This is a genomic window from Phycicoccus jejuensis, from assembly GCF_000720925.1.
Lineage (GTDB): Bacteria > Actinomycetota > Actinomycetes > Actinomycetales > Dermatophilaceae > Phycicoccus > Phycicoccus jejuensis.
In genome coordinates this window covers 280,017-337,687 of record NZ_JOEE01000004.1, presented here as the reverse complement: position 1 = coordinate 337,687, position 57,671 = coordinate 280,017, and the positions used below count along the sequence as shown (strand labels likewise).

General features: G+C 73.6%; 49 protein-coding genes (2 of these 49 cut by a window edge). 15 read left to right on the top strand and 34 right to left on the bottom strand.

Translation table 11 applies throughout. The features are described from left to right. Together truB and rbfA are read right to left on the bottom strand one after the other, a co-directional pair. Window positions 1-444 carry the start of a tRNA pseudouridine(55) synthase TruB gene (gene truB / locus IG69_RS0110105; RefSeq protein ID WP_030528043.1) on the bottom strand. 486 nt of this gene lie to the left of the window's left edge, so 444 of the gene's 930 nt are visible here — the first part of the coding sequence; its start codon is at window positions 442-444; its stop codon lies off the left edge, out of view. Further along, window positions 428-910 carry a 30S ribosome-binding factor RbfA gene (rbfA, locus tag IG69_RS0110100; protein ID WP_030528042.1) on the bottom strand — a complete coding sequence of 161 codons (483 nt, stop codon included), beginning with the start codon at window positions 908-910 and terminating at the stop codon, window positions 428-430. Before rbfA ends, truB begins: the two co-directional genes overlap by 17 nt. A 101-nt stretch (window positions 911-1,011) precedes the next feature. Here rbfA and IG69_RS20980 point away from each other — a divergent pair, with 101 nt between their 5' ends. Further along, on the top strand, window positions 1,012-2,085 hold the full coding sequence (locus tag IG69_RS20980) for a Dyp-type peroxidase (protein ID WP_211250991.1): 1,074 nt from the start codon (window positions 1,012-1,014) through the stop codon (window positions 2,083-2,085). A gap of 81 nt (window positions 2,086-2,166) precedes the next feature. Here IG69_RS20980 and infB read toward each other — a convergent pair whose 3' ends face one another. The 4 genes from infB to IG69_RS0110075 all read right to left on the bottom strand — a co-directional run bounded on the left by infB (window position 2,167) and on the right by IG69_RS0110075 (window position 6,912). Beyond that, the gene (gene infB / locus IG69_RS0110090) at window positions 2,167-4,881 is read right to left on the bottom strand and encodes a translation initiation factor IF-2 (protein ID WP_030528040.1); all 2,715 of its coding nucleotides are present in this window, start codon (window positions 4,879-4,881) and stop codon (window positions 2,167-2,169) included. A 130-nt stretch (window positions 4,882-5,011) separates the two neighbouring features. Continuing rightward, complete coding sequence (locus IG69_RS0110085) at window positions 5,012-5,218, bottom strand: YlxR family protein (RefSeq protein WP_242525806.1); 207 nt, start codon at window positions 5,216-5,218, stop codon at window positions 5,012-5,014. Between the two features lie 104 nt (window positions 5,219-5,322). Next, window positions 5,323-6,387, bottom strand: a complete 1,065-nt coding sequence (nusA, locus tag IG69_RS0110080) for a transcription termination factor NusA (protein WP_030528038.1) — start codon at window positions 6,385-6,387, stop codon at window positions 5,323-5,325. 3 nt (window positions 6,388-6,390) lie between these two features. Then, window positions 6,391-6,912 carry a ribosome maturation factor RimP gene (locus tag IG69_RS0110075; RefSeq protein ID WP_030528037.1) on the bottom strand — a complete coding sequence of 174 codons (522 nt, stop codon included), beginning with the start codon at window positions 6,910-6,912 and terminating at the stop codon, window positions 6,391-6,393. Between the two features lie 102 nt (window positions 6,913-7,014). Between IG69_RS0110075 and IG69_RS22520 the strand changes: the two genes are divergently transcribed. Next, window positions 7,015-7,932 carry a DUF4439 domain-containing protein gene (locus tag IG69_RS22520; protein ID WP_030528036.1) on the top strand — a complete coding sequence of 306 codons (918 nt, stop codon included), beginning with the start codon at window positions 7,015-7,017 and terminating at the stop codon, window positions 7,930-7,932. After that, a complete protein-coding gene (locus tag IG69_RS22515; RefSeq protein WP_030528035.1) occupies window positions 7,929-8,822 on the top strand; it encodes an aminoglycoside phosphotransferase family protein in 894 nt (297 codons plus the stop codon). The genes IG69_RS22520 and IG69_RS22515 overlap by 4 nt, the downstream gene beginning before the upstream one ends. Window positions 8,823-8,870: 48 nt before the next feature. Here IG69_RS22515 and IG69_RS0110060 read toward each other — a convergent pair whose 3' ends face one another. The 5 genes from IG69_RS0110060 to IG69_RS0110040 form a co-directional block, all read right to left on the bottom strand. Continuing rightward, window positions 8,871-9,347 carry a (2Fe-2S)-binding protein gene (locus IG69_RS0110060; RefSeq protein WP_030528034.1) on the bottom strand — a complete coding sequence of 159 codons (477 nt, stop codon included), beginning with the start codon at window positions 9,345-9,347 and terminating at the stop codon, window positions 8,871-8,873. A gap of 10 nt (window positions 9,348-9,357) precedes the next feature. Continuing rightward, complete coding sequence (locus IG69_RS0110055; protein ID WP_030528033.1) at window positions 9,358-11,703, bottom strand: molybdopterin cofactor-binding domain-containing protein; 2,346 nt, start codon at window positions 11,701-11,703, stop codon at window positions 9,358-9,360. A gap of 127 nt (window positions 11,704-11,830) precedes the next feature. Then, window positions 11,831-12,892, bottom strand: coding sequence for an ABC transporter ATP-binding protein (locus tag IG69_RS0110050; RefSeq protein ID WP_036829661.1), 1,062 nt, complete (start codon window positions 12,890-12,892; stop codon window positions 11,831-11,833). Continuing rightward, on the bottom strand, window positions 12,889-14,484 hold the full coding sequence (locus tag IG69_RS0110045) for an ABC transporter permease (protein WP_030528031.1): 1,596 nt from the start codon (window positions 14,482-14,484) through the stop codon (window positions 12,889-12,891). The genes IG69_RS0110050 and IG69_RS0110045 overlap by 4 nt, the downstream gene beginning before the upstream one ends. Next, window positions 14,485-15,516 carry an extracellular solute-binding protein gene (locus IG69_RS0110040; protein WP_030528030.1) on the bottom strand — a complete coding sequence of 344 codons (1,032 nt, stop codon included), beginning with the start codon at window positions 15,514-15,516 and terminating at the stop codon, window positions 14,485-14,487. A gap of 149 nt (window positions 15,517-15,665) precedes the next feature. On the opposite strand from IG69_RS0110040, the gene IG69_RS0110035 reads away from it, so the two are divergent. Further along, a complete protein-coding gene (locus IG69_RS0110035) occupies window positions 15,666-18,308 on the top strand; it encodes an AMP-binding protein (protein ID WP_211250990.1) in 2,643 nt (880 codons plus the stop codon). On the opposite strand, the gene IG69_RS0110030 is transcribed toward IG69_RS0110035, so the two are convergent. Continuing rightward, window positions 18,224-18,640: a pyridoxamine 5'-phosphate oxidase family protein gene (locus tag IG69_RS0110030; RefSeq protein WP_030528028.1), complete on the bottom strand. Its 417-nt coding sequence runs from the start codon at window positions 18,638-18,640 to the stop codon at window positions 18,224-18,226. The genes IG69_RS0110035 and IG69_RS0110030 overlap by 85 nt on opposite strands. A gap of 108 nt (window positions 18,641-18,748) precedes the next feature. Between IG69_RS0110030 and IG69_RS0110025 the strand changes: the two genes are divergently transcribed. Then, complete coding sequence (locus tag IG69_RS0110025; protein ID WP_030528027.1) at window positions 18,749-20,740, top strand: thioredoxin domain-containing protein; 1,992 nt, start codon at window positions 18,749-18,751, stop codon at window positions 20,738-20,740. Window positions 20,741-21,197: 457 nt separating this feature from the next. Here the strand turns inward: IG69_RS0110025 and IG69_RS0110020 are convergent, their stop codons facing one another. Genes IG69_RS0110020 through IG69_RS0110010 form a run of 3 tightly spaced genes read right to left on the bottom strand, consistent with a single transcriptional unit; the run spans window position 21,198 to window position 23,991 of the window. Then, entirely contained in the window at window positions 21,198-21,977 is a 780-nt protein-coding gene (locus IG69_RS0110020) for an FAD:protein FMN transferase (protein WP_030528026.1), read from the bottom strand. Next, window positions 21,974-22,525: an FMN-binding protein gene (locus tag IG69_RS0110015; protein WP_030528025.1), complete on the bottom strand. Its 552-nt coding sequence runs from the start codon at window positions 22,523-22,525 to the stop codon at window positions 21,974-21,976. The genes IG69_RS0110020 and IG69_RS0110015 overlap by 4 nt, the downstream gene beginning before the upstream one ends. 35 nt (window positions 22,526-22,560) lie before the next feature. Beyond that, window positions 22,561-23,991, bottom strand: a complete 1,431-nt coding sequence (locus tag IG69_RS0110010) for a ferredoxin reductase family protein (protein WP_030528024.1) — start codon at window positions 23,989-23,991, stop codon at window positions 22,561-22,563. A gap of 116 nt (window positions 23,992-24,107) precedes the next feature. On the opposite strand from IG69_RS0110010, the gene IG69_RS0110005 reads away from it, so the two are divergent. Beyond that, a complete protein-coding gene (locus IG69_RS0110005) occupies window positions 24,108-26,030 on the top strand; it encodes an alpha-amylase family protein (RefSeq protein ID WP_051750411.1) in 1,923 nt (640 codons plus the stop codon). Window positions 26,031-26,092: 62 nt separating this feature from the next. Here IG69_RS0110005 and IG69_RS0110000 read toward each other — a convergent pair whose 3' ends face one another. From IG69_RS0110000 to IG69_RS0109985, 4 genes are all read right to left on the bottom strand, one after another. Further along, window positions 26,093-27,001: a hypothetical protein gene (locus IG69_RS0110000; RefSeq protein WP_030528022.1), complete on the bottom strand. Its 909-nt coding sequence runs from the start codon at window positions 26,999-27,001 to the stop codon at window positions 26,093-26,095. Window positions 27,002-27,161: 160 nt separating this feature from the next. Further along, entirely contained in the window at window positions 27,162-27,941 is a 780-nt protein-coding gene (locus tag IG69_RS0109995; protein WP_030528021.1) for a TSUP family transporter, read from the bottom strand. Window positions 27,942-27,944: 3 nt separating this feature from the next. Then, window positions 27,945-28,700 (bottom strand): HAD family hydrolase, encoded by a 756-nt coding sequence (locus IG69_RS0109990; protein WP_030528020.1) that lies wholly within the window; start codon window positions 28,698-28,700, stop codon window positions 27,945-27,947. Then, window positions 28,697-30,466 carry a proline--tRNA ligase gene (locus tag IG69_RS0109985; protein WP_030528019.1) on the bottom strand — a complete coding sequence of 590 codons (1,770 nt, stop codon included), beginning with the start codon at window positions 30,464-30,466 and terminating at the stop codon, window positions 28,697-28,699. The genes IG69_RS0109990 and IG69_RS0109985 overlap by 4 nt, the downstream gene beginning before the upstream one ends. 210 nt (window positions 30,467-30,676) lie before the next feature. On the opposite strand from IG69_RS0109985, the gene IG69_RS0109980 reads away from it, so the two are divergent. The 4 genes from IG69_RS0109980 to IG69_RS0109965 all read left to right on the top strand — a co-directional run bounded on the left by IG69_RS0109980 (window position 30,677) and on the right by IG69_RS0109965 (window position 36,219). Further along, window positions 30,677-31,948 (top strand): ROK family protein, encoded by a 1,272-nt coding sequence (locus tag IG69_RS0109980; protein ID WP_051750410.1) that lies wholly within the window; start codon window positions 30,677-30,679, stop codon window positions 31,946-31,948. 152 nt (window positions 31,949-32,100) lie between these two features. Then, window positions 32,101-33,699: a multiple monosaccharide ABC transporter ATP-binding protein gene (gene mmsA, locus IG69_RS0109975; protein ID WP_051750409.1), complete on the top strand. Its 1,599-nt coding sequence runs from the start codon at window positions 32,101-32,103 to the stop codon at window positions 33,697-33,699. Between the two features lie 19 nt (window positions 33,700-33,718). Then, complete coding sequence (gene mmsB / locus IG69_RS0109970) at window positions 33,719-35,020, top strand: multiple monosaccharide ABC transporter permease (protein ID WP_030528016.1); 1,302 nt, start codon at window positions 33,719-33,721, stop codon at window positions 35,018-35,020. 89 nt (window positions 35,021-35,109) lie between these two features. Continuing rightward, the gene (locus IG69_RS0109965) at window positions 35,110-36,219 is read left to right on the top strand and encodes a substrate-binding domain-containing protein (RefSeq protein ID WP_030528015.1); all 1,110 of its coding nucleotides are present in this window, start codon (window positions 35,110-35,112) and stop codon (window positions 36,217-36,219) included. Window positions 36,220-36,317: 98 nt separating this feature from the next. On the opposite strand, the gene IG69_RS0109960 is transcribed toward IG69_RS0109965, so the two are convergent. The 4 genes from IG69_RS0109960 to ispG all read right to left on the bottom strand — a co-directional run bounded on the left by IG69_RS0109960 (window position 36,318) and on the right by ispG (window position 39,561). Further along, window positions 36,318-37,181 (bottom strand): GNAT family N-acetyltransferase, encoded by an 864-nt coding sequence (locus IG69_RS0109960; protein WP_030528014.1) that lies wholly within the window; start codon window positions 37,179-37,181, stop codon window positions 36,318-36,320. 16 nt (window positions 37,182-37,197) lie between these two features. Further along, window positions 37,198-38,043: a GNAT family N-acetyltransferase gene (locus IG69_RS0109955; RefSeq protein ID WP_030528013.1), complete on the bottom strand. Its 846-nt coding sequence runs from the start codon at window positions 38,041-38,043 to the stop codon at window positions 37,198-37,200. 9 nt (window positions 38,044-38,052) lie between these two features. After that, entirely contained in the window at window positions 38,053-38,244 is a 192-nt protein-coding gene (locus IG69_RS0109950) for a nucleoside/nucleotide kinase family protein (RefSeq protein ID WP_030528012.1), read from the bottom strand. A 156-nt stretch (window positions 38,245-38,400) separates the two neighbouring features. Then, complete coding sequence (gene ispG, locus IG69_RS0109945) at window positions 38,401-39,561, bottom strand: flavodoxin-dependent (E)-4-hydroxy-3-methylbut-2-enyl-diphosphate synthase (protein WP_030528011.1); 1,161 nt, start codon at window positions 39,559-39,561, stop codon at window positions 38,401-38,403. A gap of 34 nt (window positions 39,562-39,595) precedes the next feature. Here ispG and IG69_RS0109940 point away from each other — a divergent pair, with 34 nt between their 5' ends. After that, on the top strand, window positions 39,596-40,549 hold the full coding sequence (locus IG69_RS0109940) for a hypothetical protein (protein WP_030528010.1): 954 nt from the start codon (window positions 39,596-39,598) through the stop codon (window positions 40,547-40,549). Between the two features lie 63 nt (window positions 40,550-40,612). On the opposite strand, the gene IG69_RS0109935 is transcribed toward IG69_RS0109940, so the two are convergent. The 10 genes from IG69_RS0109935 to IG69_RS0109890 all read right to left on the bottom strand — a co-directional run bounded on the left by IG69_RS0109935 (window position 40,613) and on the right by IG69_RS0109890 (window position 52,757). Next, window positions 40,613-41,974, bottom strand: a complete 1,362-nt coding sequence (locus IG69_RS0109935) for a M50 family metallopeptidase (protein WP_030528009.1) — start codon at window positions 41,972-41,974, stop codon at window positions 40,613-40,615. After that, window positions 41,971-43,188, bottom strand: coding sequence for a 1-deoxy-D-xylulose-5-phosphate reductoisomerase (gene dxr / locus IG69_RS0109930; protein WP_036829658.1), 1,218 nt, complete (start codon window positions 43,186-43,188; stop codon window positions 41,971-41,973). The genes IG69_RS0109935 and dxr overlap by 4 nt, the downstream gene beginning before the upstream one ends. 23 nt (window positions 43,189-43,211) lie before the next feature. Next, window positions 43,212-44,258, bottom strand: coding sequence for a DnaB-like helicase C-terminal domain-containing protein (locus tag IG69_RS0109925; RefSeq protein WP_051750408.1), 1,047 nt, complete (start codon window positions 44,256-44,258; stop codon window positions 43,212-43,214). Window positions 44,259-44,347: 89 nt separating this feature from the next. Further along, entirely contained in the window at window positions 44,348-45,808 is a 1,461-nt protein-coding gene (locus IG69_RS0109920) for an NAD-dependent succinate-semialdehyde dehydrogenase (protein ID WP_030528006.1), read from the bottom strand. A gap of 87 nt (window positions 45,809-45,895) precedes the next feature. Next, window positions 45,896-47,161, bottom strand: a complete 1,266-nt coding sequence (locus IG69_RS0109915) for a saccharopine dehydrogenase family protein (protein ID WP_030528005.1) — start codon at window positions 47,159-47,161, stop codon at window positions 45,896-45,898. A gap of 43 nt (window positions 47,162-47,204) precedes the next feature. Continuing rightward, window positions 47,205-48,014: an ABC transporter permease gene (locus tag IG69_RS0109910; RefSeq protein ID WP_030528004.1), complete on the bottom strand. Its 810-nt coding sequence runs from the start codon at window positions 48,012-48,014 to the stop codon at window positions 47,205-47,207. After that, the gene (locus IG69_RS0109905) at window positions 48,011-48,925 is read right to left on the bottom strand and encodes an ABC transporter permease (protein ID WP_030528003.1); all 915 of its coding nucleotides are present in this window, start codon (window positions 48,923-48,925) and stop codon (window positions 48,011-48,013) included. Before IG69_RS0109905 ends, IG69_RS0109910 begins: the two co-directional genes overlap by 4 nt. Then, entirely contained in the window at window positions 48,922-50,061 is a 1,140-nt protein-coding gene (locus IG69_RS0109900; RefSeq protein ID WP_030528002.1) for an ABC transporter ATP-binding protein, read from the bottom strand. The genes IG69_RS0109905 and IG69_RS0109900 overlap by 4 nt, the downstream gene beginning before the upstream one ends. After that, a complete protein-coding gene (locus tag IG69_RS0109895; protein ID WP_030528001.1) occupies window positions 50,061-51,299 on the bottom strand; it encodes an ABC transporter substrate-binding protein in 1,239 nt (412 codons plus the stop codon). Before IG69_RS0109895 ends, IG69_RS0109900 begins: the two co-directional genes overlap by 1 nt. A gap of 12 nt (window positions 51,300-51,311) precedes the next feature. Further along, on the bottom strand, window positions 51,312-52,757 hold the full coding sequence (locus tag IG69_RS0109890) for a gamma-aminobutyraldehyde dehydrogenase (RefSeq protein ID WP_030528000.1): 1,446 nt from the start codon (window positions 52,755-52,757) through the stop codon (window positions 51,312-51,314). A 210-nt stretch (window positions 52,758-52,967) separates the two neighbouring features. Here IG69_RS0109890 and IG69_RS0109885 point away from each other — a divergent pair, with 210 nt between their 5' ends. The 4 genes from IG69_RS0109885 to IG69_RS0109870 are packed head-to-tail and all read left to right on the top strand — an operon-like array spanning window position 52,968 to window position 57,404. Beyond that, on the top strand, window positions 52,968-53,450 hold the full coding sequence (locus IG69_RS0109885; RefSeq protein ID WP_242525809.1) for an Lrp/AsnC family transcriptional regulator: 483 nt from the start codon (window positions 52,968-52,970) through the stop codon (window positions 53,448-53,450). Then, window positions 53,447-54,886, top strand: a complete 1,440-nt coding sequence (locus IG69_RS0109880; protein WP_051750407.1) for an aspartate aminotransferase family protein — start codon at window positions 53,447-53,449, stop codon at window positions 54,884-54,886. Before IG69_RS0109885 ends, IG69_RS0109880 begins: the two co-directional genes overlap by 4 nt. Window positions 54,887-54,888: 2 nt before the next feature. Further along, a complete protein-coding gene (locus IG69_RS0109875) occupies window positions 54,889-56,265 on the top strand; it encodes an NAD(P)/FAD-dependent oxidoreductase (protein ID WP_030527997.1) in 1,377 nt (458 codons plus the stop codon). Between the two features lie 29 nt (window positions 56,266-56,294). Next, window positions 56,295-57,404, top strand: coding sequence for an LOG family protein (locus IG69_RS0109870; protein ID WP_030527996.1), 1,110 nt, complete (start codon window positions 56,295-56,297; stop codon window positions 57,402-57,404). Here the strand turns inward: IG69_RS0109870 and IG69_RS0109865 are convergent. Next, on the bottom strand, window positions 57,391-57,671 hold the end of the coding sequence (locus tag IG69_RS0109865) for a monooxygenase (protein WP_030527995.1). Its footprint extends 901 nt past the window's final position; the window shows 281 of its 1,182 coding nt (coding positions 902-1,182); its start codon lies beyond the right edge, outside the window; the stop codon is at window positions 57,391-57,393. The two genes, IG69_RS0109870 and IG69_RS0109865, sit on opposite strands and share 14 nt — an antisense overlap.

Sequence of the window (57,671 nt, the reverse complement as noted above, 5' to 3'; positions counted from 1 at the left end):
CGGCAGCTGCACGTCCTCACCCGAGCGCACCCGGTGGTAGGAACGCTTCCCGTCGACCTTGATGGCGCTGACGGCGCTCGGGACCTGCTCGACGGCGCCGGTCAGGCCCAGGACGGCGGCCTCCACGGCGGCGCGGTCCAGGGACCCGGCGCCGGGCGCGCTCGTCACCTCGCCCTCGGCGTCGTCGGTCAGCGTGCCCTGGCCGAGGCGCACGGTCGCGGTGTAGTCCTTGTCGGCGCCGACGAGGTGGGTGAGCAGGCGGGTGGCCCGGCCGACGCCGAGGACGAGCACGCCGGTCGCCATCGGGTCGAGGGTGCCGGCGTGGCCGACCTTGCGGGTGGCGCACAGGCGCCGGCTGCGGGCGACGACGTCGTGGCTCGTCCAGTCCTGCGGCTTGTCGACGACGAGGAGGCCGTCGGGCGCGGGCTCAGCGCTCGAGCGCACCCGACGCCTCGTCCCGGGGCCCCTCGTCGGTGTCGTCGTCCTCGTCCGCCTCGGGCTTGCGGTAGGGGTCGGCCTCGCCGGCGTAGGTCGCGGCGGCGGCCGCGGCTGCGACCTGCGCGTCGCGCTCGCGGGCCTCCTTGAGCAGGTCCTCGAGGTGCGCCGCGGTCTCGGGGATCGCGTCGGCGATCCACTCGAGGCTCGGGGTGAGGCGGATGCCGAGCTGCTTGCCGACGAAGGAGCGCAGCCGGCCCTTGCTCTCCTCGAGCAGCCGGGCGGTCGTCTCGCGCTGGGCCTCGTCACCGAAGACGGTGTAGAAGAGCGAGGCGTGCTGGAGGTCGCCGGTCACGCGGACGTCGGTGACGGTGACGAACCCGAGGTCGGGGTCCTTGACGATGGACTCGAGGTTCGCGGCGGTCAGCGTCTTGATGCGGTCGGCGACCTTGCGGGCGCGTGCTTCGTCGGCCACGGGTCCTCCTCGGGCTGGGTGGGGTCTCGGCCCCTCGCGGGGCGTCCCCAACCCTAGTGACCCGCAGCGCCCCCGACCGCCCCGGGGCTACCATCGTCGCCATGGCGGCCGCAGGGGCTCCCGTGGTGCGTTCCGCGCGCGCGGCCACGGCCACCCTCGCGGTCCTCGGGGTCTCGGCCGGCGCCCACCAGCTCGGTGGCGGGCAGGCCCCGGGGGCGGCCGCCTTCGTCGTCCTCGCACTCGTCCTCGGGCCGGCCCTGTGGCTCGTGGCGGGGCGGCCCCTGCGCACCGCCGGGGTGCTCGGCGTGCTGGCCTCCGCCCAGGTCGTCGTCCACCTCGGGCTGCTCTCGATGGCCCCCGGCCACGGCACCGGCACCGCGGCGCACCACCACGGCGCGACGCTGCCGGGCACCGGCACCGCCATGCCGCCGATGACCCACCTCGAGCCGCGGATGCTCCTCGCCCACGTCGTGGCGACCCTTGCGCTCACCCTCCTGCTCGCCCGTGCCGAGGACGCCCTCTGGCACGTGGTCTCCGCGCTGCTGCCCCCGGCCGCGGCGCCGCTGCGCTCTCCCCTCGTCCCGCGGCTCGCCGTGCCCCTCGTGGCCGTCCGGCCCCTCGGGCGTACGCCGCGTCCGGTGGGGGGCCGGGCGCCACCTCTCGACGCCGACCTGCTGTGGGTCGGGGACGACGGACCGGCGTGGCTGCGCGGGGGCTCGTCGGTCGTCGTGCGCCGCATCGCGATGGACCTCGACGCCTGGGACCGCGCCGACCGCCTCTCGCGCGAGAACGCGGTCGGCCGCCGGCTCGACACCGGCGCGCCGGTGACCGGAGGGGGCGTCGACGCCCCGGCCGACCTCACGGCCGTCGACGAGCTCGGCTTCCACCGCATCGACGACGCGGCCCATCTGCGCCGGGCGCACGCGAGCGCCCCGCACGAGCGGTTCCTGCGCCGGGCCTACTCCTACGACGACGGCACCGGCGCCGCGAGCAGCACCGGGCTGGTCTTCGTCGCGTACCAGGCCGACCCCGTGCGCCAGCTCGTGCCGGTCCAGCGTCGGCTCGCCGAGATGGACCTGCTCAACCTCTGGACGACGCCGGTCGGCTCGGCCGTCTTCGCCGTCCTGCCGGGGGCGCGACCGGGCGAGCTGCTCGGCGAGGCGATGCTCACCTGACCCCGTCGCCCCACCCGTCGAGGGAACAGGACACGCCGTGCGCCCCGGAGGGCACACGGCGTGTTCTGTTCACTCGATGCGTCAGGCGCGCGGCTTCTCCCGCATCTCGTAGGTGGTGATGAGGTCCTCGAGCTGGAGGTCGTTGTAGGACCCGAGGTTGATGCCGCACTCGAAGCCCTCGCGGACCTCGGTGACGTCGTCCTTGAACCGGCGCAGACCGGCCACCTCGACGTTCTCGGCCACGACCACACCGTTGCGGGTGATGCGGGCCTTCGTCCCACGCTTGATCTCGCCGCTGCGGACGATCGAGCCGGCGATGTTGCCGAACTTGCTCGAGCGGAAGATCTCGCGGATCTCCGCCGAACCGAGCTCGACCTCCTCGAACTCCGGCTTGAGCATGCCCTTGAGGGCCTGCTCGATCTCGTCGATCGCCTGGTAGATGACCGGGTAGTACCGGATCTCGACGCCCTCGCGCTCGGCGACCTCGGCGTTCTGGCCCTCGGCCCGCACGTTGAAGCCGATGATGATCGCGTTGGACGCCATCGCCAGGTTGATGTTGTTCAGCGTGATCGCGCCGACGCCGCGGTCGATGATCCGCAGGTCGACCTCGTCGCCCACGTCGATCTGCAGCAGGGCGTCCTCGAGCGCCTCGACCGAACCCGACACGTCACCCTTGAGGATGAGGTTGAGGGTGTCGACCTTGCCCGCCGCGAGGGCCTCGTTGAGGTCCTCGAGCGAGATGCGCTTGCGGGCCTTGGCCAGGCTGGCCTGGCGGTCGGCGGCCTCGCGCTTCTCGGCGATCTGGCGCGCGGTGCGGTCGTCGGGGGCGACGACGAAGGTGTCGCCGGCCCGCGGGACCGAGGAGAGGCCGAGCACCTGGACCGGACGCGACGGGGTCGCCTCCGAGACGTTCTGGCCGTGCTCGTCGAGCATGGCGCGGACGCGGCCGTGGGCCGAGCCGGCGACGATCGCGTCACCGACGTTGAGGGTGCCGGACTGGATGAGGACGGTGGCCGTCGCACCGCGACCCTTGTCGAGGTTGGCCTCGATCGCGACACCACGGGCGTCGCGGTCGGGGTTGGCCCGCAGGTCGAGCGCGGCGTCCGCGGTGAGCAGGACGGCCTCGAGGAGGCTGTCGATGTTCTGCCCCTGCTTCGCGGAGACGTCGACGAACATCGTCTCGCCGCCGTACTCCTCGGCCACGAGGTTGTACTCGGTCAGCTGCTGGCGGATCTTGCTCGGGTTCGCGCCGTCGACGTCGATCTTGTTGACCGCGACGACGATCGGCACGTCGGCCGCCTGCATGTGGTTGAGCGCCTCGATGGTCTGCGGCATGACGCCGTCGTCCGCCGCCACCACGAGGATCGCGATGTCGGTGACCTTCGCACCACGGGCACGCATGGCGGTGAACGCCTCGTGACCCGGGGTGTCGATGAAGGTGATCGGACGGTCGACGCCCTCGTGCTCGCGGTGGATCTGGTAGGCACCGATGTGCTGCGTGATGCCACCGGCCTCGCCGCCCGCGACGTCCTCGTTGCGGATGGCGTCGAGCAGGCGGGTCTTGCCGTGGTCGACGTGGCCGACGACGGTGACGACCGGCGGACGGGCCTCGAGGTCCTCGTCGTCCTCCGAGTCGATGCCGAACTCCAGGTCGATGCTGAAGGAGTCGTAGAGCTCGCGCTCCTCCTCCTCCGGCGAGACCATCCGGATGTCGTAGCCGAGCTCGGTGCCGAGGACCTTGAAGGTGTCCTCGTCGAGGCTCTGGGTCGCCGTGGCCATCTCACCGAGGTGGAACAGCACGGTGACGAGCGCACCGGGGTTGGCGTTGATCTTGTCCGCGAAGTCGCTGATGCTCGCGCCCTGGCGGATCTGGATGACGGTCGAGCCGTCGCCGCGGGGGACGCTGACGCCGCCGATCGACGGCGCCTGCATCTGCTCGAACTCGGCGCGCTTGGCGCGCTTGGACTTGCGGGCGCGGCCCGGACGACCGCCACCGCGGCCGAACGCACCCTGGGTGCTGCCGCGGCCACCGCGACCGCCGGGACCACCCGGACGGCCGGCGAAGCCACCGCCACCACCGGGACGGCCGGCGCCACCGGCACCCGGACGACCGCCGCCGCGGGCCGGACGCTCGCCGGGGCGGGCGACCGCGCTGCGGTCGGGCATCATGCCGGGGCTGGGACGCGCGCCACCGGGACGGGGGCCGCCGGTGCCCGCCGGGGCACCCGGACGCGGACCGCCGGGGCGGTTCTGCGGACGGGGCATGCCCTGGCTCGGGGCGAAGGGGTTGTTGCCCGGGCGCGGGGCGGACTCGCGGCTGCGGCCCATCCCCTGGCTCGGGGCGTACGGGTTGTTGCCCGGGCGCGGGCCCGACGGGCGGGGACCGCCCGGACGCGGGCCGGCGGAGCCACCCTCGCGCGCCGCGGGGGCGGCGGGAGCGGCGGGCGCCGGTGCGGCGGGGGCCGCCGGGGCCGGGGCCTTGGGGGCCGGGGCCTTCGGGCCGGGCGTCGCCGGAGCCGGCGCGGACGGCGCCGCGGCGGCGGGCGCCGCCGGGGCCGGGGCGGCCGGAGCCGGGGTGGCCGGGGCCGCGGGGGCCTTGGGGGCGGGCGCCTTGGCGGCGGCCTTCGGGGCCGCGGCCTCGACGGGGAACCGCTCGTTGTAGCGCCGGACCACCGGCGCCTCGATCGTCGAGCTGGCGCTCTTGACGTACTCGCCCATCTCGTTGAGGCGCTCGAGGACGACCTTGCTGGTCTCCCCGCGCTCCTTCGCAAGTGCGCTCACACGGACTTTAGACACATCTCTCCTGTCCAGGTCCGTGCCGGGGCGGCGCGGACCGTCGTTACAGCTGGGGGGTGCTCATCGCTGAGGACTCATCGGGTGCTCATTGCGTTCAAACCCGCTTCCGGTTCTGTCGTGCATCTGACGGTCACTCCTGCTCGAGGCCCTCGACCCAGGCCCGCACCTCGGTGGTGTCCGGGGCGGCACCGGCTCGCAGTGCGCGCCCGAACGCCCTCCGACGGACGGCGAGGTCGAGACACGAGACGCTCGGGTGCAGCCAGGCGCCGCGTCCCGGGCGACGGCGCCCGGGGTCGGGGAGGACCGTGGGGCCCTGCTCCGCCTGCCCGAGTACCACTCGCAGGAGTGCCGACCGGCTATCCGTCCCCCGGCACCCGATGCACGTGCGCACGGGCCCCGACGTCCGGAGTCCAGTCCGGTCGGTTCGCACCAGTCTACCGCCTATGCGGGCCCGGGCGTGTCGCGGGCACCCGTGGACCCCCCGCGGCCGGCGTCGGTGTCGGGCCGGATGTCGATCCGCCAGCCGGTCAGCTTGGCCGCGAGACGGGCGTTCTGCCCCTCGCGGCCGATGGCCAGCGAGAGCTGGTAGTCGGGGACGACGACGCGCGCGGCGCGCAGCGTCGGGTCGACAACCTCGACCGACTGCACGCGCGCCGGCGACAGGGCCGAGGCGATGAAGGACGAGGGGTCCTTGCTCCAGTCGACGATGTCGATCTTCTCGCCCTGGAGCTCGGCCATGACGGCGCGCACGCGGGCGCCCATCGGGCCGATGCAGGCGCCCTTGGCGTTGAGGCCGGGGACGGTCGAGTGCACGGCGATCTTCGTGCGGTGCCCCGCCTCGCGGGCCAGGGCCGCGATCTCGACGCTGCCGTCGGCGATCTCGGGCACCTCGAGCGCGAAGAGCTTGCGGACGAGGTTGGGGTGGGTGCGCGAGAGCCCGATCTGCGGGCCGCGGGGGCCGCGCTTGACCGAGACGACGAAGGTGCGCAGCCGCTGGCCGTGCTGGTAGGTCTCGCCGGGCACCTGCTCGGCGAGCGGGAGGATGCCCTCGATGGTGCCGAAGTCGACGAGCACGTGCTGCGGGTTCGGGCTCTGCTGGACGACGCCGGCGACGATGTCGCCCTCGCGGCCCTTGAAGTCGCCGAGGATCGCGTCGTCCTCGATGTCACGCATCCGCTGGACGATGACCTGCCGGGCCGTCGACGCCGCGACGCGGCCGAAGCCGGTCGGGGTGTCGTCGAACTCCGGGCCGAGCTCGCGGCGCGGGCGGGCGGGGTTGCCCTCCTCGTCGACCTCGCCCTCGGGCGCCGGGACCTCGTGCTCCTCGCGGGCCCAGATGACGACGTGACCGGTCTTGCGGTCCAGCTCGGCGCGAGCGGAGCGGTAGTGGCCGTCGGTGCGCTGGTAGGCCAGCAGCAGGGCCTGCTCGATGGCGGGGACGATGATGTCCAGCGAGATGCCGCGCTCGCGCTCCAGGGCGCGCAGGGCGGCGAGGTCGATGTCCACGGGTCAGCTCTCCTTCGGGTCGTCGTCGCGGCGCGAGAACTCGACCTGCACGGCGGCGTGGTCGAGGTCGGGGTAGGCCAGCGGGACGGTGCGGGCGGGGGTCTTGGCGGTGGCGGGGACCTCGAGCACGAGGCCCGCGCGGTCGGCGGCCACGAGGCGTCCGGTGGTCTCGCCGTCGGCGGTCCGGGCGGTGACGAGGCGGCCGACGTTGCGCTGGAAGTGGCGCGGCAGGGTGAGCGGGCGACCGACCCCGGCGGAGGAGACCTCGAGGGTGTAGGGCTGCTCCCCCATCACGTCGCTGGTGTCGAGGGCCTCGCTCACGGCGCGGGTGGCGTCGGCGACCTCGTCGAGGGAGAGGGGGGTGGTCGGCTCGGTGACGCGGTCGACGTCGCCGAGGTCGCGCTCGATGAGGACGCGCACGACGCGGCGCTTGCCGGCCGGCGTGACGGTGACGTCCTCGAGGACGAGGCCGGCTCCGGCCAGGCCCTCCTCGAGGACGGGTCGGACGCTGTCCGCGGTGGCCATGACGCCGGTCTCCTCTCCCTGTGCAGTTCTCGTCCCGGCTCGCGCCGGGGGCACCACTCTAGGGCCCCGCGACGCGTGCTCGCACCGTGGCATGATGGCGCGGTGCCGGCCGACGACCCCCGGCGTCCGGGGCGGCGCCTGCTGCTCGCCGGCTCCGGGACCGTCCTCTTGGGCGCGCTCACGGGGTGCGGCGTCCGCCTCGAGGACGACGCCCCACGCCTGCCCCTCGTGCCCACCCGTCGTCCCCTCCCGGCACAGGACCTGATGGCGGCCCTCGTCCGCGACACCGCGGTCCTCGCCGCCGACGCGTCCGCGCTCGGCGACGACCTCGGCACGGACCTCGCGATCGCCCACCGGCGACAGGTGACCGTGCTGCGCGCGACGCTGCTGCGGGCCGGCGTGCCCGCGGACGCCCTCGACCCGACCCCCTCCCCCTCCTCGACGGCCGACCCGCGGGGGCTGCGGTCCGACGTCGCCGCCCGGGAGTCGGCGGCCGCGGCGGCGGCGTCGTCGTTCGCGGCGGCTCCCACCGAGCTGCTGCCGACCCTCGCGGCGCTGCACGCGCAGCGCGTCGCGGCGGCGGCCCTGCTCGGCGAGCCGGCCCGGCCGGCGGGCGACCCGCCGGCCGGGACCGGCCCCACGGACGCGGTGTCCGCCCTCCGGAGGGCCTGCTACCTGCTCGAGGTCGCGGCCGCGCGCTCCGCCGGCGCCCGGCGCGAGCGGGCCGTCGTCACCCTCGGCGTGCTGCGCGCCCTGCGCGACGACGCCGCGCGCCCGGGCCAGCCCCCGCCGGCCCTCGGGTACCCGCTGCCCTTCGCCGTCGAGACCGGGGCCGACGTGGACCGGCTCGTCGCACGGGCCACGACCGACCTGCGCTCGTCGCTCGGTGCGGCCCTCCCCGCGCTCCTCGCGACCGACGCGCCGACCGGTCTCGCGGGCGCGGCCCGCTGGCTCGGTGGCGTCGAGGTCGAGGTGCACCGGTGGGGCGGGTCCCTCGTGCCGTTCCCGGGGCTCACGTGACCGTCGAGCTGCCCCCGGAGTGGGCGGCCCGGGTCGCCACCTACCCGGCGGACGGCGGCCCGACCGGGGAGGACTGGCTGGCGACCGTCCCCCGGCTCGTCGCCCAGGCGCTGGAGCGGTGGGATCTCGTCCTCGACGACGGACCGGCGGGCACCGGGTGGACGGCCCTCGTCCTGCCCGTCCGCCGCGGCACCGAGCGCTTCGCGCTCAAGGCCGGCTGGCCGCACCCCGAGGGCACGCACGAGCACCTCGCCCTGCGCACGTGGGGCGGGGAGGGCGCGGTGCGCCTCGTCGCGGCCCTGCCGTCCGACGGCCTGCTGCTCCTCGACCGGCTCGAGCGCACCGACCTGACGGACGCGTGGGACGAGGAGGCCTGCGCCGTCGTCGGCGGGCTGCTGCGGCGCCTCCACGTGCCGGCCCCGCCGCAGGTCCCGCGCATCGCCGCCTACCTCGAGCCGCACCTGGAGCGGATGGCCTCACGACCCGCCGTCCCGCGGCGCCTCGTCACGCGCACGCTCGGGCTCGCGCGCGACCTCCTGTCGGGGGCACCGGAGCTCCTCCTGCACACCGACCTGCACTACGAGAACGTGCTGCTCCACCCGCAGGAGGGCTGGACGGCCATCGATCCCAAGCCGGTCGCGGGGCACCCCGGCTTCGACCTCTGGCCGGTGCTGCGCAACCGGTTCGCGGAGATGGGCACCGGCTCGGCCTTCCGCTGGTCGGTGCGCCGGCGGCTCGAGGTCGTGGCCGAGGCCGCGGGCCTCGACCCGGACGAGGCACGCGCCTGGACGCTGCTGCGCGCCGGGGTGGAGGTCAGCTGGGCGAGCGCGCTCGAGGGCGACGAGGCCGTCACGGCGTGCATCGCCCTGCACAAGGCGCTCGACGAGTGACCGCGGGTCGCGCCGCCCCCTCGTGACGGCACGACCCGCGGCGGGTCGTCACATCCGCTCGGCGCCGTCCCGGATCGCCTCGCGGATGCGGGTGTAGGTGCCGCAGCGGCAGATGTTGCGGATGCCGTCGAGGTCGGCGTCGGTGATGGCGCGGCCCTCGGCCCGGACGCGGCGCACGAGCGCCACCGCGGCCATGATCTGGCCGGGCTGGCAGTAGCCGCACTGCGCGACGTCGTGGTCGACCCACGCCTGCTGCATCGGGTGCAGGTCGGCGTCGACGGTGTCGGCGAGGCCCTCGATGGTCGTCACCTCGTCGTCGGGCGCGAGGTCGCCGACCCGGACCGAGCAGGGGTTGAACGCCTTGCCGTTGACGTGCGACGTGCACGCCTTGCAGACGTTGATGCCGCACCCGTACTTGGGCCCGGTGAGGCGCAGGACGTCCCGGAGGACCCAGAGGAGGCGGACGTCGTCGGCCACGTCGACCGTGACCCGCTCGCCGTTGACGAGGAAGGTGTGCTGGGGCATGGCTGGCTCCTCAGGAGGTGTACGACAGGCCGTCGGTCGGCGACTCGGGCACGGACGGGACGAAGCTCTTCGGGGTGAAGGAGACCGTCCCGTGGTTGACGGGGAAGCGGGTCGGGACCTTGCCGGTCGCCCGGGCGTAGGCGCACGCGACCGCGGCCACCGAGGCCGCGACGCCGGCCTCACCGGCGCCGCCGGGCAGCTCCTCGTCGGAGGGCATGACGATGCACCGGAACTCGGGCGGGACGTTCCACTGCCGCGTGTAGAAGTAGTTGTCCCAGCTCGCCTCGAGGAAGTGGCCGTCCTGCAGGTGGTTGCTGCTCGTGAGGGCGAGGGCGATGCCGTCGGCGACGCCGCCCATCATCTGCGCCTCGAGCCCGCGCGGGTTGACGACGAGCCCGGCGTCGACCGCGATGACCGCCTTCGTGACGCGCGGGCCGGTGACGGCGTCGCGGATCTTCCGGTTGACGGTCGCGGGCCGCGTGTCGAGCTCGACGAGCACCGCCGTCGCACCCTTGTACTCGGTGTGGACGGCGATGCCCTGGGTCACGCCCTTGGGCAGTGCACGACCCCACCCGCCGGCCTTCGCGACCGCCTGGAGGCAGCGCTTGGCCTTCGCGTTGCGCAGGAACGACATCCGGAAGGAGTAGGGGTCCTTGCCGAAGCGCTTGGCGATCTGGTCGACGGCCAGCTCGTTGGCGGTCGCGACGTCCGGGCTGTAGATGTTGCGCATGCTGCCGGTGTTGAACCGGGTGTCGACCTCGTTGAGCAGCTGCGTGACGACGCCGAAGTCGTAGGGCAGCTCCTGGGTCAGCGTGAAGATCGACTGCGAGAGGCTGAGCCCGCCGAGGTTGGCCGGCAGCTCGGCCGCGAGGGCGGTGAGCCGCTCCCCCAGCCCGTGGCCGAAGTCGGTGACGACGCTGGTGTGCCGCTGCTCGAAGGTGAGGACCTGGCCGGCCAGCATCGTCGCCCGCACCCGCGAGGTCGCCATCGGGTGTGTGCGCCCCTGGCGCGGCTCGTCGGCGCGGTGCCACATGAGCTTGACCGGCTTGCCCATCGCCTTGGAGATCTTGGCGGCCTCGATGGCGGCGTCACCGAACAGCTTGTGCCCGAACGACCCTCCGCCGGTGACGACGTTGACGGTGACCTTCGAGATCGGCAGGCCGACCGCGCGGGCCACGTTGCGCTGCGCCACGAGCGGCGCCTTGAGGCCGGCCCACACGGTGGCGCGGTCCCGACGGACATCTGCGATGGCGCAGTTCGGCTCCAGCGCAGCGCTGCTGCGGAACATGAACTCCACCCGCAGGTCCAGGGTGCTCGCGAGCACCGGCACCTTCGGGACGACCATCGGCAGCTCGGCCCGGCGCAGCTCGGCGAGGATGGACTCGTCGTCCTCGCCGTCGACCGGCCCGCCGTTCCACTGCACGTCGAGCGCGCGGACGGCGTCGATGCACTGGCCGAAGGTCGCGGCCCGGACGGCGACACCGGTGTCGACGGTGACGACGTCGGTCACACCCGGCATCGCCTTCACCGTCGCGAGGTTACGAACCGCGCGCGGCGAGCCGTTGAGCGTCGGCGGGCGGCACACCATCGTCGGCAGCGCGCCCTCCACGAAGAGGTCCATCGTGAACTGCTTGCGGCCGGTCACGGCGGCGACGGCGTCGTCGCGGCCGTGCGAGGTGCCGATGACCGAGAACTCGCGGCGGGGCGTCAGCGAGACCTCGACCGCGACGTCCTCCGTGCTCGCGGCGAGCGTCGACAGCTGCCCGTAGGTGAGCGTGGCGCCGGTCGGCCCGGTGACGACGCCGGCCTTCGTCGTGAGGGCCGAGAGCTGCGCGCCGAGCTCGGTGGCGGCGGCCTGCAGGAGCGCGCCGCGGGCGGTGGCGGCCGCGACGCGGATCGGCGTGAACATCGACTGCATCGTGTTCGAGCCGCCGGTCAGCTGGTTGAAGACGAGCTCGGGCCGCGCCGGCGCGAGGGTGACGCGGACGCGGTCGACGGGCAGGTCGAGCTCCTCGGCGATGATCATCGCCGCGGCCGTCGTGATGCCCTGGCCGACCTCCATCCGCGGGATCGCGAAGTGGGCGACGCCCTCCTCGTCGAGGTCGATCCGGATGAGCTGCGAGGTCGGCAGGGCCGAGTTGGTCTGCAGGTCACCGAGGTCGAAGATCTCAGGCACCTGCGGGGGGCTCGGCACCGCGGCGGACGCGCTCGGGGCGCCGCTCGACAGGTCGGCCGCGACGGCCAGGGTGCCGCTCGCGAGCACCCAGCCGATGAGGCGGCGGCGGCTGACGCCGGGGCGGTCCGGTGGTTCCGAGGCGGGGGTGTCGGGCGTACGGGAGGTCGGGGCGGTCGTCATCGACGGTCCTTCCTGCACCCACCGACCGGACACGTCGTCGTGCCCGCAGGGGGATCGGGCGGCGCGGGTACCGAACGTTCGGAGCCGACCCCCGGACCGGATGGGTCCGGGTTCGGAGCAGGTCCGGTCAGCCGATGCCGGGCGCGCTGCCGACCGCGAGGAGGTGCGGCCGGCCGTCGACCGTCACCTCCACCCGGGAGCCCACCGGCGGCGGCGGGGTGTGCGAGGTGCGCGCGCGGACGAGGACGTCGGCGGTGTCGAGGTGCACCTCGACGAGCGCGTCGTGACCGAAGTAGGCGACGTGGCGCACCTCCCCCGTCGGCGCCACGGCACCGGTCCGGGCGTCGGCCAGGCGCAGCTGCTCGGGGCGGATCATCACCTCGACCGGGCCCGCGCCGGAGCGGCGGTCGGCCGGGAGGTCGCCGAGCGCGCAGTGCACGACCCCGGCCTCGAGCACGCCGGGGAGGAAGCAGGCCTCGCCGAGCGAGAGCGCGGAGCGGCGGTCGGCCGGCGACGAGTAGACGAGCGAGGGGGCGCCGACCTGGCTGAGCCGGCCCTCGTGCATGACGGCGACCTCGTCGGCGAACGAGAGGGCCTCGGCCTGGTCGTGCGTGACGAGCACGACGGTCGCGCCCTCGTGCGCCAGCGCGTCGGCGACGGCCTCACGGGTCGTGGCGCGCAGCTCGGGGTCGAGCGCGGAGAACGGCTCGTCGAGGAGGACGACGCGGGGACGCCGGGCCAGGGCGCGGGCGAGCGCCACCCGCTGCTGCTGACCGCCCGAGAGCTGGTCGGGGCGGCGGGAGGCGGTCTCGGCGGGCAGCCCGACGAGCTCGAGCAGCTCGGCGACGCGCTCGCGAGCGCGACGCTCCCGTCGGGGCAGGCCGTAGGACAGGTTGGCCGCGACGTCGAGGTGCGGGAAGAGGTTGCCCTCCTGGGCGACGTACCCGAAGCCGCGCTTCTCCGGGGGCACCCACGTGCCGGGGCCGGCCACGAGCTCGTCGCCGATGCGGACCTCGCCCGCGTCGGGGCGCATGAAGCCGGCGACGACCCGCAGCAGCGTCGTCTTGCCGCAGCCCGACGGGCCGAGCACCGCGGTCGTCGTGCCCGAGGCGACGGTGAGGTCGATGCCGTGCAGCACGGGCGTGCGGGGGTGCGACGCGGTGATGCCGGTGAGGCGCAGGGCGGTCACGGGGTGTGCTCCTCGGGGCCGCTGCGCAGCAGCAGCCAGGTCAGGGGTGCGGACAGGAGGACCAACGCGGCAGCGTACGGCGCGGCGGCCGCGTAGTCGAGGGAGGCGCTCGCCTCCCAGAACGCCGTCGACAGCGTCTGGGTGCCGGTCGGGGCGAGCAGGAGGGTCGCGGTCAGCTCGGTCGAGACGGCGATGGCGACCAGGGCGGAGCCGGCGAGGGTGCCGCGCAGCATGAGCGGCAGCTGCACCCGCACGAACGTCCGCAGCGGTCCGTCGCCGAGCGAGCGCGCGGCGTCGGAGAGCTCCGGCGGCACCGCGGCGACGGCGGCCCGCGTCGAGACCATCGCGCGCGGGATGAAGAGCACCACGTAGGCGAGGACGAGCACCGCCGAGGTCTGGTAGAGCGAGCGGGCCCAGGTGATGGAGAGGGTGATGAGCGCGAGGGCGACGACGACGCCGGGCACCGACGAGGCGAGGTAGCTGACCCGCTCGACGAGCACGCCGAACCACGTGCGCCGGCGGGCGAGCAGCCACGCGGCGGGCAGCGTGGCGAGCGTGGTGACCAGGGCCGCGACGAGCGCGAGCCGGACCGTCGACCACAGGGCGGGCCAGAGCACCGTCGGCTCCAGCGCCTCCTCCGGGCGGGTGAGCCACGTGCCCGTCACCCAGGCGGGCACGCCGACGGCGAGCACGGCGAGCGCGGTGACGGCGAGCAGCGCGAGGGGCGTCGCCCGGCCGAGCCTCGCCCGGGCCGGGCGGCGGGCCGCGCCCGAGCCGACCCGCACGTACCGGGTGCGGCCGCGGGCGAGCAGCTCGACCGTGAGCAGGGCGACGGCGAGGCCGACGAGCACGAGGGCGAGGACGCTGCCGGAGCGGCTGTCGAAGGCCACGTCGAACTGGTCGAGGATCGCCGTCGTGAAGGTCGGGAAGCGGAGCATCTCGAGCGCGCCGAACTCCGACAGCAGGTGCAGCGCGACGAGCAGGACGCCACCGAGCAGCGCCGGGCGGACCTGCGCGAGACCGACCTTCGCGGCCGTGCGCCACGGGCCGAGCCCGAGGGCGCGCGCGGCCTCCTCGAGCCCGGGGTCGGCCGACCGCAGCATCGCGGCCACCGGGAGGAAGACGAACGGGAAGTACGACAGCGTCGTCACCAGCACCGCTCCCCCGAGGCCCTCGAGGCCCGGCAGCACGGTGGACCAGGCGAAGCTGTTGACGAAGGCCGGGATGGCCAGCGGCGCGACGAACAGCACGCGCCACAGGCCGGCGAGCGGCAGGCTCGTGCGCTCGACGAGCCAGGCGGCCCCGACGCCGAGGACGGTGGCGAGCGTGCCGGTCAGCGCGACGAGCGCGAGCGTGTTGCGCATCAGCTCGCCGACGCGCGGGCGGAGCAGGAGCGCGGCGACCTCGGACGGCCCGGCCTCGAAGGCCTTGAGCGCGACGACGGCCAGCGGCAGCAGGCACACCAGCGCGACGAGGACCGCGCCGAGGCGCAGGCCGGGGCTGCCGCCGCCCGGCCGACGACGCCGCGGGGACGCCGTCGACGCCGACCCCGGCGTGGGGGTCGGCGTCGTGACGGGCGCGGTGGTCGACACCTAGAGCAGACCGGCTTTCGTCATGAGCGAGATGACCTCGGGGCCGTTGAGGGTGAAGGGGTCGATCTGCGGGGCCTCGAGGGTGTCGAGCGGCGGCAGGGCGGGGTCGGAGGCGGCGTCACGGCCGACCGCGTACTCCTTGGAGGCCGTGGTGCCGAGCGCCTGCTGGCCCTGCTGGGAGGTGACGAAGGCGAGGAACTTCTGCGCGTCGGCCTGCTTCGTGCTGCTCTTGAGGACGGCGCCGCCGGAGAGGCTGACGAACGCGCCCGGGTCCTCGTTCTTGAAGTAGTGCAGCTTCGTGTTGCCGCTGCCCGACTTGTTGAGGGCCTGGTCGCGGTACCAGTAGTAGTGGTAGATCACGCCCATCGCCGACTGGCCGGCGTTGACGGCCTTCATCGTCGCGATGTTGTTCTGGTAGACCTTCGCGTTCTTCTTGAGCGCGTCGAGCCACGCGGCGGTCTTCTCCTCGCCCTCGGTCGCGAGGACCGCAGAGACGATGGCCTGGAAGTCGGCGCCCCCGGCCGCGGCGCCCCACTGGCCGGCGTACTTCGGGTCGGCGAGGTCCATGAGCGAGGACGGCAGGTCCTGCTCGGAGATCTTCGAGGGGTTGTAGACGAGCACGGTCGAGCGGGCCGCGATGCCGACCCAGTCCTTCGAGGACGGCGCGTAGCCCGGGCCGACCTGCGCCAGCGTCGAGGCGTCGACCGGCGCGAGCAGGCCCGCCCGCTCGACGGTCGTCATCGCCGGGGAGTTCTCGGTGAGGAAGACGTCGGCCGGGGAGCTCGCGCCCTCCTGGACGATCTGCGAGCCCATCGAGGAGTCGTTGCCGTAGCGGACCTGCACCTCGATGCCGGTCTTCTCCTGGAACTCCTTGCCCCACTCCTCGGTGAGGTTCTTGTGCTGGGCGCTGTAGATCGTCAGCTTCGAGGAGTCGAGGTCGTCGCCGGCCTCGAGGGTGCTCTCGCCGCAGGCGGCGAGGCCGAGCAGCGCGACGAGCGCGGCGGCCGTGGCGGACAGGGTCCGGCGTCTCACCGAGTCATCCTCCGTCTGTGTAGGGAAGGCTTGCCTAACTCGGTCCAGCGTAACGGAGCGCTGAGCGTGCCCACGACCGGCCCGGGGCGCGAGACGGATCACACCGCCCATCTTGCGTTAGGTGTGCCTAACCTTATTGACTGTCCGCCGTGCCCACCCTGCTCGCCACCGCCCCGCTGCCCGGCGCGCCGTCGCCGACGCTCGCGCCCGACGGCGTCAGCCTGACGCGGCTCGCGGCCCTCGGCGGGCGGACCGCCCTGCACACGGTCGACGGGCCGGTGTCGTACGCCGACCTCGCGGCGCGCGCCGCCGACGTCGTCGGGCTGCTGCCCTCGGGGCGCTCGCTCGTCCACGTCCGGGCGAGCGCGACGGTGGCGACGGTCGCCCAGCTCGTGGCGGCGCGGGCCGCCGGGCACGTCGTGCTGCTCTCGGCCCCCGGGCGCGCTGCGCGGTCGCTGGCCGAGGCCTACGACCCCGACGTCGTCCTCTCCGCCGAGGGCGTCGACGTGCTCCGGCCGACGAGCGCGCACGACCTGCACCCCGAGCTCGCGCTGCTCATGAGCACGAGCGGGTCCACCGGTTCGCCCAAGCTCGTCCGGCTCTCGCAGCGCAACCTGCTGGCCAACACGGCGCAGGTCCGGGCGGCCCTGGGGGTCCGGTCCGACGACGTCGCGGCGCTCACCCTGCCGCTCAGCTACTGCTACGGCCTCTCGGTCCTGCTGTCCCACCTCGACGCCGGCGCGTCCGTCCTCCTCACGGACCTCTCCGTCGTCGACGACTGCTTCTGGGACCAGGCGCGCGCGGCCGGCGTCACGACCATCCCGGGTGTCCCGCACACCTTCGAGCTGCTCGAGCGGAGCGGCTTCGCCGAGCGCTCGCTCCCGACGCTGCGGCAGCTGACGCAGGCCGGAGGCCGGATGGACCCCGAGCGCGTCCGCCGCGTGGCCCGGCTCGGCCGCGAGCGCGGTCACGAGCTCGTCGTCATGTACGGCCAGTGCGAGGCGACCGCTCGGATGGCCTGTCTCGCAGCCGATCTCGTCGAGGAGCACCCCGACTGCGTCGGCACCCCGGTGCCCGGTGGGGCGGTGCGCATCGACGACGGCGAGATCGTCTACGCCGGCCCCAACGTGATGCTCGGGTACGCCGAGCGCCCCGCGGACCTGGCGCTCGGCCGCACCGTCGACGAGCTGCGCACCGGTGACCTCGGCGAGGTGACGCCCGAGGGCCTCCTGCGGGTCACCGGCCGGCGGGCGCGCTTCGTCAAGGTGCTCGGCCACCGGGTCGACCTCGACACCGTCGAGGGTGCGCTGCGCGCCGACGGCCACGACGTGCGCGTCGCCGGCCGTGACGGGCTGCTGGCGGTGTCCGCCCGCGGGGCGTCGTCCGCGCCGGCCCGGGAGCGGGTCCGCCGGGCCGCGGTCCGCGCCTCGGGGGTCCCGGCCGACGCGGTGCGCGTCGTCGCGGTCGCGGAGCACCCGCTGCTGCCGTCGGGCAAGCCGGACCACCGGGCCGTCCTGGCCCAGGCGGCACCGACCGAGGTCGAGGTCGGCGCCGAGGCCGTCGCGAGCGACGCCGGGGTGGCGGCGCTGTACTCCACCCTGCTGCACCGACCCGCGGCGCCCGACAGCACGTTCGCGTCGCTCGGCGGCGACTCGCTGTCCTTCGTCGAGGTGTCGGTGCGGCTGGAGGAGCTGCTCGGGCACCTCCCCCGCGGCTGGCACCTGATGACCGTCGCGCAGCTGGACGCCCTGCGCCGCAGCCCGGTTCGCGCGTCGGGACTACGCCTCCCCCGCTGGCGCACCGTCGAGACGAGCGTGGCCCTGCGGGCCCTCGCCATCGTCCTCGTCGTCGGCACGCACACGCACGTGTTCACGCTGCAGGGCAGCGCCAACGCCCTCCTCGTCGTCGCCGGCTTCCAGCTGGCGCGCTTCCAGCTCGCGAGCCCCGACCCGGGCGAGCGCAGCCGGGGGCTGCTCGGCGCCGCGCTGCGGATGGCCCTCCCGACGCTCGTCGTCGTCTGGGCGGCGCACTTCCTCCTCGGCCTCTACGCCCCGCGCAACCTCGTCCTCATGAACTGGGCGCTCGGTGCCGAGCACCTCGGGCCGCCGTGGCGCTTCTGGTTCGTCGAGGCCCTCCTCGTCGCGCTCGTCGGCATCGGCCTGCTCGTGCGCGTCCCCGGCGTCACGGCCCTCGACGGGCGCCACCCGCTGCTGTTCCCGGTCGGCCTGTCGGTCGCTGCCTTCGTCGCCTTCCGCCTCCCGGTGCTCGACCTGCCGACGCCGCGGATGCAGGGCGCCGCGCTCGTCGTGCTCCACCTGGTCCTGCTCGGCTGGGCCTTGGCCCGGGCGACCTCCACCGGGCAGCGGCTGGCCCTCACCGCCGTGTCCGCCGCGATGGTGATGACGTTCTCGGGCAACCCCTCCCGCGACGGGCTGACCCTCGCCTGCGTGCTCGCGCTGCTCTGGGTCCCGACGGTGCGACTGCCCGGGCCGGTGGTCCCCGTCGCGCGGGTGCTCGCCTCGGCGTCGCTGTTCGTCTACGTCGCGCACTGGCAGGTGCTCCAGTGGACCTGGGGGCTGCCCGAGCACGGGCCGGTCCTCGGGCTCGTCCTCGGCACCGCCGCGGGTCTGGCCTACTGGTGGCTGTGGACCGGCCCGGTGACGAGCGGCTGGTCCCGCCTCGTCGCCCTCGGCCGGGCGCGGCGACCTCAGTCCGCCTTGGCCTCCCCCCAGCCGTGCCAGTGGCTGACCTCGACCCAGCAGCTGATCCGCCGGCGGTCGCGCACCCGGTAGTCTTGTCCGCCGTAGAGGTTCGAGAGGCGGTCGATGTCCGCCATCGCCCGCTCCGGGTCCTCCTCCCACCGCACGATGCGCCCCCGGATGCTCACGTGCGTGTACCAGCTGCCCTCCTCGAGGGCGGTCAGCGCGACCTCGGGCCGCCGGCGCATCCACGACACCCGCGCTCGCTCGGCGTCCATGTTCAGCAGGACCGTGCCGTCGTCCTCGAGGAGGTACCAGGTGGCCACGGACATCGGGGAGCCGTCCGGACGCAGGACCGCGACGACCGCCGGGTTGGGCCGGCGGAAGAGCTCGGCGACGTCTGGGGGCAGCGGGGCCTTGGGCACGGTGGGTCTCCTCGATCGGCAGCCGGGACGGTCGCCTCCAGCATGCCTGCCCGAAGGCACCGCAGGCGCCCCGGCGCCCGGCCGGGTCGCCGCCCGTACGGTGGGGTGATGGCGAACCGGCTCGCGGCATCCCTCTCCCCCTACCTCCTGCAGCACGCCGACAACCCCGTCGACTGGTGGGAGTGGGGCGACGAGGCGTTCGCCGAGGCACGACGCCGGGACGTGCCCGTGCTGCTGTCGGTCGGGTACGCCGCGTGCCACTGGTGCCACGTCATGGCGCACGAGTCCTTCGAGGACGAGGAGGTCGCGCGCGTCCTCCTCGACGGGTTCGTCGCCGTCAAGGTCGACCGCGAGGAGCGCCCCGACGTCGACGCCGTCTACATGGCCGCGACCACCGCGCTGACGGGTCAGGGCGGCTGGCCGATGACGTGCCTCCTGACCCCCGACGGCGACCCGTTCTTCGCCGGCACCTACCTCCCGCGGGCGCACTTCCTCGGGCTGCTCGACAACGCGTCGCGGGTCTGGCGCGAGCAGCGCGACCAGGTCCTCGCCTCCGGCGCGCACGTCGCGCAGCGGCTGCGCGAGGTGACCGGTCCCCCGGCCCCGGCGCCCGTCCCGGCCGACGTCCTCGACGGGGCCGTCGTGCGCCTGCGCAGCCAGTACGACGAGGTGCGGGGCGGGTTCGGCGGCGCCCCGAAGTTCCCGCCGTCGATGGTGCTCGAGTTCCTCCTGCGCCACCACGCGCGCACCGGGTCCGCCGACGCCCTCGCGATGGCCCGTCACACCGGCGAGGCGATGGCCCGCGGCGGGATGTACGACCAGCTGGCCGGCGGCTTCGCGCGGTACGCGGTCGACGCCTCGTGGGTGGTGCCGCACTTCGAGAAGATGCTCTACGACAACGCCCTCCTGCTGCGCGTCTACGCCCACCTCTGGCGGGTCACCGGAGAGCCCCTGGCCCGGCGGGTCGCGGAGGAGACCGCCGACTTCGTGGTCCGCGACCTCGGCACCCCCGAGGGCGCGTTCGCCTCCGCCCTCGACGCCGACACCGTCGTCGACGGCACGTCGCACGAGGGCCTGACCTACGCCTGGACCCCGGCGCAGCTCGCGGAGGTGCTCGGCGCGGACGACGGCGCCCGCGCTGCCGACCTGCTCGCCGTCACCGACGACGGCACCTTCGAGCACGGCAGCTCCACCCTGCAGCTGCGGCGCGACCCCGAGGACGCCGCGTGGTGGTCCGCCACCCGCGCCCGCCTGCTCGAGGCCCGGGGGTCCCGTCCTCAGCCGGCGCGCGACGACAAGGTCGTCACGGCCTGGAACGGCCTCGCCATCGCCGGGCTCGCCGACGCCGGGGCGCTGCTCGGGCGGCCCGACCTCGTCGACGCCGCGGCGCGCGCCGCCGACCACGTCCTCGCGACGCACGACGTCGACGGGACGCTGCACCGCACCTCGCGCGCCGGTCGCGTGTCGGCCGCACCCGCCGTGCTCGACGACCACGGCGACCTCGCCGAGGGTCTGCTGGCGCTGCACCAGGCCACCGGCGAGGCGCGCTGGCTCGTGCGCGCGGGTGACCTCCTCGACCGCGCCCTGACGGGCTTCGTCGACGCCGACGGCGCCCTGCACGACACCGACCACGACGCGCCGGGGCTGTTCGCGCGCCCGGCGAGCCGCAGCGACAACGCCGAGCCGTCGGGCGCCGCGGCCCTGGCCGGGGCACTCCTCACGTACTCCGCCCTCACCGGCTCGGGCCCGCACCGCGAGGCCGCCGGCCGCGCGCTGGCCGCCTGTGGCTCGGTGGCCGCGTCCGAGCCACGCTTCGCCGGATGGGCCCTGGCGGTCGCCGAGGCCGCCGTGGCCGGACCGCTCCAGGTGGCCGTCGTCGGCGAGGGGTCGGAGGCCGACGCGATGCTCGCCGCGGTCCGGGCAGCGACCTCGCCCGGGCTCGTGCACGTCACCGGCCGGCCGGACGCCCCCGGCATCCCCCTGCTGGCCGACCGTCCCCTCGTGGACGGCGCGGCCGCCGCCTACGTGTGCCGCGGCTTCGTCTGCGACCGGCCGGTCACCGACGCCGAGGCGCTGGCCGAGGCCCTCGCGCGGGGCTGAGCGGGCGGCTGCCGTCCGTGGGCCGGGGCCCACGGACGCCGGGCGGCACAGAGGGAAGGCGACCGGCGCTCGGCGCGGCCACCGCCGTCCCGGCGCCCGCCGACCCGCGCTGCAGCCACCCGTGGGCGACCGGCGCCGGGCCGAGCGAGCCCCGCGGCGACGCCGCAGGACCCGCCGGGTCCGAGGGAGCCGACGACCGGCACGGCGGAGCAGCGGTGGCGCACCGCAGGTGCGCCACCCGACGGGCCCGGGGCGTCGGCGGGTGCGGACGCGGGAGCACGCGGAGCTGCGATCGGACCATGACCCGGCCTGTGGCTCGAGCCGGGACCCCTGCTGAAGCCCGGCGTGGTGCGTCGAACATAGCAGCGGCCGCGCGCCCGCGGCAGGGGCCTCCTGCGGCGGTGGACAACCCCCCGCGGCCTCGTAAACCCCGCTGTGCCACAGGCGCGGACGTTCGTCAGAGGACGATGAGCGAGTACTCCGGGTCACGCTCCGGGAGCATCCGGGCCACCCGCTCGGGGTCCACCCACGCGGCCGTCGCCCACACGTCGGCCCACGTGAGGTCGGGACCCACGACCGTGCACGAGCCGGGTCGCGCGACCCCTCGCCCGGTCCGCGGGTCGACGACGTGGGCGCCGCGTGCGGCCGCCCCGGAGGTCGCGACGCCACCGCGGCGCACGGCCACGACGTCCGCGACCCGGCCCGGCGTGCGCGGGTCCTCGAGCCCGATCCGCCACGTCGGCGCGGTGACGGACGGCCCGGGCCCCACCCCGACGGCGACGTCGCCGCCGGCCCCGAGGCTGTAGGCGATCTCGGGCACGACGGCGAGGTGCTCCGCGGCGCCGGCGGCGGCCCAGCCCTTGACCAGACCGGTCGGGTCGAACACCGGGCGGCCACCCTCGCGCGAGCGCCAGGCGGAGAACAGACCGTCGGTGCGCTCCTCGGCCTCGAGGCAGAGCTCGACGACGTCCGCGACCCAGCCGTGCACGTCGTCGACCTCGCCGTGCTGGAGGCGCAGCAGGTCGCTGTCGGCGCGCCACGTCGAGAAGACCGCGTCGGCCCGCCGCAGGTGCGCGAAGGCCCGCCGGACCGCGGCCTCGATGTCGGGGCGGGTCGGCTCGACGGCCCGCACGTGGATGCTCACCGCGGTGCCCATCACGTGCTCCACCCAGGCCCGGCGGGCGAGGACCGGCGGCGCCGGGGCGGCGGGGGCCACGGGGATCTCGGCGGTGATCACAGGTTCGCCTGGTCGATCGCGGACTGCAGCGACTGGATGTAGCCGTCGGAGGTGAACGTCGCCCCCGAGACCATGTCGATCCCGGCGTCCTGAGCCTGCACGGCCTCGTCGTTGAGGATCGGCACGGCGTAGCCGTTGATCTCCTGGTCGCGGTGGTCGCTCCACGGCACCTGCGTCACGGCCGACTTCGTGATCTTCCCGTCCTTGACGGTGATTTCGACCTGCACCGGCCCGTACCGCGTCTGGATCGCGTCGCCGGTGTAGGTCTTCGCGGCGGACGACGAGGACTTCTTCGTCGTCGAGGGGGACGGTGTCGCGCTCGAGGAGTCCGAGGACCCGGACGAGGACGATCCGGACGACGAGGACGAGTCGTCGCTCGAGCCGCTCGACGTGCCGTCGCCGCTCGCGGTGTCGGGCGCCGCGGCGCCGGCGCCGTTGGCGTCGCCGAGCGCCACGGTGGTCGCGCCCTGCCCGGTCGAGGTGTGGTAGCTGAAGAGCAGGACGAGCGCCGAGACCGTGCTCAGCAGCCAGGTGGTGATGCGTCGCATCGTGGAGGTCCTCGCGGGGTCGTGGGGGTCGAGGGTCAGTAGCCGAAGCGCTCGAGGTGGATGGCGTCGTGCGGGACGCCGGCGGTGTGCGCGGCGTCGCGCACCGCGTCCATCCAGCCGTCGTTGCCGCAGACGTAGACCTCGTGGCGGGCGATGTCGGGGACGATCTCGCGCAGCGCCTGGGCGTCGCCGAGGTGCGCGGCCTGCTGCGGCAGCCAGCTCGCCCGGCCCCGCACCCGGGGGCCCTCGACGAGGAGGTAGCGGGCGCCCCGGGCGGCCGCGAGCGAACGCAGCTCGTCGGCGAGGACGGCCTCGGCGCGCGAGCGCACGCGGTGGACGACCGTGACGTCGCCGGGGTGCTGGGGCAGCTCCTCGAGGAGGGCGCGCATCGGGGTGATGCCGATGCCCGAGCCCATAAGGAGCACCTTGCGCCGGGTGCGGACACCGCCGTGCATCCGGCCGTACGGGCCCTCGACGAGGACGCGGGTGCCGGGCCGCAACGCGGCGAGCCGGGCCGACCCGTCCCCGAGGTGGGCGACGGTGATCCGCAGGGTGCGCCCGTCCGGGGCGGCGGAGATCGAGTAGGGGTTCGCGCGCGTCCAGCCGGGACCGTCGAGGAAGCGCCACTGGAGGAACTGACCGGCGCGCACCGGCAGGTGCCGGACGCCGTCACCGCCGACGGTGACGCTCGTGACGCCGGGTCCCTCGGCGCCCACGTCGAGGACACGGATCGGGGAGCGCAGCGAGCGCCACAGCGGCAGGCCGACGCGGAAGACGAGGACGGAGGCGGCCGTGGCGGCCCACAGGCCCCACCAGAAGACGGTGGCGGCACGGGAGTCGAGGAAGTCGGCGCCGGTCCACAGCTGGTGCGGCAGGACCAGCCCCGCGCCGAGGTAGCCGTAGAGGTGGATGAGGTGCCACGACTCGTAGCGCAGCCGGCGACGGGCGCGCTTGACCGAGGTGACGACGACCATGACCAGCGCCGCGGTGCCGGCCCACGCGAGGAGCATCCCCGGGTAGCTCACGACGAAGTCCCACGTCGTGCCCCAGAGGCCGAGGGGCCCGCTCGCCGCGTACCCGAGGGTGATGAGGCCGATGTGGACCACCAGCAGCGTGAAGGAGGTGAAGCCGACGAGGCGGTGCACGCGCGCCAGCTCGTCCTGCCCCCAGGCCTGCTCGACCCACGGGACGCGGGCCATGAGGACGACCTGGAGCAGCAGCAGCGCGGAGGCGACGAGCCCGGTCAGCCGGCCGGTCGACGTGAGGGCCCCGGCGAGGGTGCCGAGGTCCTGCACGCCACCGTCCTGCACCCAGAGCGCCGTGACCCCGAGGAGCACAGCCCAGCCGGCGGCCGCGGTCGCGTCCCGCCACCAGCGCGGCACGGGCACGACGGCGCGACGGGGACGGCGGAGAGCGGCGTGGGGGCGGCGGTAGGCCTCGTCGGGCGCCGCCGTGCTCGTCGTCATGCCTGAACTGTCGGGTGGCTCCCTATGCGTCACCTGTGTGCCGTCTCGGGCCGCCGTGTGAGTGCCGGGGACACGCTCCGTGGAAGCTGTGGAAACGCTTGCGCGGATTCGGCAGGATGGCGCCCGTGACCGCACCGGTGCCGCCGCCCCCCGCCCTCCCGACCTCCGGGTGGGACCCGGAGCGCGCCGGGATGCTGCAGGCGCGGCTGGAGCGCTGGTGGCCGGACCTGTGGAGCGGTCTCGTCGCCGTCTACGGCGAGGACCGGGCGGCGCAGACGGCCTCCGAGCTCGTGACCCGGGCCGCCCGGGCCTACGCGCGCCGACCCGACCGGCTGCACCGGCGCGACCTCGAGCGGATGCTGCGCCCCGACTGGCTCCAGGAGCCCTCGATGGTCGGGTACGCCGCCTACACCGAGCGCTTCGCCGGCGACCTGCGCGGGGTCGGCGAGCGCCTGGGCTACCTCGAGGAGCTCGGCGTCACCTACCTCCACCTCATGCCGCTCCTGCGCCCGCGCGAGGGCGACAACGACGGCGGTTACGCCGTGGCCGACTACCGGGAGGTGCGCGCGGACCTCGGGACGATGGAGGACCTCACCGCGCTCGCCGACTCGCTGCACGAGCGCGGGATGAGCCTCGTCCTCGACCTCGTCCTCAACCACGTCGCGCGCGAGCACGAGTGGGCGCGCAAGGCGCGCGAGGGCGTGCTGCGCTACCGCTCGTACTTCCACGTCTTCCCCGACCGCCGCCTCCCCGACGCCTACGAGCGCACGCTGCCCGAGGTCTTCCCCGACTTCGCCCCCGGCAACTTCACGTGGGACGAGGAGCTCGACGGCTGGGTCTGGACGACCTTCAACGCGTGGCAGTGGGACGTCAACTGGGGCAACCCCGACGTCCTCGTCGAGTACGCGCAGGTCGTGCTCGACCTCGCCAACCGCGGCGTCGACGTCCTGCGCCTCGACGCCATCGCCTTCATGTGGAAGCGCCTCGGCACCGACTGCCAGGGGCAGCCCGAGGTGCACGCGCTGACGCAGGTGCTGCGCGCGGTGACCCGGATCGTCTGTCCCGCAGTGGCGTTCAAGGCCGAGGCCATCGTCGCCCCCACCAAGCTGCTCGCGTACCTCGGGGAGCGCGAGCACACCGGCAAGGTGAGCGACCTCGCGTACCACAACAGCCTCATGGTGCAGGTCTGGTCGATGCTCGCGGCCCGCGACGTCCGGCTGGCCGCGCACGCGCTGGGGTCGCTGCCGCCCAAGTCCGCGAGCGCCACGTGGCTGACCTACCTGCGCTGCCACGACGACATCGGCTGGGCGATCATGGACGAGGACGCGGCGGCCGTCGGCGTCACCGGCCCGGGGCACCGCCACTTCCTCGCCGACTGGTACTCGGGCGACTTCTGGGGCTCGCCGGCGCGCGGCCTGGTCTTCCAGTTCAACCCCGAGACCGGCGACCGGCGCACGTCCGGCACCGCGGCCTCGCTCGTCGGCATCGAGGGTGCGGGCACGCCCGAGCAGCTCGACCTCGCCGTCGCGGCCCTCCGGCTCGCGCACGCCGTCGTCGTCGGCTGGGGCGGCATCCCGGTCATCTGGAGCGGCGACGAGCTCGGGCAGGTCAACGACCCCGAGTGGGCGTCGGAGCCGGGCCACGAGGACGACAACCGGTGGGCGCACCGGCCGCGCCTCGACCTCGCCGCGATGGCGACGCGGCACGACCGCTCGACGGTGGCCGGGCGGGTGTTCGGCGACCTCGTCGGGCTCGTCCGGGCGCGGGCCGCGCTGCCGCACCTGCACGGCTCGGTCGAGACACGCATCGGCCCGGTCGACGACCCCGGCGTGCTCGTGACCCTGCGGGAACATCCCCTCGGGCGCTTCGCCGGCGTCTACAACGTGACGCCGCAGGAGCGGGTCTGGCCGGGCTGGCGGGTCCACGAGCTCGGGCTCGACGCGGCCGTCGACGCCCTCACCGGGCAGCCCCTCCCCTGGCACGCCGACGGCGACGTCCACCTGCCGCCCTACGCCGCCCTCTGGCTCACCACCCCCTGACCCCGCCCCCGCCACCTCCCTTCCGCGAACGTGTGTTGAATCGCCGGGGACCCCCGGCGGTTTCACACGCATCCGCGCAGGCCGGCGCGGACCTGGGCCATGACGGTCGACTCCTGGAGGCGCAGCGCCAGCAGGTCGAAGCGCAGCACCCGGTCGCTGCCGAGCGTGACGGTGTTCTGCCGCAGGTTGTCGTCGGTCAGGGCGAGCCCCGAGCGATGGCCCGACCCGTCGATCTCGACGACGAGCCGGGCGAACGCCCACCGCACGTCGAGGTAGATGCGCCCCGTCGGCCCGCGACGCACGACCTGCCGGTCCGGCTCGGGGATGCCGTGGCGCCGGCACATGGCCGCGAAGTCGAGCTCGCCGAGGGACTGCGCGCCGTCCGCGACGTCCCGCACGACCTGCCGAATGAAGGGATGGCGACCCCGGGTCCGCACCACCTTCGCCGCGGCGACGAGGTCGGCCCCGGTGACGAGCCGCTGCTGGACGGTCATCGCGAGCACGAGGGCGGCCTGCCGGTCGCTCCTCGCCCAGCCCGCGGCACGCACGGCGGCCACCGCCGGTCGTGTCCGCGGGAACGAGCTGCCGTCGACCAGCTCGTCCGGCCGTCGCCGCACCCGGTGGATGCGCACGTCGTCGACCCGCGGACACCGGGAGTTGCGCGTCACCGAGACGTGGACGTCGTGCTCGGTGAAGCCGGTGAGCCCCGCGGCGACCAGGCTGCTGACGCCGTCCACGACGGCGACCGCGTGCCCGACCTCCCACACCGCGAGCCACGGCCTCGCCGCATCCGCCAGCGGTCCGCGGTGCATCGCAACGGTCATGCGCCCGGGCAGCGCCCACCGGTCGGCCGCCACCTGGCGCGCCACGGCGTCCCGGTCGACGCCGAGCCCGCGCAGCAGCGACCGCGAGAGGATGCCGCCGTACGGTTCGGCCAGCCTCTCGACTCCTCGTCGGTGCTCCGGGTCCATCCGCGCAGCCTGCACCGCCGGGCGGTCGGCCCGCAGTCGTCATCCACAGCCCCGCGAAGGCGTGTGAAATCGCCGGTCATCCCCGGCGGTTTCACACACATTCGCGGAGAGGGAGGGCGGGAGGCAGGGGGGGCGAGGGGGGCGGGGCGGGGTGGGGGTGTCACCAGAGGCCGGCGAGGTCTCCTCCGATGCGGAGGGTGAAGGCGCCGACGACGACGACGAAGACGGTCCGGACGAACCTGCTGCCGCGCGCGACCGCGGTGCGCGCGCCGACCCACCCGCCGAGCAGGTTCGCGACGGCCATGACCCCGCCGACGACCCAGACGACGTGCCCCCCGGGGGCAAACACGGTCAGCGCGCCGAGGTTCGTCGCGAGGTTGGTGATCTTCGCCTTGGCGCTCGCCTCGAGGAAGGCGTACCCAAGCAGCCCGACGAGCGCGAAGACGAGGAAGGACCCTGTGCCCGGCCCGAGCGCGCCGTCGTAGACGCCGATGACGAACCCGGTCAGCACCGCGGCCGTCGTGTGCCGGGCGCCGCTGAAGCGTAGCCGGGTCAGCTCCCCCACCGACGGCTTGAGCAGCGTGTACGCCCCGACGACGACGAGCATGACGAGGATGACCGGGTTGAAGAGCGACTTCGGGATGTGCAACCCGAGCAGCGCCCCGCCGATCGCCCCGACGTACGCGACGGCCGCCATCGGCAGCGCCGTGCGCAGGTCCGGCCTCACCCGCCGGTAGTACGTGACCGACGCGGTGGCGGTGCCCCACACCGACCCGAACTTGTTCGTCGCGAGCACCTGGGCCGGGGTGGCCCCGGGCATCCCGAGCAGCAGCGCGGGCAGCTGGACGAGCCCGCCGCCCCCGACGACGGCGTCGACCCACCCGGCGACGAACCCGGCGAGTGCGAGCAGCGCGAGGACGTGCGGCGCGACGTCACCCACGGGTCACGCGGCGTTCCACCCGTCGACGATCTCCAGCACGTCGAGCAGCTCGTGGGCCCGCGCATCGGGGACGGCGGTCACCTCGACCTTCTGGTTCTCCGGCAGCACCGAGTGGGGCACCCACACGGCGCGCATCCCGACCTGCTGCGGGCCGTGGACGTCCTCGAACATCCGGTCGCCGACGTACGCCGCCGCGGCCGGCTCGACCCCGACGGCGCGGCACGCCGCGAGGAAGACCTCCGGGTGTGGCTTCACGTGGTCGAGCTCGCTCGAGTAGAGGTCGGCGTCGATGAGCTCGAGCACGCCGTCACGCGCGAAGATCTCGCGGTGGTACTCGCGCGTCCAGATGGTGTTGGACAGCACGCCCACCTTGATCCCCCTCTCGCGCAATCCTTCCCAGAGCGGCTTGACCTGCGGGTCGGTGAGGGTGTGCGGCTCCCAGAAGCGCCGGTAGGCCGCGAGCGCGAGGTGGTGCCGGTCGTGCTCGGCGTCGACCCCGGCGGCGTCGAGGATGTCGGCGAGCGCCGCGGACGAGTGCTCGTCACGGCCGCGCGCCCACGCCCCGGCCTCCGCCTCGAGGATTCGCTCGGCCAGCCGGTGCGCCTCGTCGAGGTCGGCCTGCGGCACGTCCGGCGAGCCGACGGGGATGCCGTGCACCTCGCGCGCGAAGACCCGCCACTGCTCGGGCAGGTCGACGTCGTGCCAGGGCGTCAGCGTGCCGCCCCAGTCGAAGACGACCGCCTCGACGCGACGGCTCACGCGCGACCGACCTCCGCCAGCACCTCGCGCACCGCGTCGTCCGTGGCGACCTCGCGGCGCTCGCCGGAGCGACGGTCCTTGACCTCGACCTTCCCCTCGGCCAGCCCGCGGCCGACGACGACGATGGTCGGCACGCCGATGAGCTCGGCGTCCTTGAACTTGACTCCGGGAGAAGCCTGCCGGCGGTCGTCGAGCAGCACCTCGACACCCTCGGACTCGAGCGCGCGGGTCAGCTCCTCGGCGTACCGGTGCACCTCCTCGTCCTTGCCGGTGGCGACGACGTGCACGTCGGCGGGCGAGAGCTCACGCGGCCAGACGAGCCCGAGCTCGTCGTGGTTGCCCTCCGCGACGCACGCGACGGCGCGCGAGACACCGACGCCGTAGGAGCCCATGACGACGGTGCGGAGCTTGCCGTTCTCGTCGAGCACCTTGAGGTCGAGCGCCTCGGCGTACTTCGTCCCGAGCTGGAAGATGTGGCCCATCTCTATGCCGCGCGCCGACTCGAGCCCGTGCCCGCACGAGGGGCAGGCGTCGCCCTCGCGGACGTCGGCGGCCTCGATCGTGCCGTCGGCGGTGAAGTCGCGCCCGGCGACGAGGTCGAGGACGTGCCGGCCGTGCTCGTCGGCGCCGGTGACCCACGCGGTGCCCTCGACGACGCGGGGGTCGAGCAAGTAACGGATGCCCGAGGACCGCTCGGACCCCAGCGCCCCCGGCCCGATGTAGCCCTTGGTCAGCGTCGGGTAGCGCGCGAAGTCCTTCTCGTCGAACGCCTCCACGCGCGCGGGCTCGACCTGCGCGCCGAGGCGCTTCTCGTCGACCTCGCGGTCGCCGGGCAGGCCGATGGCCAGCGGCTCGCGCGTGCCGTCGGGGTGGACGAGCATGACGACGACGTTCTTCAGGGTGTCGGCGGCGGTCCACGACCGGCCGTCGGCGCGGGGGAAGGAGTGCTCGAGGTGGGCGACGAGCGTGTCGATCGTCGGGGTGTCGGGGGTGTCCTCGACGTGCGCGGCGGGCACGCCGGAGGCGTCGACCGCGTCGGGCACGGGCACCCGGACGGCCTCGACGTTCGCGGCGTACCCGCAGTTCGCGCACCGGACGTAGGTGTCCTCGCCGTTCTCGGCGGTCGCGAGGAACTCCTCGGACTTCGAGCCGCCCATCGCCCCGGCCATCGCCTGGACGATGACGTAGTGGAAGCCGAGCCGGTCGAAGATCCGGACGTAGGCGTCGCGGTGCAGCTGGTAGCTCTTGTCGAGCCCGGCCTCGTCGAGGTCGAACGAGTAGCTGTCCTTCATGACGAACTCGCGCCCGCGCAGGATGCCCGCACGGGGCCGCGCCTCGTCGCGGTACTTCGTCTGGATCTGGTAGATCGACAGCGGCAGGTCCTTGTACGAGGAGTACAGGTCCTTGACGGCGAGGGTGAACATCTCCTCGTGCGTCGGGCCGAGGAGGTAGTCGTCGCCCTTGCGGTCCTGCAGGCGGAAGACACCGTCGCCGTACTCGGTCCAGCGACCGGAGGTCTCGTAGGGCTCGCGCGGCAGCAGCGCGGGGAAGAGCAGCTCTTGGGCGCCGATGGCGTCCATCTCGTCCCGCACGATGCGCTCGACGCGGCGGAGCACCTTGAGCCCCAGCGGCAGCCACGTGTAGATGCCGGGGCTGACCCGGCGGATGTACCCGGCCCGCACGAGCAGCTGGTGGCTCGGGACCTCCGCGTCCGCCGGGTTCTCGCGAAGGGTTCGCAGGAACAGGGACGACATGCGCATGGCCACGGGGAGGCTCCTGGGGTCGTGGGAGAGAACCCGGCAAGGATAACGACGCGCCCGCCCCCGGCGCCGCGCGGTTTGTGCGGCGGCCGGACAGCCCACCGCTCCCCGCGCCGCCCGCGCGGGTCCGCGCCACGGCGCCCCGCCGCCCCGGCCACCGACCGTCATTTGTCCGGTGGTCGAACGAAAGGGCCCGGCGGGGCTATGGTGACCGCCATGTCGACGTCGACGAGCCGCCGGGCCCCGGGGTCCGCGCTGCCCCGCGGAGGGGGCCGGGAGGCCGCGCGCCAGTCGACCCTGCGGGAGCACAACCTCGCCGTCGTCCTCCAGCGCGTCGTCGACGCCCAGGCCGTCGGCGCCCCGCTGTCCCGGGCGGCCATCGCCGGCGAGGTCGGCCTGGCCCGCGCCACCGTCTCGGACCTCGTCGACCGGCTCATTCAGGCCCGCCTCGTCACCGAGCTCGAGCCGCTGACCGCCTCGCGGGCCGGGCGCCCCGCCGTCCCCCTCGCCCCCTGCGGCCGCTCGGTCGTCGGGCTCGGGCTGTCGGTCGGCATCGACCACCTCTCGGCGCTCGTCCTCGACCTCGCCGGCATCACCGTCTCCGAGCGCGTCGTCGAGGTCGACCTGCGCGGGTGCGACCCCGACCGCACCTTCGCCCGCCTCGCCGAGCTCGCCGCCGAGACCGTCCGCGCCGTGACGGCCGACGGGATGCGCGTCGCGGGGGCCTGCGTCGCCCTGCCCGGCCTGGTCAGCCGCGAGACGACGACCCTGCGCTACGCGCCCAACCTCGACTGGCACGACATCGCGGTCGACGACGCGCTGACCCGCCACCCCGCCTTGGCGCACCTCCGGGTGACCGCGGCCAACGACGCCGACCTCTCGGCGCGGACCGAGGTCGAGGAGCGCCGCCGCCGCGACCGCCGCCCGGCCGAGGCCCAGAACTTCCTCTTCGCCTACGGCGCGGTCGGTATCGGCTCGGCGGTCGTGCTCGGCGGCCGCGTCTTCGAGGGCATGCACGGCTGGGGCGGCGAGATCGGCCACGTCGTCGTCGACCCCGACGGCCGGCCCTGCCACTGCGGCGCCGTGGGGTGCCTCGAGCCCTACGCCGGCAAGGACGCGATGGTCGAGGCCGCCGGCATGCCCCCGGGCACGACGACGGCGGCCCTGAGCGGCGCCGCCGAGACCGCCGGCCCGGCGGCGGACGCGGTCGACGCCGCGGCCCGCGCCCTCGGCCAGGCCGCCGCCACCGTCGTCAACGTCGTCGACGTCGACGAGGTCGTGCTCGGCGGGGTCTACGCGACGCTGCACGGCCGCCTCTCTCCCCGCGTCCTCGCGGAGCTCGAGCGCCGGGCCGTCATCGCCCGGTGGGCCACCGTCCGCGTCTCCCCCGCGCTCGGCGGCTCCAGCTCGCCGGCCCGCGGCGCCGCGCTCACCGTCCTCGATGACGTCATCGCCGACCCCTCGGCCTGGCTCGTCACGGCCGGGTGAACGGCGAGTTACCCGATCGTTACCAGCCGGTACCGGGCAGCCTCTTGCCGGACAACGGTGTCTCCAATATGTTCGGCCGTACAACAATTCGCGTGAGCCCCGGGCCCCAGCGGCCCACCGGACGCCTGAAGCCCTCAACGTCGAGGATGGGAATGAGCAACGTCGCACCGACCGCCACGGGCACGGCCCGCACCGGCAGCCACGAGGTCATCCTCGAGATGCGCGCCATCACCAAGGAGTTCCCGGGCGTCAAGGCCCTCTCCGACGTCGACATGACCGTCCGCCGCGGCGAGATCCACGCGATCTGCGGCGAGAACGGCGCCGGCAAGTCGACCCTCATGAAGGTCCTGTCGGGCGTGCACCCGCACGGCAGCTACCGCGGCGAGATCCTCTGGAACGGGGCCCCGGCCCAGTTCTCCTCGATCCGCGACAGCGAGCAGGCCGGCATCGTCATCATCCACCAGGAGCTCGCGCTCATCCCCGAGCTGTCGATCGCCGAGAACATCTTCCTCGGCAACGAGCAGACCCGCCGGGGCGCGATCGACTGGGTGCAGACGCAGGCCAAGGCCGCCCAGCTGCTCGAGCGCGTCGGGCTCTCCGAGGACCCGATGACCAAGGTCAAGGACATCGGCGTCGGCAAGCAGCAGCTCGTCGAGATCGCCAAGGCCCTGTCCAAGGACGTGCAGCTGCTCATCCTCGACGAGCCGACGGCGGCGCTCAACGAGTCCGACTCGCAGCACCTGCTGCAGATCATGGACGGCCTGCGCTCGCACGGCGTCACCTGCATCATGATCAGCCACAAGCTCAACGAGATCGAGCAGATCTCGGACGCCATCACGATCATCCGCGACGGCCGCTCCATCGAGACCCTCCGGGTCAAGGAGGACGGCGTCGACGAGAACCGCATCATCCGCGGGATGGTCGGCCGCGACCTCGAGTCGCGCTTCCCCGACCACACGCCGACGATCGGCGAGGTGTTCTTCGAGGTCAAGCACTGGAACGTCCAGCACCCGGTGCGGGCCGACCGGCTCGTGGCGAACGACGCGAGCTTCTTCGTCCGCCGCGGCGAGATCGTCGGCTTCGCCGGGCTGATGGGCGCCGGCCGGACCGAGCTGATGCGCAGCATCTTCGGCCGCTCGTACGGCACGCTCCTCGGCGGCACGATCGTCAAGGACGGCAAGGAGCTGCACCTCAAGCACGTGCGCGACGCCATCGACGCCGGCCTCGCCTACGTCACCGAGGACCGCAAGACCCTCGGCCTCAACCTCCTCGACGACATCAAGCGCACGACGGTCTCGGCCAAGCTGTCCCGGATCACCCACGGCCTCGTCGTCGACGAGACCGAGGAGTACCGGATCGCGGAGCAGTACCGCCAGGAGCTGCGCACCAAGACCCCGAACGTCGAGGAGGGCGTCGCCAAGCTCTCGGGCGGCAACCAGCAGAAGGTCGTCCTCGCGAAGTGGCTCTTCACCGAGCCCGACCTGCTCATCCTCGACGAGCCCACCCGCGGCATCGACGTCGGCGCGAAGTTCGAGATCTACGGGATCATCCAGCGGCTCGCCGCCCAGGGGAAGGGCGTCATCGTCGTCTCCTCCGAGCTGCCGGAGCTTCTCGGGCTCGCCGACCGCATCTACACGATCGCCGAGGGCCGCATCACCGGCTGCCTCGACAAGGCCCAGGCCGACCAGGAGTCGCTCATGCGCCTCATGACGAAGAACACCACCCGCACCCAGGCCAACGCGGTCTCCTGACCCCGACCCGAGGACCCCCATGAACATCGTCCGCAAGATCTTCGGTGGCGACATCCGCCAGCTCGGCATGGTCGCCGCGCTCGTCATCCTCATCGCGTACTTCCAGATCAAGACCGGTGGCCTGACGCTGGACCCGAACAACGTCAACAACATCATCCAGGGCAACGCGTACATCCTCGTCCTGGCCATCGGGATGGTGCTGGTCATCATCGCCGGCCACATCGACCTCTCGGTCGGCTCGATCTCGGCGTTCGTCGGCATCGTCGTCGCCATCGCGATCCGCGACTGGAGCCTCCCCTGGCCGGTCGGCATCCTGCTCGGCCTCGGCCTCGGTGCGCTGGTCGGTGTCTGGCAGGGCTTCTGGGTCGCGCGCGTCGGGATCCCGGCCTTCATCGTCACCCTCGCGGGCATGCTCTTCTTCCGCGGCGCCAACCAGTACGTCGGCAAGAGCAACACCGTCCCGGTCCCCGAGGGCTTCCAGGTCATCGGCTCGGGCTCGCTCCCCGAGGTCGGCCCGAACACCGGCTACAACAACCTCACCGTCCTGCTCGGCATCCTCGGCTGCGCGGCCATCGTCTACGGCGCACTGCGCTCGCGGGCCCGCCTGACGAAGATCGGCGCACAGGTCGAGGAGGCGTGGGCGATGTGGACCCGGCTCGCGCTCGTCTGCCTCGTCATCCTCGGCGCGATGTTCCTCATCGCCTCGGGCCGCAAGGGCTTCCCCGTCTCGGGCCTCATCCTCGTCGTCCTCGTCCTCGTCTACGGCTTCATCGCGAGCAAGACGGTCCTCGGCCGGCACATCTACGCCGTCGGCGGCAACCGCCACGCGGCCGAGCTCTCCGGTGTCAAGAGCCGGCAGATCAACTTCTTCGTCATGGCCAACATGGCCGTCCTCGCGTCCCTCGCCGGGATGATGTTCGTCGCCCGCTCGACCGCGTCCGGCCCCTTCGACGGTGTCGGCTGGGAGCTGGACGCGATCGCCGCGGTCTTCATCGGTGGCGCGGCGGTGACCGGCGGTGTCGGCACGGTCGTCGGCTCGATCGTCGGCGGTCTCGTCATGGCCGTCCTCAACAACGGCCTCCAGCTCGAGGGCGTCGGCGCCGACGCCACCCAGATGATCAAGGGCCTCGTCCTCCTCATCGCCGTCGCCTTCGACGTCTACAACAAGAGCCAGGGCAAGCCCTCGATCCTCGGCCTGTTCCAGCGCAACCGCGACCGCAACCGGCGCCTGGCCGAGGCCGAGAGCGGCACCGTCGACACCCAGAACCCCGCCCAGTCGAGCGTCACCTCGACGAGCAGCACCCTCGGCTCGGACTCCTGAGCCACCACCAGACCCCTCCGGCCGGCGCCCGCCGACCCGTGAGCAGGACCCCGCGTCCGCAGGACGCGCGAGTAGAAGGAAGAGCACATATGCGTCACCTCACCAAGGCGCTCGCGGTCACCGCGGTCGCCGGCCTCGCCCTCACCGGCTGCGGTCGGTCCGACTCCGACAACACGGCGGCCACGGCCAGCGCAGGCAGCTGGGCCGCGGCCGGCGGCTTCGCGGCCGACTCGGTCATCGGGATCTCCCTGCCGCAGAAGACCTCCGAGAACTGGGTGCTCGCCGAGCAGCTGTTCAAGGACGGCCTCGCCTCCGCCGGCTTCAAGGGCGACGTGCAGTTCGCCAACGGCGGCGTCTCGGAGCAGCAGAACCAGATCCAGGCCATGGTCACCAAGGGCGCCAAGGTCATCGTCGTCGGCGCCATCGACGGCTCGCAGCTGGGCACCCAGCTCAAGGCCGCCAAGGAGTCGGGCGCGACGATCATCGCCTACGACCGCCTCCTGACGAACACCGCGGACGTCGACTACTACGTCGCGTTCGACAACTTCAAGGTCGGTGAGCTCCAGGGCCAGGCGCTCCTCGAGGGCATGGCCAAGAAGAAGCCGAACGGCCCGTACAACGTCGAGCTCTTCGCCGGCTCCCCCGACGACAACAACGCCAAGGTCTTCTTCGACGGCGCGATGAGCGTCCTCCAGCCGAAGATCGACGACGGCACCCTCAAGGTCGTCTCGGGCCAGACCTCGTTCGAGCAGGCCGTCACCCAGGGCTGGAAGGCCGAGAACGCGCAGAAGCGCATGGACACCCTGCTCGCCGGCTCCTACGGCGGCAGCACCGAGCTCGACGGCGTCCTCTCCCCCAACGACACCCTGGCCCGCGCCATCCTCACCTCGGTGAAGCAGGCCGGCAAGCCGAACCCGGTCGTCACCGGCCAGGACTCCGAGGTCGAGTCCGTCAAGTCGATCATGGAGGGCGTCCAGTACTCCACGATCAACAAGGACACCCGCGAGCTCGTCAAGGAGACCATCGCGATGGTCACCGCGCTCCAGAAGGGCGAGAAGCCGACCGTCAACGACGACAAGTCGTACAACAACGGCGTCAAGGTCGTCCCGGCGAACCTCCTCGCCCCGGTCATCGTCACCAAGGAGAACGCCGCCGAGGCCTACGCCAACGACCCGACGCTCGGCCCGCTGACCAAGTGACCCCAGCCGGCTGACCGCACGGTCATCCACGACGAGGGCCCGTCCGCACCCGCGGACGGGCCCTCCGTCGTCCCCGGCGGAGAGAACGAGGAAGGCGTTCAGGCCTCGCGCTCCCAGCGGCTGCGCAGCCCGGCGTCGACGAACCCGAGCCGCTCGTAGAGCCGGTGGGCCGGGTTGTCGACGTTGACGGCGAGCCAGGCCTCCTCGCAGCCCCCGCGGGCCAGGGCCCGCAGCGACCGCGCGACGAGGTGCGCGCCGAGACCCCGGCCGCGCCAGGCCGGGACGACGCCGACCTGGTCGAGCCAGCAGTCCGACAGCGTGACGAAGCCCGCGACCCGGGCGTCGGCGTCGAGGACGACGCGCGAGCGGTCGGGCCGGAAGCCTTGGTCCTCGGTCAGCTCGCCGACCCACTCCTCGAGCGGGGTGTCGGGGAAGCCCGGTCGGTCGGCGAACGACGCCCGGTAGGCGCGGTGGAAGAGCGGGGCGGTGTCCTCGCTCCAGGCCAGGGCCTTGGTGCCGCGGGGCCGGCGCACGAGCGGCACGGCGTCGAGGTCGTGGCGCATCACGTGCTCGGCGAAGGTGCGACGCAGCCCGAGCGCGCCGAGGAAGTCGTCGGTGCCCGCCGAGGTCGTCTCGACGACGACCCGGGTCAGCACTCCCCCGGACCGCTGGGTGCACCAGGCGGCCAGCTGCTCCCCGAGGCCGGTGTGCCGGGCCGAGGGGCGCACGAGCCCGGTGGCGCTCCATCCCCCGCCCGCGACCGGGCGCACGGCGGCGGCCGCGACGAGGTCGCCGGTCTCGTCCCGACCGCCGACCCCGGGGCCGTCGAGGAAGAGCCGGCGCAGCATCGGCTCGTCGGCGAGGAGCGGCAGCCCGCCGTCCGCGCGCAGGCAGGCCAGGGCGAGCTCGCGCAGGTCGGGCAGGTCCGCCGGCCCGAGGGGCGTCCACTCGGTGAGGGCCATCAGCGGGGCCCGGGGCTCACAGCAGGACCGTGGAGAACTCGCCGACCTCGTGGAAGCCGAGTCGGTCGTACGTGGCCCGGGCGGCGGTGTTGAAGTCGTTGACGTAGAGCGAGACCAGCGGCGCCTGGCCGGCCATGACCTGCTCGAGCACCGAGGCGAGCATCGGCACCGCGAGACCCTGCCCGCGCAGCCGCGGCGCGACCCAGACCCCCTGGAGCTGGGCGCAGCCGAGGGCGATGCTGCCGATGTCGGTCTTGAACACGACCTCGCCGTCCTCGACGACGACGTAGGTGTGCCCCCGGGCCACGAGCGAGGAGATGGAGGCGCGGTAGCCGCGGCTCGAGCCGCTGTAGGGGCGGTAGCCGATCTCGGCGGTGAACATGTGCTCGGCCGCGGGCAGGACGAGGTCGACCTCCGAGGGACGAGCGGGGCGGACCCGCTCGTCGAGGGCGACACCGAGGGCCGACGGCGGCTGGTGGGCGGCGAGCAGCGGCTGGTGCGCCCGCACCGCCCGCGGTGTCCCCCAGTGGGGCTCGAGGTGGCTCCACAGCCCCTCGACCTCCTCCCGCGGCCCGAAGACCGAGGCGGCCCGGCCGCGCCAGCGGCGCAGCCGCTCGGCGAACGCCGGCTGGTCGGCGGCGGTCGTGCCGACGGGGACGACGTTGGCGCTCGCCCAGCAGAGCGAGCGCAGCTCGCCCTCCTCGCGCAGGCCGAGCACCGAGCCGATGGAGCCCGTGCGCGCCCCCTCGAGGAGGCGCGCGGCGACGAACACGCCGCGCGGGAGGTCGCGGGCGCACACCTCGAGGGCGGCGTCGCGGTCGGCGAGCGACAGCGGCCGGACCGGGGATCGTGTGCGCAGCACGTGCACAGCCTAGGGCCGTGCCGCCCCGAGCACAGGATGCTCCAGGTCGGTGTTGTCCAGGACCCACGTGGCACGGGACCGCGGCACCACCTCGGCGACGTAGGTCCGCTGCCCGCCGACGTACCGGACGTTGGCCTCCGACGCGGCCCGGTGGACCTCGCGCCGCCCGTCGAGCAGCGCGGCCAGCTCACGCGCGAGCACCGTCTTGCCGGCCCCGTCGACGCCGTCGAGCGCGACGACGGTCCTCTCCCCGGACGCAGTGTGAGCAGGCGGTCCGCCAGCTCGCGGAGCACCTCGGCCCGCTGCCCGGTCGGAGCAGGAGGGACGAACGCGTCGAGCGCGGGTGGGGTCACCCGGTCAGGAGACGGTGACGCTCGGGGCGCCCGCGGACTCCTCGTCGAGCGGCTCGCCCATCTCCTCGGCGATGCGCATGGCCTCCTCGATGAGGGTCTCGACGATCTGGCTCTCGGGGACGGTCTTGATGACCTCGCCCTTGACGAAGATCTGGCCCTTGCCGTTGCCGGAGGCGACACCGAGGTCGGCCTCGCGGGCCTCGCCGGGGCCGTTGACGACGCAGCCCATGACCGCGACGCGCAGCGGCACGGTCATCCCCTCGAGACCGGCGGTCACCTCGTCGGCGAGCTTGTAGACGTCGACCTGGGCCCGACCGCACGACGGGCAGGAGACGATCTCGAGCTTGCGCGGACGCAGGTTGAGCGACTGGAGGATCTGGATGCCGACCTTGACCTCCTCGACCGGCGGGGCCGAGAGGGAGACGCGGATGGTGTCGCCGATGCCCTGCGACAGCAGCGCCCCGAACGCGGTCGCGGACTTGATCGTGCCCTGGAACGCGGGGCCGGCCTCGGTGACGCCGAGGTGCAGCGGCCAGTCGCCGCGCTCGGCGAGCAGCTGGTAGGCCTTGACCATGACGACGGGGTCGTTGTGCTTGACCGAGATCTTGAAGTCGTGGAAGTCGTGCTCCTCGAAGAGGCTCGCCTCCCAGACGGCCGACTCGACGAGCGCCTCGGCGGTCGGCTTGCCGTACTTCTCGAGGATGCGCTTGTCGAGCGAGCCCGCGTTGACCCCGATGCGGATGGAGACACCGGCCTCCTTGGCGCGGCGGGCGATCTCGCCGACCTGGTCGTCGAACTGCCGGATGTTGCCGGGGTTGACCCGCACCGCGGCGCAGCCGGCGTCGATGGCCGCGTAGACGTACTTCGGCTGGAAGTGGATGTCGGCGATGACCGGGATCTGCGACTTCTGCGCGATCGCCGGCAGGGCCTCGGCGTCGTCCTGGCTCGGGCACGCGACACGGACGATGTCGCAGCCGGCGGCGGTCAGCTCGGCGATCTGCTGGAGCGTGGCGTTGATGTCGGTCGTCGGCGTCGTCGTCATCGACTGCACCGACACCGGCGCGTCCCCGCCGACCTCGACCTTGCCGACCCGGATCTTGCGGGACGGGCGGCGGGGGGCGATGACGGGCGGCGGCGCGGCAGGCATACCGAGGGAGACGGACATGGAACCAAGCCTACGGTCCGAACCTCGGAGGACCATGAGTGACCTCCCCGCGACCTCGTCCACCCGCGCAACCCTCGACGCGGCCGTCGCCGACGCACAGGAGGCCGGGCACCTGCGCCGGCTGGTCGGCGGTCTCGACACCGAGCTCGAGGCCGCTCGTCGCGAGCGGGACCTCGTCGAGCGGCGCCACCGGCTCGAGGCCGACGACGTGCGCCGGCTCGAGGGCGTCGGGTGGTCCTCGCTCGTCGCCGCCGTGCGCGGCACCCGCACCGGCGAGCTCGACCGCGAGCGGGCGGAGGAGACCGCTGCTCTCTACGCGCTGCAGGCGGCCTCGGCGCGGGTCGCCGACCTCGAGGCCCGCCGCGAGGCGACCGTCGAGCAGCTGGAGCGCCTCGGCGACACCGCGGGCCGGGTCGAGCGGGCCCGGCGCGCCCACGCCCAGGTGGTCCGGGCGACCGGCGCCTCCCCCGAGCTCGAGACCGTCCTCGACGACCTCGCCCGGGTCGAGTCCCTCGGCACCGAGCTCGACGAGGCCACCGCCGCGGGCCGCCGCGCCGCCCACGAGCTGGCCGCCGCGCGCGGGCGCCTCGGCTCGGCCGAGAGCTGGTCGACCTACGACACCTGGCTCGGGGGTGGGCTCGTCTCGTCGATGGTCACGCACGACCGCCTCGACGACGCCGGCCGCCACGTGGCATCGGCGCAGTCGGCCCTCGCCGACTTCGCCCGCGAGCTCGGCGACGTCGGCGCGGTCGACACCCTGCGCGCCGACCTCGGCGTCGGGCCGACGATGCGGACCGTCGACATCTGGTTCGACAACCTCTTCACCGACCTGTCGGTCCGCGCGCGCATCAAGGACTCCGCCGCCGACGTCGACGCGGCGGCGCTGGCCGTGCGCGACGTCCTCGCGGACCTCGAGCGACGCGCCGGCCTGCTCGCGCAGGAGCGGGCGGCGCTGCTGCGCCGGCGCGACGAGCTCGTCGCCGGCTGACCGACGAGGCGAGGTCGAGGCGGCAGGACGGGATCGGGGTGACCTCGCGGCCGCGACCCGGCGTCAGCCGAGGCGGACGGGGTTGACGAGGTCGGCGTAGATGAGCAGCGCCGACATCCCGATGAGCACGATCGCCACGGAGTAGGCGACCGGCAGGGCCTTGGCGACGTCGACGTAGCCGGGGTCCGGCCGCCCGCGCAGCCGGGCCCACCGGCGCTTCGTGCCCTCCCAGAGCGCGCCGGCGACGTGCCCGCCGTCGAGCGGCAGCAGCGGCACGAGGTTGAAGACGAAGAGCATGAGGTTGAGGCCCGCGAGCAGGCTGACGAGGAACCACAGCCGGTCGGTGACCGACCCGCCGGTCAGCGAGGAGAGCCGACCGGCCGAGGCCTCCCCCGCGACCCGGCCGACGCCGACGACGGACATCGGGCCGTCGACCTCGCGCTCGGCACCGGAGAACGCCGCGTTCCAGACACCGACCATCCGCGAGGGGATGTCGACGAGGGCGGCCGCGGTGCGCACCACCGAGTCCGTGAGGATGCCCGGTACCGCCGTCGCCGGCTGCGGGACCCACGCCGTCGGGGAGCTGCTCGTGACACCGAGGAAGCCGGCCTCCGTCGTCTGCACCGTGCCGTCGGCGTTCGTGACCGGGCGGCCCTGGTCGTCGAGGACGGCGACCTGGGTGCGGATCGGGGTGACGCTCAGCGAGAGCTGCCGGCCGTCGCGCTCGACGACGACGTCGACGGCGCGCCCGGCGGCGGGCCGGACGAGCCGGCCCACGTCGGTCAGCTCACGGACGGGCTGCCCGCCGATCGACACGAAGCGGTCCCCGGGGAGGATGCCCGCCGCGAGGGCGGGGGTCTGCGGCTTGCCGGCGCACGACGTGGCCTGCGACGCCTGCGCGGCGGGCACGACGCACTGCGCGACGGAGGCCACCTGGGCCCCGGGCTGCGCCGTCGGCAGGCCGTGGGCCGTCACGAACAGGGTGAGCAGGACGACGCCGATGAGGAGGTTCATCAGCGGGCCGCCCATCATGACGACGACCTTCTTGGGGACCGAGAGCCGGTAGAACACGCGGTCCTCGTCCCCCGGCTCGACCTCCTCGAGGCTCGCCGCGCGGGCCTCGTCGACGAGCTGGCTGAACCGGCCGGTGCTCGAGGCGCGCAGCATGCCGGGGGCGTCGCCGGGGCGCGGCGGGAACATCCCGATCATCCGGATGTAGCCACCGAGCGGGACGGCCTTGAGGCCGTACTCGGTCTCGCCGCGGCGTCGCGACCAGACGGTCGGACCGAAGCCGACCATGTACTGCGTGACCTTGACGCCGAACTTCTTGGCGGGGACGAGGTGGCCGACCTCGTGCAGCGCGATGGACGCGGCGACGCCGAACGCCATGGCGAGCACGCCGACCACGTAAGCCAGGATCGTCACCGGTCTCCTCCGGGGGTCTCGACGGGTGCCGCCCCCACGATCTCGCGGGCCCGCTCGCGGGCCCACCGGTCGGCGGCGAGCACCGAGTCAACGCTCGAGGCGTCGACATCGATCCCATTGTGCCCCGCGGACGCCTCGTGCGCCTCGACCACCCGCGCCACGGTGTCGACGATGTCGGTGAACCCGATGGCGCCGTCGTGGAAGGCGTCGACCGCGACCTCGTTCGCCGCGTTGTAGACCGCCGGGTGCGTGCCGCCGGCCTCCCCCACCCGCCGGGCCAGCCGGACCGCCGGGAAGGCGTCGTCGTCGAGGGGGTGGAACTCCCACGTCTGCGCGGCGGTCCAGTCGCACGGCTCGTCGACGTCGGTCAGCCGCTCGGGCCACGAGAGGCCGAGCCCGATCGGGACGAGCATCCGCGGCGGCCCGAGCTGGGCGATCGTCGAGCCGTCGTGGAACTCGACCATCGAGTGGATCTGCTGCTGGGGGTGGACGACGACGTCGATCCGGTCGAACGGGACGTCGAAGAGCAGGTGGGCCTCGATGACCTCGAGGCCCTTGTTGACGAGGGTCGCCGAGTTCGTCGTGATGACCCGGCCCATCGAGAAGTTCGGGTGTGCGAGGGCCTGGTCCGGCGTGACCCCGGCGAGCTCGGCGCGCGTGCGACCACGGAACGGGCCGCCGCTGGCCGTGACGACGAGCCGGCGCACCTCGCTCGCCCGGCCGCCGCGCAGCGACTGCGCGATGGCGCTGTGCTCGGAGTCGACGGGGACGATCTGGTCGGGGCGGGCCGCCTTCTTGACGAGCGGGCCGCCGACGATGAGCGACTCCTTGTTCGCCAACGCCAGGGTCGAGCCCGCGGCGAGGGCCGCGAGGGTGGGCCGCAGGCCGATCGAGCCCGTGATGCCGTTGAGCACGACGTCGGCCCCGCAGCCGGCCGCGAGCGTCGCGGCGTCGTCGCCGACGACGACCTCGGGCCGGTAGGACGGGTCGCCCGCGGCGGCGGCCACCGCGGCGCGGACCTCGTCGGCGTCACCGACGGCGGCGGCCACGAGGGGCGCCCGGGTCGCGGCGGCCTGCTCGGCGAGCAGCCGCAGGTTGCGCCCGGCCGAGAGGGCGACGACGGTGAAGCGGTCCGGGTGGGCGGCGACGACCTCGAGGGCCTGGGTGCCGATCGACCCGGTGGAGCCGAGGACGGCGACGGTGCGTGAGCTCACGGCTCGCCATCCTGCCTCATCGCTCACGACGTGAAGACGCGCTCCTCGATGAGGCGCTCGCCGACGACACGGACCTGCGGCCGGTACCGCCCGTGCTCGAAGTCCTTCTCGACCTCGAGCTCGATCTGCCCGCCGCCGAAACGGTTCTTCTCCACCGAGATGACGACCCAGCGGCGGTAGGTCTTGATCGCCCCGAGGTCGTAGGTCAGGTGCTCGCGGGCGACGATGTTCTCCTTGGTCTGGAGGATGAGCACGATGTCGGCCTCGTACGCGAGCGCGCTGCTGCCGCGCAGGTCGCGGGTACGCATCCGGTGCCCGGCCCCGAGGCCCTCGCGGTCGGCGGCGGTGATCGCGACGACGGGGCACTCGAGCTCCATCGCGATCTCCTTGAGCGTCTCGACGACGAAGGTGACGCGGGTGGTCTCGTCGGCGGTGCCCTCGATGCCGTCGACGGGGATCTTCTGGAGGTAGTCGACGAGCACGAGCGGGGGCTCGCCGGTCTCGTCGGCGACCGCGGCGACGGTGGCGGCGATCTGGCCGATCGTCGTCATCCGGTTGCCCTCGACGATGTGCAGCCGGTCCGACCAGCGCTCGACCGCCATGAGCGCCTCCTGCCCGAAGGACAGGCCGCGCATCGCCGAGCCGAGGCCGCGGCGGTCGGGGTCCTCGGCCTCGAGGACGGCCCGGAAGGCGCGCACGTCGGCCGGCGGGAAGATCGGGTCGTCGACGAGGTCGGCCGCCGCCGCGGCCTCCAGGCCGAGGAGGCGCTGGATGAGCGAGGCGGCGGTCAGCTCGAAGGAGAAGACGACGGCGTGCCGGCCGGTGACGACGGCGTTGCGCATCATCTGCATCGCGAAGGTCGTCTTGCCGGCGCCCTCGGTGCCGGCGACGAGCACGAGCTCACCGGAGCGCAGGCCACCGGTGAAGGTCGTGTCGAGCAGGTCGAAACCGGTGGGCCACACGGTGGCCCCGGGTCGGGCGCCGAGGCGCAGCGCCTCGTCGGTGTCGTCGAGGAAGGAGCGCACGGACCGCTGGCGGTCCGGACGGTCGGAGTGACGGGCCCGGCTCATGGGGCCAGTGGAGCACCCGGGACCCGTGGGGCGCAGCCGGACGCGGACGATCCTGTCCCTTCGGACGAGGCCGACCGCGCCCGGACGCCTCAGGTCGCGAGACCCACGTACTTGACCTCGAGGTACTCGTCGATGCCCTCGAAGCCGCCCTCGCGGCCGAACCCGGACTGCTTGACCCCGCCGAAGGGCGCCGCCGGGTTGGAGACGATGCCGGTGTTGACGCCAACCATCCCGAACTCGAGCGCCTCGGCGACCCGCAGGACGCGGGCGTTGTCGCGGGTGAAGACGTAGCCGACGAGCCCGTACTCGGTCGCGTTGGCGCGCTGCACGGCCTCGGCCTCGGTCGCGAAGGTGCAGATCGGCGCGACCGGCCCGAAGATCTCCTCGGTGAGGCAGCGCGCGTCGGCCGGGACGTCGGTGAGGACGGTCGGCGCGTAGAAGTACCCGCGGCCCTCGACCGGCGACCCGCCCGTGAGGACGGTCGCGCCCTTGTCGACCGCGTCCTCGACGAGCTCGTGCACGCCGCGGCGCGCCTTCTCGGTGATGAGCGGTCCGACGTCGACGCCCTTCTTCGTGCCCTTGCCGACGGTGAGGCCGGCCATCCGCTCGGCGAGCCGGCGGGAGAACTCGTCGGCGACGTCCTCGTGGACGAAGAAGCGGTTCGCCGCGGTGCAGGCCTCCCCGATGTTGCGCATCTTCGCGAGCATCGCGCCCTCGACGGCGGCGTCGAGGTCGGCGTCCTCGAAGACGACGAACGGCGCGTTGCCGCCGAGCTCCATCGAGACGCGCAGCAGCTGCTCGGCCGACTGCTCGACGAGCTTCTTGCCGACGGCGGTCGACCCGGTGAAGGTCAGCTTGCGCAGGCGCGGGTCGCGGATGACGGGCTCGCAGACCTCGCCGGAGCGGGTCGTCGTCACGACGTTGAGGACGCCGTCGGGCAGCCCGGCCTCGCGCATGACCTCGGCGAGCAGGAGCATCGTCAGCGGGGTCTCGGCGGCCGGCTTGACGACCATCGTGCAGCCGGCGGCGACCGCCGGCCCGATCTTGCGGGTGCCCATCGCGAGCGGGAAGTTCCAGGGCGTGATCATCAGCGTCGGCCCGACCGGCTGCGCCATCGTCAGCAGGCGGGTCGCGCCGTTGGGGGCCACCGAGTACCGCCCGTGGATGCGCACGGCCTCCTCGGAGAACCAGCGGAAGAACTCCGAGCCGTACGCGACCTCGCCCCTGGCCTCGGCGAGGGTCTTGCCCATCTCGAGGGTCATGAGCATCGCGAACTCGTCGGCCCGGGCGGTGACGAGGTCGAACGCGCGCCGCAGGATCTCGCCCCGCTCGCGGGGAGCCGTCGCGGCCCACGCGGGCTGGGCCTCGGCGGCCGCGGCGAGCGCCGCCATGCCGTCCTCGGGGCTCGCGTCGGCGCACGTCGTGAGGGTCGCGCCGCTCGAGGGGTCGTGGACCTCGAAGCGGGCGCCCCCGGTGGCCTCGCGCCACCGGCCGCCGATGAGCAGGCGGGTCGGGACCGACTCGACGAGGGCCTTCTGCGTGGTCGCCATGATCTCCTCCGGTGGTGCGGGACGGCGCGGGCGTGCGCCGGACGGGTCGAGCCTAGGACGGGCGGGGCGGCCGGGGGCCGGCCGGGGTCAGCGGTCCTCGAGGCCCCACGGCGAGCCGTAGCCGGCGGGCTTCGGGGCGGCGAGCAGGTCGAGGAACGGCACGGCGTCGAAGGCCTCCGGGCCGAGCACGCCGGCACCGGACCAGGCACCGCTCGAGAGCAGCTCGAGCGCGACGACGGGGTTGACCGCGGTCTGCCAGACGACGCACTGGGCGTCGTACTCGCGCATCGTGTCGGCGTTGTCGGACACGTGGTAGAGGTAGGTGCGCCGCGGCTGCCCGTCCTTGCCGGTCCCGGTGACCCACAGGCCGGCACACGTCTTGCCCTCCATCCGCGGGCCGATGGTCAGCGGGTCCGGGAGCACCGCCGCGACGACGTCGCGGGGGCTCACCTCGACGCCCTTGACGGTGACCGGCTCGGTGCGGTCCAGGCCGAGGGTGTGCAGCGTGCGCAGGATGGTGATCATCTCCTCGCCGAGCCCGTACTTGAAGGTGACCTTCTTCGCGTCGACCCAGCGGGGCATGAGGAGCACCTCCTCGTGCTCGACGTGGACGCACTCGACCGGGCCGATGCCCTCGGGGAACTCGAAGACCTCGGGCTCGCTGAACGGCGGGAGGGTGGACCAGCCGCCGTCGGGCTCACCGGCCCGGTCCTTCTCCCAGACGACCGGCGGGTTGAGGCACTCCTCGATGATCGTCCACATCGAGAAGCCGGGGGCGAAGACCTCGTTGCCGTCCTCGTCGCGGATGACGAGGTTGGCGCCGTCGCGGGTGCCGAGCTCGTCGATCTCCGAGAAGAGGTGGTCGGCGGCGTAGCGCGCGAAGACGTCGGACAGGCCCGGCTCGACGCCGATGCCGACGAGCGCGAGGCGGCCGTCGGCCTCCCACTCCCCCGCCTGCGCGAACTGCTCGTCGCCGAGCTTGACGCCGACCTTGGCGTAGGGCTCCTCCGGGTGCCGGCGCGAGAGGCTCATCGCCATGTCGAGGTAGTCGGCGCCGCCGGCGCGCGTCCCCTCGAAGATCGGGACGACGAAGCGCGGGTCCACGGCGTTGAGCACGTGCGTCGCGCCGACCTCGCGGACGAGCGCCTCGACGGCCGCGGCGTCCGAGGCGTCGACCTGCGCGGCGCGGAAGCGGCTCTCCCCCTCGCGGCGCCCGGAGGCCGCGGCCACCGTCCGCTCCGCCCGGGAGACGTCGTGGTCGGCCACGACCCACGCCTCGAAGAAGTCACGCTCTGCGGCGATGCGCGCGGCGGCGTCGCCGACGCCGCCCGCACCGATCATGAGGACGCGCACGGGAACCTTCCTGTCGGCCGGGGAGGGTCCCCGGCGGGGGGAGTCACTTGCTGCTGCGACGGGCGTTGCCGACGACCTGGCCGATGATGACCAGGGCGAGGGCGAGCACGAACATCGAGAAGCCGATGACGTTGGCCTGGGCGGGGATCCCGCGCAGGTAGGAGACGTAGACGAACTTGGGGAACGTCGTCTCGTTGCCGGAGACGAAGTTCGTGATGATGAAGTCGTCGAAGGACAGCGAGAACGACAGCAGCGCGGCCCCGACGATGCCGGGGAGGACGAGCGGGAAGGTGACCCGCCAGAACGTCGCGCCCGGCCCGGCGTAGAGGTCCTGCGCGGCCTCCTCCATGCGCGGGTCGAGGCTCTGGAGACGGGCCTTGACCGTGACGACGACGAAGCTGATGCAGAACATGATGTGCGCGATGGTGATCGTCCAGAAGCCGAGGCCGAGGCCGACCCGCGAGAAGCCCTGGACGAAGATCGTCAGCAGGCTCGCGCCGAGGACGATCTCGGGCGTGGCCATCGGGACGAAGACGAGGACGTTGCTCGCCGCCCGGCCGCGGAACTGGTGGCGCACGAGCGCGAAGGCGAGCAGCGTGCCGAGCACCGTCGCGACGACGGTCGCGATGACGCCGATCTGCAGCGAGGTGACGAGCGCGTCGCAGACCCCGGGCGCACCGCAGGGGTCCTTCCAGTGCTTGAGGGTCGGGCTCCCCTCGGGGTTCCAGACGATGTTCGACTTCCGGTAGTTGTTGAACGAGAAGACGAACGTGTAGGCGACGGGCAGGAACAGGTAGAGCAGGACGAGGACCGCGACGATGATCGCGAAGCGGTTGGTCAACCAGCGGATCACACCAGCTCCTCCGTCCCGAAGCGGCGGACGTAGACGAACACCATGGCGAGGATGAGCGCCATGAGCGTGAAGGACAGCGCGGCGGCGACGGGGAACCCGCCGAGCACCTTGAAGAACTGGCTCTCGATGACGTTGCCGACCATCTTCGTGTTGTCGGCGCCGAGCAGGTCGGCGTTGACGTAGTCACCGGCCGCCGGGATGAACGTCAGCAGCGTGCCGGCGAGGACGCCCGGCATCGACATCGGCAGGGTCACCGTCCGGAAGGTGGTGAACCCGTTGGCGTACAGGTCTCCCCCGGCCTCGATGACGCGGTGGTCGGCCCGCTCGAGGCTGGCGTAGATCGGCAGCACCATGAACGGCAGGAAGTTGTAGGTCAGGCCCGCGACGACCGCCGCCCACGTCTCGGTGATGTGCCCGCCGGGCAGCAGGTGCAGCGCGTTGAGCGTGCTCGCGACCGGCCCCTCGTCGGCGAGGATCTGGCGCCACGCGACGGTGCGCAGGATGAACGAGGTGAAGAACGGCGCGATGACCGCGATGAGCATGATGTTGCGCCAGCGCCCGGCCTTGAAGGCCATCGCGTAGGCCAGCGGGTAGGCCAGGCAGAAGGCGAAGAAGGTCGCGAGCCCCGCGAAGAGCAGCGAGCGCCCGAACTGCGGCGCGAAGTCGGTGAGGGCCGAGAGGTAGTTCGAGAAGTTGACGTCGCGGTAGTAGTAGCCCGGGTACCCGGGGAACTGCGACTGCAGGCTGACCGAGAACAGCTGCACGAGCGGGACGACGAAGAAGACGAGCAGCCAGAGCGCCCCGGGGACCAGCAGGAGGTAGGGCAGCCAGCTGCGGCCCTGGCGCTCCTGCGGCGGGGTGTCGCCCGCCGGGGCACCTCCCGCCGGGCCGGCGTGGGCGAGGGCGCTCACGCCGTCGCCTCCGCGGCGGCCTGCGCCTCGGCCTCGTCGGCCGGCACGGTGAAGGCGTGGGCGTGGTTCCAGGCGATCCACACGTCGTCGCCGGGCCGCAGGTCGATCGGGTCGACGTCGAGGTTCTGCTCGTAGCAGCTCCAGATCGTCCCGCTCGGGAGGCGGACGAGGTACTCGGTGGCGACCCCGGTGAACGAGACGTCGAGGACGGTGCCCTTGACGTCGTCGCCCGTGCCCTCCGGGGGACGGCGCAGCACGCGGACCTTCTCGGGGCGCACGCCGAACATCACGGTGCCGTCGGTCGCGTTGGCCCGGGCCAGCGGCACCTTGACCTTCGTGCCCTGCACCTCGGCGACGAGGCTGTCGCCGTCGCGGTCGACGACCCGGCCGGTGCCGAGGTTGGAGCGGCCGACGAAGTTCGCGACGAACGAGGTCCGCGGCAGGTCGTACAGGTCGGCGGGGTGGCCCATCTGCTCGATCCGGCCGTGGTTCATCACCGCGACGGTGTCGGCCATCGTCATGGCCTCCTCCTGGTCGTGGGTAACGTGGATGAAAGTGAGCCCGACCTCGGTCTGGATCCGCTTGAGCTCGACCTGGAGCTGGCGGCGCAGCTTGAGGTCGAGGGCGCCGAGCGGCTCGTCGAGGAGGAGCACCTCGGGCCGGTTGACCAGGGCCCGCGCGAGCGCGACGCGCTGCTGCTGGCCACCGGAGAGCTGGGCCGGCTTGCGGGCCGCGAGGTGGTCGACCTGGACGAGCGCGAGGGTCTCGTCGGCGAGCGCGAGCGCGTTCTTGTCGCCCCGGCGCTTGGGCCCGAACGCGACGTTGTCGCGGATGGTCAGGTGCGGGAAGAGCGCATAGCTCTGGAACACCGTGTTGACGGGGCGCTCGTAGGGCCGGCTGCCGGTGATCTCGGTGTCGCCGATGAGCACCTTGCCGGCCGTCGGCTGCTCGAGCCCGGCGACCATCCGCAGGGTGGTCGTCTTGCCGCAGCCCGAGGGGCCGAGGAGGGCGAAGAACGAGCCGCGGGGGACGACGAGGTCGAGGTCGTCGACGGCGGTGAAGTCCCCGAAGGACTTCGTGACGGACTCGAGGCGCAGGTCGCCCGTCGCCTCGCGGAAGCCGCTGTTGCGTGCCATCAGTTGCCCTGCACCTTCTGCCAGATGGCGCTGTAGGCCTGGTCGTCCTGGGGCGAGAGCGCCGGGAAGCCCTGGATGTTGTTGTCCTTGATGTACTCCGCCGACGGGAAGATGAACGGGCTCTCGGCCAGCTCGGGGTCGGACTTGGCGAGCTCCTCCTGCGCCCCTTGGACCGGGCAGACGTAGTTGACCCACGCGGCGACCTCGGCGGCGACGGCGGGCTCGTAGTAGTAGTTCATGAGCGTCATCGCGTTGCGGCGGTGCGTCGAGGTGATCGGCACCATCATGTTGTCGCTCCAGAGGGTGCCGCCGGACTCGGGGATGACGAACTGCCAGTTGTCGTTCTCGGTCTCGGCCCGGAGGATGAACAGGTCGCCGCTCCAGACGATGCCGGCGATCGCGTTGCCGGACTTGAGGTCCTCGAGGTAGCTGTTGCCCTTGATCCGGCGGATGTACCCCTCGGACATCTTCTGCTCGATGAGGTTGACCGCGTTCTCGAACTGGGTGCGCCCCCAGCCGCCGGTGATGTCGACGCCCTGGCTCTGCATGACGAGCGCGACGGTGTCGCGGAACTCCGACAGGACGACGATGCGGCCCTTGAGCTCGGGGGTCCACAGGTCGTCGAGGCTCTTGATCTCCTGGGAGACCTTCGTCTTGTCGTAGCCGATGCCGGCGAAGCCCGACTGCCAGGTGAGGGAGTAGTTGCGCCCGGGGTCGAAGCTGACGTCCTTGAGGCTGTCGAGGAGGTTGCTCGCGTTGGGCATCCGGATGATCTCGAGCGGCTGGGCCAGCTGCTCGCGGATGACGCGGTTGGCCATCCAGTCGGTGAAGACGAAGATGTCCTTGCCGATGTCCTGCTTGGCCCGCAGCTGCGGCGCGATCTTGTTGAAGTAGGAGTCGTTGTCCTCGATGTCCTCGGAGTACGTGGCCTTGATGCCCGTCTCCTTGATGAACGCCTCGAGGGTCGGGTACTGCTTGGTGTCCTCGTCGTAGTCGAGGTAAGCGGTCCAGTTGGCCCAGCGCACGACCTTGTCGGTGGCCGAGACGTCCTGCGGCAGCTGCACGGCCGCCGCTCCCCCGGACGGCGGGGTCGGGGGTGCGCACGCGGCCAGGCTCGCGGCGCCGCCCAGCGCGGCCGTCCCGAGGAGCGAGCGGCGCGAGAGCTGTGCGGAGCGGGCGGCCCGGACGAGGTCGCGGACGGCGGGGTCGGCGGGGGGCCGCCTGCGGAGAGGTGCCATGGGTGACCTGCCTCAGCTCTCGATGTTGGCCATGACGTGCTTGACCCGGGTGTAGTCCTCGAACCCGTACATCGACAGGTCCTTGCCGTACCCGGACTTCTTGTAGCCCCCGTGCGGCATCTCGGCGACGAGCGGGATGTGGGTGTTGATCCACACGCAGCCGAAGTCGAGGGCCTTGCTCATCCGCATCGCGCGGCCGAAGTCCTTGGTCCACACCGAGGACGCGAGGCCGTAGTCGACCCCGTTGGCCCAGGCCACGGCCTCGGCCTCGTCGGTGAAGCGCTGGACGGTGATGACCGGGCCGAAGATCTCGTTCTGGATCGCCTCGTCGTCCTGGCGCAGCCCGGACAGCACGGTCGGCTCGAGGTAGTAGCCGTCGCCGAGCGCCGAGACCCGGTTGCCCCCGGCCGCGACCTGCGCGTGCGAGGGCAGCCGCTCGACGAACCCCGAGACGTGCGCGAGCTGGCGGGCGTTGTTGACCGGGCCGAGGAGCGCGTCGGCGTCGTCGGGCAGACCGACCGGCGCGGAGCTCTTCGCGTACTCGGCGAGCGCGGCGACGAAGTCGTCGTGGATGCGCGGCGCCGCGAGCACGCGGGTGGCCGCGGTGCAGTCCTGGCCCGCGTTGAAGTAGCCGGCGATCGCGATGCCCTCGACCGCGGCCTCGATGTCGGCGTCGTCGAAGACGACGACCGGTGCCTTGCCGCCGAGCTCGAGGTGGACGCGCTTGACCTGCGGCGCGGCGCTCGCCGCGACCTCGGCGCCGGCCCGGACCGAGCCGGTGATGGCGACGAGCGAGGGGGTCGGGTGCTCGACGACGAGGCGGCCGGTGTCGCGGTCGCCGGTCACGACGTTGAGCGTGCCGGACGGGAGGAACTCCGAGGCGATCTCGGCGAGCAGCAGCGTGGACTCGGGGGTGGTGTCGCTCGGCTTGAGGACGACGGTGTTGCCGGCGGCCAGGGCCGGGGCGATCTTCCAGACCGCCATGAGGAGCGGGTAGTTCCAGGGCGTCACCTGGCCGACGACCCCGATCGGCTCACGACGGATCCATGAGGTGTGCCCGGCCATGTACTCGCCGGCCGCCTTGCCCTCGAGGACCCGGGCGGCCCCGGCGAAGAACCGCAGCTGGTCGACCATCGGCGGGATCTCCTCGCTCGCGGTGAGCGCCTTGATCTTGCCGGTGTTCTCGGACTCGAGGGCGATGATCTCCTCGGCGCGCGACTCGAGCGCGTCGGCGATCTTCAGCAGCGCCTGCTGCCGCTCGCTCGGCGTCGTGTTCCCCCACTCCCCGAACGCCTTCGACGCGGCGGCGTACGCGCGGTCGACGTCTTCGGCGCCGCTGACGGGGGCCTTGGCGACGACCTGCCCGGTCGCCGGGTTGACCACGTCGGTCGTGGCTCCGGTGGAGGCGTCCGTGTAGGACCCGTCGACGAAGTTGCGCAGGTCGCGAGGGCTGCTCATGTCTGGTGCTCCCGGGGGTCGGTGGCGGGGTGGACGCGGTGCGTCGGGGTGACCGGGCACGCGGCTGCGGGCACAGTAGTACGCCACGCCGCGAAATCACTAGGGTCCGTCCACGATTCATGGGGAATGTTGCACGAATGTGGCACGGAAGTTGCGGAATCCGTTCCCCGGTACTTGCGTGACCCCCGCCCAGCAGCCACGATGGGGCGCGTGACCGCACGGCAGCCCCGCGACCGCTCGCACGACATCCGCCTCGACGACGTCGCCAAACGCATCATCGAGCTCCTCCAGGAGGACGGACGGCAGTCCTACGCCGCCATCGCGAAGGCGGTGGGCCTCTCGGAGGCCGCCGTCCGCCAGCGCGTCCAGCGCCTCCTCGACGCCGAGGTGATGCAGATCGTCGCCGTCACCGACCCCCTCCAGGTCGGCTTCCGGCGTCAGGCGATGATCGGCATCCGCGCCGGCGGGGACCTCGTCGACCTCGGCCAGGCCCTCTCGGACATGCCGGAGGTCGACTACGTCGTGACGACGGCCGGCTCCTTCGACGTGCTCGCCGAGGTGGTCTGCGAGGACGACGACCACCTCCTCGAGCTGCTCACCCAGCGCATCCGGCAGCTGCCGGGCGTCGCGAGCACCGAGACCTTCGTCTACCTCAAGCTCAACAAGCAGCACTACAACTGGGGCACCCGATGACCATCCACCCGAACGACGTGTGGGAGCCGAGCTCCGACCGGCACACCGCGACCGGCGCCCTGTACTCCGAGGCCGCCCGCGACCACCTCTGGATGCACTTCACGCGGCACTCGACCTTCGAGGACCCGGGCCACGGGGGCCTCGGCCAGTCCGTGCCGATCATCACCCGCGGCGAGGGCTGGCGGGTCTGGGACGACCGCGGCAACGAGTACATCGACGGCCTCGCCGGCCTCTTCGTCGTCAACGCCGGCCACGGTCGCACCGCGATCGCCGAGGCGATGGCCAAGCAGGCCGCGGAGCTGGCATTCTTCCCGCTGTGGTCCTACGCGCACCCGCGGGCCATCGAGCTCGCGGAGCGGCTGGCCCACCACGCGCCGGGCGAACTCAACCGCGTCTTCTTCACGACCGGCGGCGGCGAGGCGGTCGAGACCGCGTGGAAGCTCGCCAAGCAGTACTTCAAGCTGACCGGCAAGCCGACCAAGCACAAGGTCATCTCGCGGTCGGTGGCCTACCACGGCACCCCGCAGGGCGCGCTGTCGATCACCGGCATCCCGGACGCGAAGATGCCGTTCGAGCCCCTCGTGCCCGGTGGCCACAAGGTGCCCAACACGAACATCTACCGGGCGCCGGAGCACCTGCGCGAGGACGAGAAGGCGTTCGGCCGCTGGGCCGCCGACCGGATCGCGGAGGCCATCGAGTTCGAGGGACCCGACTCGGTCGCGGCCGTCTTCCTCGAGCCGGTGCAGAACTCCGGCGGGTGCTTCCCGCCCCCGGCCGGCTACTTCGAGCGGGTCCGCGAGATCTGCGACGAGTACGACGTCCTGCTCGTCTCCGACGAGACGATCTGCGCCTTCGGCCGGATCGGGTCGATGTTCGCCTGCCAGGACTTCGGCTACGTGCCGGACATCATCACGACCGCGAAGGGCATCACCTCCGGGTACGCCCCGCTCGGCCTGATGATCGCGAGCGAGCGCCTCTTCGAGCCGTTCCGGAAGGGCACGACGTACTTCCCGCACGGCTACACCTGGGGCGGTCACCCCGTCTCGTGCGCCGCGGCGATGGCCAACCTCGACATCTTCGACGCCGAGGGCCTCAACGACCGCGTCAAGGAGAACGCCCCCGTCTTCAAGCGCACCCTCGAGCAGCTGCTCGACCTGCCGCTCGTCGGTGACGTGCGCGGCGCCGGGTACTTCTACGGGATCGAGCTCGTCAAGGACAAGACGACCCGCGAGACCTTCGACGACGCCGAGAGCGAGCGGCTGCTGCGCGGCTTCCTCTCCAAGGCGCTCTTCGACGCGGGCCTGTACTGCCGGGCCGACGACCGCGGCGACCCCGTCGTCCAGCTCGCGCCCCCGCTGACGATGGGTCCGAGCGAGTTCGACGAGATCGAGCGCCGCCTGCGCTCGGTGCTCACCGAGGCCGAGAACCACCTCTGAGCGTGGACGGCTCGACGGGCACCGCGCCGCTCTGGTGGGACGGTCGGTCCCCCTCTCCTGCACCGACGTCCGACGCCGAGCTGCCGCTGCGCGCCGACGTCGTCGTCGTGGGCGGCGGGTTCACCGGGCTGTGGACCGCCTACTACCTGCTGCGGGCCGACCCCTCGCTCGAGGTGCTCGTGCTCGAGTCCGAGCACGTGGGTTTCGGGGCGAGCGGGCGCAACGGCGGTTGGGTCTCGGCCCTCTGGCCGGTCGGCGCCGACACGGTCGCCGCACGGCACGGCCGGGAGGCGACGCTCTCGCTGCTCGCCGCGCTGCGCGACACCGTCGACGAGGTCGGCCGGGTCGACGCGGACGAGCAGCTCGGCGGCGGCTTCGTCAAGGGCGGGACGGTCGCCCTCGCGCGCACCGCGGCGCAGGAGGCCCGGGCGCGGGCCGCTGCGGCCCACGGCGCGGCGTGGGGCGACGGGACGACGTGGCTCGGGCCGCAGGAGGCCCGCGAGCGCCTCGACTCCCCCGGCGTCCTCGGGGCCACCTTCAACCCGCACTGCGCCCGGGTGCAGCCGCGCGACCTCGTCGACGGTCTCGGCGCCGCGGTCCGGCGCCTCGGGGCGCGGGTCGTCGAGGGAGTGCGGGTGGCGCGCGCCGGGGACGGCGTGGTCGTCCTCGCCGACGGTCGTCGGCTCAGCGCGCGGGCGGTCGTGCTCGCGACGGAGGGATGGACCCCGCACCTGCCGGGCCACGAGCGCGCGCTCGTCCCGGTCTACTCGCTCATGGTCGCGACCGAGCCGCTGCCCGCCGCGACGTGGGAGCGCATCGGCCTCGCGCAGCGCGAGGTGTTCACCGACCACGGGCACCTCGTCATCTACGGGCAGCGCACGGTCGAGGACCGCATCGCGTTCGGCGGCCGCGGCGCGCCGTACCACCTCGGCTCCGGCATCCGGCCCGAGTTCGACCACGAGGAGGCCGTGTTCGCCTCGCTGCGGCGGACGCTGACCGACCTCCTGCCCGCAGTGCGCGGGATGCGCTTCACGCACGCGTGGGGCGGGCCGCTCGGCATCCCCCGCGACTGGAACCCCACGGTCCTCTGGGACCCGGTGACGCGCACCGGCCGCGCCGGTGGGTACGTCGGCGACGGGGTCGCGGCCACCAACCTCGCCGGGCGGACGCTCGCCGACCTCGTCCTCGGCCGCACCAGCGCCCTCACGGCGCTGCCCTGGGTCGGCCACCGCTCGCCGTCGTGGGAGCCGGAGCCGCTGCGCTGGCTCGGGGTCAACGCCGGCCTGCAGGCCGCCCGGCTCGCGGACGCCGAGGAGACGCGGACGGGCCGCGCGAGCCGCATCGCCCCGCTCCTGTCCCGCCTGACCGGCGGCCACTGATCCGCGTCTGCGGGCGGTAGGTTCGCCCGGTGCACGAGATCGAGACCCTCGACGCCCTCGACGCCGCCCTCGACGCGGGCAGCCCGCTGCGCCGGATGCGGCTGCAGGACCTCGACCTCACCGACCGTGCCGACCGGCTGCTCGCGCGCACCGACCTCGAGGGCCTCGTCGTCCTCGGCGGCCGGCTGCCCGACCGCCTCGGCGAGCACCTGCGCCGGCACGGCGCCCTCGTCTTCCCGACCGACCCGCACGCCCCGGTCGACCCCTACCGCGCGACCCTCTACTCCCCCGAGGAGCTCTACGCCGGCCTGGCCGCCTCGGGCTACGCCACGACCCCCGACGCGCTCGCGTACGCCTGGTCGCGCGACGCGACCCTCGGCCACGACGTCTTCGTCACCCTCCTGCGGGCCGTCCACGACGACTCGATGAGCGACGCGCTCACCGACCTGCTCGACGACCTCCCCGTCGTCGGTGTCATGGGCGGCCACGCCCTGCGCCGCGACGAGGAGGCCTACGCCCGCGCCGCCGCCCTCGGCCACGCCCTGGCCCGCTCCGGCCTCGTCGTCGCGACCGGCGGAGGGCCCGGCGCGATGGAGGCCGCCAACCTCGGCGCGTTCGCCGGGCACCCCGACGACCTCGCCGCGGCGGTCGAGCGGCTCCGGGCCGTGCCCTCCTTCCGGCCCGACGTCGACGCGTGGGCGCGCCTGGCCCTCGAGGTGCGCGAGCCGCTCGTCGCGGGCCGGAGCGCGCGCGCCGTGCACAGCGTCGGCATCCCCACGTGGTTCTACGGGCACGAGCCGCCGAACGTGTTCTGCGACGGGATCGCGAAGTACTTCAGCAACGCCATCCGCGAGGACGGGCTGCTCGCCCGCTCCCGCGCCGGCGTCGTCGTCCTCGAGGGGGCCGCCGGCACGGTGCAGGAGGTCTTCCAGGCCGCGACCCGCCTCTACTACGACAGCGAGCCCGCCGACGGCCGCCCGCTCCCCCGGCTCGTCCTCGTCGGGGCCCGGCACTGGAGCGAGACGGTGCCGGTCTGGCCCGCCCTCACGGCGCTGGCCGGCGGGCGCCCGATGGCGCAGCACGTGCACCTCGTCGACGACCTCGCCGACGCCGTCGCGGTCCTCGCTACGGGCGGGTGAGCAGGACGATCCCGAGGCACATCTCGTCGGTCGTGCCCTCGCCCCACACGACGTAGCGCTCCTTCTGCCCGGCGAAGGCCGGCAGCAGGTCGCGCAGCGCCTGGTCGTGGCGGCAGGTGACGGTGATGCGGTCCCCCGGCGCGACGCCGACCGGCTTCTCCAGCGGGATGCTCCCCTGGTCGTCGAAGTCCCAGCTCGCGATGTCGAGCACGCGTCGCGCGCGGTCGGTGCCCTTGTCGACGTCGACGGTGATGGACCGGCCGAGCA

Bases quoted from the DNA above. Each gene is read 5' to 3' on its own strand.
- IG69_RS0109920 (WP_030528006.1), bottom strand. From the start codon at position 45,808: ATGGCGACCACGCAGAAGGCCCTCGTCGAGTCGGTCCCGACCCGCCTG.
- IG69_RS0110000 (WP_030528022.1), bottom strand. From the start codon at position 27,001: ATGGACCCGGAGCACCGACGAGGAGTCGAGAGGCTGGCCGAACCGTAC.
- IG69_RS0110060 (WP_030528034.1), bottom strand. From the start codon at position 9,347: ATGCCCCAGCACACCTTCCTCGTCAACGGCGAGCGGGTCACGGTCGAC.
- IG69_RS0109890 (WP_030528000.1), bottom strand. From the start codon at position 52,757: ATGAGCAGCCCTCGCGACCTGCGCAACTTCGTCGACGGGTCCTACACG.
- IG69_RS0109960 (WP_030528014.1), bottom strand. From the start codon at position 37,181: ATGGCCCTCACCGAGTGGACGCCCCTCGGGCCGGCGGACCTGCCCGAC.
- IG69_RS0109880 (WP_051750407.1), top strand. From the start codon at position 53,447: ATGACCATCCACCCGAACGACGTGTGGGAGCCGAGCTCCGACCGGCAC.
- IG69_RS0109965 (WP_030528015.1), top strand. From the start codon at position 35,110: ATGCGTCACCTCACCAAGGCGCTCGCGGTCACCGCGGTCGCCGGCCTC.
- IG69_RS0110010 (WP_030528024.1), bottom strand. From the start codon at position 23,991: ATGACGACGAGCACGGCGGCGCCCGACGAGGCCTACCGCCGCCCCCAC.
- IG69_RS0110055 (WP_030528033.1), bottom strand. From the start codon at position 11,703: ATGACGACCGCCCCGACCTCCCGTACGCCCGACACCCCCGCCTCGGAA.
- mmsA (WP_051750409.1), top strand. From the start codon at position 32,101: ATGAGCAACGTCGCACCGACCGCCACGGGCACGGCCCGCACCGGCAGC.
- IG69_RS0109925 (WP_051750408.1), bottom strand. From the start codon at position 44,258: ATGAGCCGGGCCCGTCACTCCGACCGTCCGGACCGCCAGCGGTCCGTG.
- IG69_RS0110015 (WP_030528025.1), bottom strand. From the start codon at position 22,525: ATGCGACGCATCACCACCTGGCTGCTGAGCACGGTCTCGGCGCTCGTC.
- IG69_RS0109980 (WP_051750410.1), top strand. From the start codon at position 30,677: ATGTCGACGTCGACGAGCCGCCGGGCCCCGGGGTCCGCGCTGCCCCGC.
- ispG (WP_030528011.1), bottom strand. From the start codon at position 39,561: ATGTCCGTCTCCCTCGGTATGCCTGCCGCGCCGCCGCCCGTCATCGCC.
- mmsB (WP_030528016.1), top strand. From the start codon at position 33,719: ATGAACATCGTCCGCAAGATCTTCGGTGGCGACATCCGCCAGCTCGGC.
- IG69_RS0110005 (WP_051750411.1), top strand. From the start codon at position 24,108: ATGGCGCCCGTGACCGCACCGGTGCCGCCGCCCCCCGCCCTCCCGACC.
- IG69_RS20980 (WP_211250991.1), top strand. From the start codon at position 1,012: ATGGCGGCCGCAGGGGCTCCCGTGGTGCGTTCCGCGCGCGCGGCCACG.
- IG69_RS0110025 (WP_030528027.1), top strand. From the start codon at position 18,749: ATGGCGAACCGGCTCGCGGCATCCCTCTCCCCCTACCTCCTGCAGCAC.
- IG69_RS0109895 (WP_030528001.1), bottom strand. From the start codon at position 51,299: ATGGCACCTCTCCGCAGGCGGCCCCCCGCCGACCCCGCCGTCCGCGAC.
- IG69_RS0110075 (WP_030528037.1), bottom strand. From the start codon at position 6,912: ATGGCCACCGCGGACAGCGTCCGACCCGTCCTCGAGGAGGGCCTGGCC.
- IG69_RS0109900 (WP_030528002.1), bottom strand. From the start codon at position 50,061: ATGGCACGCAACAGCGGCTTCCGCGAGGCGACGGGCGACCTGCGCCTC.
- IG69_RS0109940 (WP_030528010.1), top strand. From the start codon at position 39,596: ATGAGTGACCTCCCCGCGACCTCGTCCACCCGCGCAACCCTCGACGCG.